Raw genomic sequence first — 55,190 nt, forward strand, 5'->3', positions numbered from 1 at the left:
AGGAAGACCTGCCGGGCGATGAGTCGTGGGCAGCTGAACGGCTGCAGATCACCACCCACAGCGGTACGCACATGGATGCGCCCTGGCATTATGCGTCCACCACCAATGGCGGCGAGCGGGCGTTCGGCATCGATGAGCTGCCTTTGGAGTGGTGCCTGCAGCCGGGTGTGAAGCTGGATTTTCGCCACTTGCCGGACGGCCACGTGGTGACGGCGGCGCAGGTGGAGGTCGAACTGGCTCGCATCGGCCATCAACTGCAGCCGCTGGACATCGTGCTGGTCAATACCCGCGCAGGCAGCCTGTTTGGCCAGCCCGGCTACCTCGAAGCCGGGGTTGGCATGGGCCGCGAAGCGACGCTTTACCTGTTGGAGCGGGGGGTAAGGGTGGTCGGCACCGATGCCTGGAGCTGGGATGCACCGTTCAAGTACACCCGTGAACGTTTCAGCGCCACGGGCGATGCGTCGATCATCTGGGAAGGCCACAAGGCTGGCCGCGACATCGGGTATGGGCAGATGGAGAAACTGGCCAACCTGGAGCAGCTTCCGGCCTATGGCTTCATGGTCAGTTGCTTCCCCTACAAGATCCGCCAGGCATCCGCCGGGTTCGTTCGAGCAGTGGCCATCTTCGATTAGCAAGGCTGGCGGCCAGCCGCCGAGCTGGCCGCCCATCCCGGCACAACGATGGCGAGGTGAACTTTATCGGGCGTCCAGGCTTCCTCTGTTACAGCAGCGGTTGCCCCGGTGGGGCAGCCAGCGCTGCATCACGCCAAAGGTTGAGGAGGGGCAATGAAGACGCAAAGCACGCTAGCGCCTGAAAAAGCAGGCCAGGCAAAGGGCCAAGGTGAAGTAGAGCGGGACAACGATGCCCGTCGGCCAGACGGCTCAAGCGGTACGGCGCATGATTCCACCGCGCAGCAAACCGCGCGAGGCAAGGGGCCGCACTCGTCCGAACACGCCGACACCGAGGATGACCTGGGCTTTGACCCGGACTCACCGGATCTGGACGACCCGCAGGTCGATCCCCAAGGGCCGGCCAAGCCGCCCAGGGATGTGGAGAAAAAGGCAACATGATCGAGGCCGTGAGCGCGGATGTGCTGGGTGATGCTCAGCGCACCCGCTCACCGCTTTGTACCGAAAGCTCCAGGGCTTTTTGCATGTCCAGCCGTGCAGAACGCCCCACGTCCCGGTCATGCAACTGAAAGTTGCGCTCGGAGGGCAGGATCGGTGCGGTGAGGTCTTCGGCGTCCTCTCGCTCGAAGTCGTGATTGCCGCCAATGGTCATGGCGCTACGGCGCAGCAGCATGCGCAGCTGCTCGGGCTGCAACTGCGGGTTGATCGACAGCATCGCGGCCACAAGGCCTGTGACCATCGGGGTGGCATAGGACGTGCCGCAATGCACCGCGCCGGGCTGGCCTGCCTGGCGGGTCGAGGCGTGGGCGCAGGCTGCGGCGGTGATGTCGACGCGCATGTCTACATTCGAGGTGCTGCGCTTGACGGCGTAGTTCGGTGACTCGACAGGGACAGAAGCCTGCCCGCTACGTTGATGGCCGCCCACCACGAGCAGTTGTTCGGTGATGAAGGAGGAGGGCAGGCGATACTCGTCGGTGCCCGAGAACGAGGCGCCGTTGCCGGCCGAGTTGACCACGACCACATCCGGATGGGCCTTGCGCAGCCAGAGAAAGAACTCCTCGAGCAGCTCTTCATAGCCGCCCATGGCAATCCCGGAGCGCAGCAGGGAATCCACCTCATCGCCTTGCACGTTGCGCGCACCGACGCGGTGAATACCCCAGCTCCAGTTGAGTACGCGCACGCCGTCCTCGACCAGGTTCACCGATGCGGCGATGTTGGCGGTGATACCGGCATCGGAGTTGCGTTCGACAATCACCTCGAAACCACCTGCCGCCTTGTCCAGCCCCCGCAGGAAGCCGGTGTTGCCCCCGTCATCCCAGCCGGCGGCGAGAATGCCGGCGACGGTTGTGCCGTGGTTGTCCGGCTTGCTGGCATCCTGGGCATACACGCAGGTGCGGTGCCCGTCGCAGGCGCCCAGGTAATCGGCGAAATCTGCGGTATCGAAGTCGACATTGCGTTCGATCACCCCGACCCGAACCGGGGTGGGCAGCACCGGCACCTGGCGGCCCGGGATGCGCCGCTGGTAGTAGTGCACCGCATCGACGAAGCGGTTGGCAGCCCATTCGTCCGACCCTTGCGCAGGCTTGCTGGCCCCCGGTGCCTCAGTGGGGGCGTGTTCTGCCTCTTCGGCCGCCGATTCCTCCACCACCACCGCATCCACGCTGGTTTCACCGCCCAGGCGCAATACCAGCGCGTCACGCTGCACCAGGTCCTGGGCGGGCAGGCGCAACTGATACAGGTTCAGAGGAGCGATGCTGCCCACCACCTTGGCCCCGTATTTGCGCGCCAAACGTTCGGCTTCCTGGCGGCCGTCGTGGTCCTCTTCTATCAGCACGCTGACCAGATCGACATAGGTGGTCAGGCCATCCATGTTCCTGGCCACTTCCTTGGGCCCTGCGGCCAGCACATGGTTGTTGCGCAGGGTAAGCCAGGCGGCATTGCTGGCACGCGGGCCGTCCTGCAACCACAGCGGGCCGCTTTGCACGGCCGTGCCGTCCAGTTGCAGGCGCAAGGTATCCCCCTGGCGCTGGACACGCTCCGGGGCCACTGCTTGGCCGCTGAGCAGCAGCTGCGGCGTGGCCTGGCCAAGCCCCTGCACGCGCAGGCACCAGGTTTGCTGCTGGCTGTTCAGCAAGTCGCCGCAGCGTTTGAGCTGTTGCAGGCGCAACGGCTGCTCGGCGAACGCAGCGGTGCTGACAGCCAGCGCCAGGGCAAGGGCAATGCGTGTACGGCCCATGGCTTACTCCATGGCCTCGGCCACGCCCTGATCCTCACCCAGGAAACCACCGCTCTGGTGCTGCCACAGCCTGGCATAGGTGCCGTTCCTGGCGAGCAGTTCGCTGTGGGTTCCCTGTTCTATGATGCGCCCCTCGTCCATGACGATAAGCCGGTCCATGGCGGCGATCGTCGACAGCCGGTGGGCGATGGCGATGACCGTCTTGCCCTCCATCATTTCATTGAGGCTTTCCTGGATGGCGACCTCGACTTCCGAATCCAGCGCGCTGGTGGCTTCATCGAGCAGCAGGATCGGGGCGTTCTTGAGCATGACCCGGGCGATGGCGATGCGTTGGCGCTGCCCGCCTGAAAGCTTGATGCCGCGTTCACCCACCAAGGTGTCATAGCCGCTGTGGCCTTGCCGGTCGCTGAGCTGCTCGATGAATGCGTCGGCCTGGGCGTTGGCTGCGGCGCGGCGTATCTGTTGCTCGGTCGCATCGGGGCGGCCGTAGGCGATGTTGTCGCGGATGGAACGGTGCAGCAGGGAGGTGTCCTGGGTGACCATGCCGATGGCGCTGCGCAGGCTGTCCTGGGTGACCTTGGCAATGTTCTGCCCATCGATACGGATTTCGCCGCTGTCGACGTCGTAAAAACGCAGCAGCAGGTTGATCAGCGTGGACTTGCCCGCACCGGAACGGCCCACCAGGCCGACCTTTTCGCCTGGGCGAATGTGCAGCGTCAGGCCATCGAGCACCTGACGTTCGCCGTTGTAGTTGAAGCTGACATTGTCGAAGTCCACCGCACCGCCAGTGGTCTTGAGCACTCCGGCGTTCGGTGCATCCTGCACCTTCGGGCCGCGCGTGAGGGTTTCCATGCCATCCTGCACGGTGCCGATGTTCTCGAACAGCGAAGTCATCTGCCACATGATCCAGTGCGACATGCCGTTGACCCGCAGTGCCATGGCGGTAATCGCCGCAACGGCGCCCGTGCCCACTTCGCCCTGGTGCCAGAGCCACAGGGCATAGCCGCCAGCGCCAGCGATCAGGCCGACCACCAGCGCCTGGTTGACGATCTCGAACTGGCTGACCAGGCGCATCTGGCGAAAACCGGTGAGCTTGAAGTCTTCCATGGCCGCCCGCGCAAAGTGCGCTTCACGCTTGGAGTGCGAGAACAGCTTCACCGTAGTGATGTTGGTGTAGGCGTCCGACACTCGCCCGGTCATCGACGAACGCGCGTGGGCCTGCTCCTGCCCCACTTGCCCCAGGCGCGGCACGAAGTACAGCATGGCCAGCCCGAACAACGCGACCCAGGCAATGAAAGGCAGCATCAGCTTGAGGTCGAAGCCGCCGGCCAGGGCGATGATCGCGATGAAATACACGCCGATGCCCGGTGCGATCTCGATAATGGTGAACAACACCTCGCGCACCGCCAGGGCCGTCTGCATCACTTTGGTGGTGACCCGGCCGGAGAACTCGTCAGAGAAGAACGAAAGGCTCTGACGCAGCATCAGCCGGTGGAAGTCCCAACGCAGCCGCAGCGGCAGGTTGATCGCCAGTACCTGGTGCTGCACCATCGTGCGCAGCGCCACCAGGCCTATGCTGGTCAGCAATACGATGGCGATGCCCCACAACACCCGGGTTTCCTGCCCATCGGCAGCGCCGCCCGCCTGCCAGGCCGCCAGCAGGTCGACGACCTGCCCCAGGAAGGAAAACAGCCAGGCTTCATAGATCGACACCCCGGCACTGAGCAGCGCGAGCGCAAGCACATAGCCACGCGCGCCTCGCGTGCAGGCCCACAGGAAGCGCAGCAGGCCAACCGGGGGTGGTGGAGCCTCGTCGGGTGGGAAAGGGTCGAGCCGTCGTTCAAAGGCGCGCAGCATAAAGTCTCCGAATGGTTCAGGTATCGCTCACTTGCGACAGGGGCCTGGCCACGTGTTCAAGTGGCCGTTGTTCTGCCGCCACGCCCCACAGCGCCTGGGCCAGTGCCGCGATGATCATCAACGCTGCGCCGATCAGGTAGCCGTACAGGACATTCAGGCGCTCACCGGTCTCGATCAGCGCGCCGAACAGGGTCGGGCCGATCAGGCCGCCAAGCCCTGTGCCGAATGCATAGAATACGGCAATGGCCAGCGCGCGGATTTCCAGGGGGAAGGTTTCTGCCACGGTAAGGTAGGCCGAACTGGCGGCTGCCGAGGCAAAAAAGAAAATCACCATCCAGGCAATCGTCTGCTCGGTCACATCGATCAGTTGCTGCTGGAACAAGTAACCGCTGCCGGCCAACAATACCCCGGAAAGCAGATAGGTCGAGCTGATCATGATGCGCCGCCCGACCACGTCGAACAGCCGGCCCAGCAGCAACGGCCCGCAGAAATTGCCCAGAGCGAACGGCAGGATGTACCAGCCCACCTGGGCAGCCGGCACGTTGTAGAAGTCGGTCAGCACCAGGGCATAGGTGAAGAAGATCGCGTTGTAGAAAAAGGCCTGGGCGGTCAGCAGTGTCAGCCCGACCAGTGCCCGCCGCCGGTGCACCACGAAGAGGCTGTGGAACACCTCGCGCAGGGGCGTGTGATCGCGTGCGCGCAGGCGCAGGGCCGGGCTTTGCAGCGGGGGAATGGCGATGCCGCGCTGGTGGTAATGGCGCTCGATGGCGGCGACGATGCGTTCGGCCTCTTCCGGCTGATTGTGAATCATCAACCAGCGTGGGCTTTCCGGTATCCACAGGCGCATCAGCAGGATCAGCAAACCGAGTACCGCGCCGATGCCGAAACACAGCCGCCAGCCCAGTTCGCCGCCCAGCACCGCCGGGTCGAGCAAAATTACTGCGCCCACCGCACCCAACGCTGCACCGATCCAGAACGTGCCGTTGATGGTCAGGTCGACCCAGCCGCGATAGCGCGCCGGGGTGAATTCCTGGATGGTCGAATTGATGGCGGTGTACTCACCGCCGATGCCGGCCCCGGTGAGCAAGCGAAACAGCAGAAAGCTCCACAGGTCCCAGGCGAACGCCGTGGCAGCCGTTGCGCCGATGTACAGCACCAGCGTGATGAAGAACAGCTTGCGCCGCCCCAGGCGGTCGGTTAGCCAGCCGAACAGCAATGCACCCAGTACGGCCCCGGCGATGTAGGCTGCGCCTGCCAGGCCGATCTGGATATTGGTCATTGCCAGCGTCGGGCTGGCCTTGAGGGCGCCCGACACCGAGCCGGCCAAGGTCACCTCAAGGCCGTCGAGCAGCCAGGTGATGCCCAGCGCCATGACCAGCAAGGTGTGAAAACGCGTCCACGGCAGCCGGTCGAGGCGGGCCGGAATGTCGGTGCTGTAGAAGCGCTCCTGCGCAGAAGCGCCGGCTGGTTGCTGCAAGGCGTGGGTCGTCATGGCACGTCCTGTTGGCTGACGGGGCAGGGCTGTTGGGTCAGCGTCTTTCAGAAGAGCCCATAGGCGGATAAAAGTTTGATTCGTTTCGCTCGGGGCAGGCCATCAGCCCAGTTTGGCATGCCACGGTGAACATTCACGGCCCCACGCCCTCAAAATCACAGGGTCTCAAGGTTGTGCCTGCAGCCCGGAATTCCAACCACAGAGGAGTCAATGTCATGCCACGTGGAGACAAGGACAAATACACCGAAAAGCAAAAGCGCAAGGCTGAGCACATAGAAGAAAGCTATGAGCATAAGGGGGTCTCCAAGGATGAGGCCGAGGCTCGCGCATGGGCTACCGTCAACAAGCAGTCCGGAGGTGGCGAGAAAGCTGGGGGCTCAGGCAAGAAGACCACGCCCGGCGAAAAGAGCACCGCGCGTTCTGATTCCGCCAGGCGTGCGGCCAAAACCCGTCAGGGCCATGCCCGCGCATCAGGCTCGTCCCTGCAGACCCAGACCAAGGAAAGCCTGATGAAGGAGGCCCGCAGCAAGGACATCAAGGGGCGCTCCAGCATGACCAAGGCCCAATTGGTCGAAGCCCTGCGCAGGCACGGTTGAAAGCGGCCAGAGCCCAAGTGCCGCTCAGGCCTCCTTGAAGCCCCGCCCCTCGATGCCCTGGCCCAGGGCATCGGCCCCTTGCGGCAGCGCTGTGACCTTGATCGCCCGCACCGGTACCGCGAATTTTGCGCCGATTCTGGAGAACCGTTCGAGCAGGCGGAAGTTGATGGCCTGCTGGATGTCCATGTAGAGGTTGTAGCCTGGGTCCTTGACGATGTAGACGCATTCGAACTCCAGCGCCTCCTTGCCGAAACCGCGCAAGTGGGCGCGGTCGAAACGCGCCTGCTCTTGTGCCTTGATCGCTTCCTCGACAATGGCCGGGGCTTTTTTCACGGCCTCGGTCGGGGTGTCGTAAGACAGGCCGAACTCAAAGACGATGCGCCGCTCCTGCAGGCGCTTGTAGTTCTGGATGGTGCTGCTGATCATGCTGGCGTTGGCCATGACGATCTGCTCACCGCCCAGGCTGCGGATGCGCGTGGTCTTCAGCCCGACCTGTTCGACGGTGCCGGCCAGTGCGCCGATGACGATGAAGTCGCCCACCTCGAACGGCTTGTCCACGGCAATCGCCAGCGAGGCGAACAGGTCGCCGAGGATGTTCTGCACGGCAAGCGCAACGGCAATGCCGCCCACGCCCAGGCTTGCGACGAAGGCGGTGATGTTCACGCCCAGGTTCGACAGCATGGCCAGCAGTACCACCGACCACAGCAGCACCCGTGCGCCCCACCCCGCCAGGGTGGCCAGGGCGCTGCCCTGGTTCAGGCCCGCGGTGCTGTGCCGGGCGAAGTAACGGTTAAGGCCCAGGCCGATGGCGCGGTTGACCCACAAGCCGATCTGCAGCGCCGCCACCACGAACCAGAGGCTGCCCACCCGGCTCAGCCAGCGCTCGGGCAGGTCGAGCATGCTCAGGCCTACCAGAACAGAGGCAAGGAACAGCAGGAAGTTGCTGGTGCCGGACAGCACTTTGGCCATTACCTGGCTCAGTGCGCCGTCATGCTCGGACCAGCGTTGCACCCGCCTGAGCAAAAAACTGATGGCCGCCCGGGTGGCCAGGAAGGTCAGGGCGGCGACAGCCAGTGCCAGCAGCAGGTTGAGGATGGAAATACCGAACACGGTGGTGTCGGTGAAAAATTCGATGATGCGATCGTTCATGAGCGATTGGCCTCCTGGTTGCCCTTGAGTGAATTCGCACGTGCAGTTCATCGGACGCCGACAGGGCGTGAGAGGTCGATCGGATTTTGGGTTTTTCTCGGCCTTTGCATGCCTTGAGCGCTTCGACGCCCTTGAGAGCGAGCGCCGCGCGGGCGGCGCTCGCTCTCAAGGGCGTCTGCATATCACGACGAACCAGGCCTCACTGCGCCGCGTACATCACTGAATCCTGCTCCTGCTGCAACTGCCTGAAATTCCCTGCAATGGCCTCGATCAGCGCCGCGTCGCCAACCGGGTCCAACCCCGGGTAAGGCTTGCCGTTGTAATCGCCCTTGTGGGTAAGCACAGCCTCGACGCTTTCGCCATTGTCCTGGTAAAGCCGCTTGATGGTCTGCGCTTCCAGGTCTTTGCTGTCTTTGCAGCGCAACGCATAGTGAATGCCAAGTGCTGCCCCGAATGCCAGGCCGGGGGTTTCGATGCCGTGCTTGTGGGCAAGGTCGATGCTGCTCAGGATGCGCTCGTTGCGCTGAAGCTTGCGCAGTGGGTCGCGCCCCACACGGGCGCAAGGGTCTTTGAACGACGTTTTGCAGCGCTCCAGGAAGGTGCTGGCAAAATCGCGCACCGCCTCTGCCATGTCGGCATTCTCAGCCACCAGTGCTGGCGCGACTTCCTGGCCGATCAGGCGCTCGGCCAGTTCACTGACCCGATCGTCGCCCATGGCCTGGCCAACCCAGTCATAGCCCAGCAGGCTTGCATACCAGGCAATGATGGCGTGAGGGCCGTTCCACAAGCGGTTCTTGATGACCTGGATCTGGGCGATGTCGGCGACCGTTTTCACCTGGCGCAGACGCTCCAGCAGGTCACTGCCGCGCTCCACATACAACGGCATGTCCGGCTCGCTGTTGAACAGGATCAGGTGCAACTGGCTCATCGCGTTGCTGGACTGCGCGAAAGGCCGGAATCGACAGATCAGGCGCTCGTATTCAGGTACCGGCGCGGATGGTTTGCTGGCCGGTGCAGGCTCGTCGTCGAGGCTGTTCTGGAACATTTGCGACTTGATGCGCAACTGGCGGACCAACGCCTCGTTGCTGAGCTTGGACACGATGCGGCTGACCACCGTTTCAGCGAAATGGGTCTTTTGCAGGATCTGTTGAGTGATGTCCGGCGTGCACAGCAATTCCAGCTCCGCTTGCACATGCAGGCGCACGAACGCGGCGCCACCGATCTTGTTCAGCACGATCAGGATGGTCAGGTCACGGCCCCGGCGCTCGAAGCGTCGCAGCAAGCCTTGGGCAATCACCTTGGCCTGTTTGCGGATGGCCTGCTCCGGCAGGCTCAGGCCGATGATTTCTGCCGCGTTGTACATGTCGATCACCGCCTCGGCATCGTCCATGTCGATCATGCGCACATTTTCGATGGTCTGGTCGAACGAGGTGGCGCCGTAACGCACGCTGTAACGGCCAAACGCAGAAACGGTCTCGCGCAGCATGCGCGAACGGGTGGCGGCGATGATTTCACATGGCCGGGTGTAGCCGTCCCAATGGGAAAACACCTGGGTCAGGTAACCGCCGCCGATGGCGCCGAACCCGTGAATGCCGACACGGAACTGGTTCAGTGACGCTGGAAAGGGCTCTTCAAGCTGCGGCATGCCCAGGTCAGGCACGCACTCGCTCAAGTCAGCCAGGAATTCATTCATGCTGCGGTAGGCTTTCAGCGCGCCCGCTTTGACTTCAGCAGCCGGCGGCTTGATGTCTTCGATCAGGATCGCCTGGCCTTCGGCACGGATGGCCGAAAGCATGCCGTTTTCCGAGTCTTCGACCATAAAGCATTGGCTCGGCTCGCAATTGAGTGCGGTGGCGGCGCGCAGGAAGATTTCGGGGTGGGGCTTGCCTTGGCTGACTTCGTCGCCACACACGGTGATGTCGAAATACTTGAGTACATTGGCATTGATCAGGTACTCCTCGGCGATGGCGCGGCGGCTGGAGGTGGCGACCGCCATGGTCAGGCCAGACTTGCGTAGCCGCTCCAGCACTTCCAGCAAGCCGGCCTTGATCGGTACGCCGTGATTGCGCACGTACTCCAGCTCAAGCTCATCGGCGCGCTGGCGGATCTGGGCGTACGGGAAGCCGTCACCGTTGTGGGCCTTGGCGAGGGCCTCGGCTTTCTTCGCGCTCAGGCCCAGCGAGCCGATCAATGTTTGCTCGCTCAGCGCCTTGCCGGCAATTTCCAGCGACGCTTGTTTCAACGTCTTGAAGCGCAGGCGCTCGGTATCGAACATGGTGCCATCCATATCGAAGATGGCGCTGAAAATGCGTTTGCCCTGAAAAAAGATCATTCGGTATTGCCCCTTGGTGAATCGTGATTCATCTCGGCTTGCAGACGGGTACAAGCGAGCATTGCGAAAAAAACCGCTGCTTGAGCTGTCAGGTAGGGGGCATGCGATCGACAGGGCCGCGCACCGGCGCGACGTAGAAATAAGGGGGGACAGAGCGGGGAGTGCAGAGGATGTCTGCGAGCTTCGAGGCAGCTCGGGCGCCTTGTTTGACTTCACGCCCACTGGCTGCAGATCGGTTTGCAGACAGTGAGCGCAAATAGCGATGGATACGTGTGATTCCTGGCATGGGGTACTTCGCTTCCTTTGTTTGTAACTGGGATTCCTTTTTTACCCTTGCACGGATGCGCAGTGACATGCAACCGGCAAGGGCCCAGTAGGGAACCATGCACGGTTCGTTCTCTACCTGTTCAGCGCTGCTTGCTCCCTGAGCACCTGCATCTGCTGGCGATAATCCGCGGTGACCTGGCGCGCCTGTTCGGGGTTGTTCACGACCCTTGGCGTGATCAGCACGATCAACTCGGTACGGTCACGGCTTTTGGAGGTGCTGCCGAACAGCCAGCCCAGCCCGGGTATGCTCGACAGGCCCGGCACACGGGTATCGGATTGGCCGTTGTCCTGCTTGATCAGGCCCCCCAGCAGTACCGTCTGGCCGCTTTGCACTGCCACTTGGGTCGATACCGCACGGCTGGAAATGCGCGGGTTGGGCTGGGTGGTGGTGACGGCGCTGTCGTCGGCGTCGCTCACTTGCTGCTGGATGTCCATGTACACCAGTCCACCGGGGTTGATCCGTGGCACGACATCGAGAATGACACCTGTCTGCACGTATTCGACACTGCTCAGGGTGGTATCGGAATTGCTGGTGTTGACGGTGGTCTGGCTGATGGGGATGTTGTCGCCGACCTGGATCTGCGCCTGCTGGTTGTTCAGCACCACCAGCGAGGGGGCCGAAAGCACCTGGGTCAGGCCGCGTGTTTCCAGCGCGCGCAGGGCCACCTGCAGGTTGCTGCTGACGAAGGAGTAGAACATCGAGGCGCTGCCCAGCGCGACGCCACCGGCACCCAGTGCACCTTGGCTGCCGCTTTCGTTGGCGACGGTGGTGCTGGACGAATTGCCGGCCAGGCGGCCCAGGTACCACTGCACGCCCAGGTCCAGATCGCCGGTGAGCTTGACTTCGAGGATGCGTGTTTCGATCTGCACCTGCAGCGGCGGGCTGTCCAGGCGCTTGATGGCCGATTCGATCTCTTTCCACTGGGCTGGCCGCGTGCGTACCAGCAGCTGGTTGCTGCTTTTCTGCGCGGTGATGCGCACCGACTCTTCAAGGCTCTTGGCCGAGCCGTCGCCCGGCTCGGCGCTGCTGGCCTGGGTTTGCTCAGTGTCCTCGTAGTCATCCTCCGATGGCGCCTGGCCGATACTGGCCTGGGTGCTCATGCCAGTGCCGCCCAGGCCTTGGGCCGACTGGCCGCCGGTGCCGTTGAGCGAGGTCAGGCTGGTGGTCTTGAGCCCTGGCGCGACGCTGGCCGCCTTGTCGTCGGTTATCTGCCCCGAGCCATAGATCTGGCGCAGATATCGGGCAAGGTCCGCCGCTTTCATGTTGCGCACGTCGTACACGAACAGCTGCGGTTCGTTGCCACCGCCTTCATCGATGGTGCGGATCCAGTCGCCGACTTCCTGCAAGTACTCCGGTTGCGCAGAGATGGCGACGATCGAGTTGGTGCGTTCGTTGGGCATGAACCTGACCATGTCCGACAATGGCATGCCGCTGTCGGGCCCGAACAGTTTCTGCAACTGCGGCATGAGCTCGGCCACCGAGGCGCGTTGCAGGCCGTAAACGCCAATCGACATGCCCTTGAGCCAGTCGACGTCGAAGGTGTCGATGGTGTCCTGGTAGTTGGCCAGTTCATCGGGGGTGCCCGCCAGGCTGATCACGTTGCGAGCCGGGTCGACCAGCAGGAAGGCATTTTCACGCACGAAGGGCTTGAGCAGCTTCTGCATCTCGCTGGCACCGATGTAGCGCAGCGGGTAGAGCCGGGCGGCGAGGCCCGTGGCAGGCTGGGCGACCGGCACCTGTGGCACCAGTTTGCCGGCGACGGCCTTGTCGGCCGGCAGGATCACATAGCGCTCGCCCTGGCGGATCATGGCGTTATCGGTCCACGACAGCAGCGTTTCCAGAATCGACAGTGCCTGCTGCTTGGTGACCGGCTTGGAGGTGGAGAAACTGACGCTGCCTTTGACACCTTGGCTGATGCTGTAGTTTTCATGCAGCAGGTCGCCCATGACGCTGTTGATCACCGCCTCGATGGGCTGGTCGGTGAAGTTGAACACGATATCGCCTTGCTCATCCTTCGCGGCGGGGGGCGTTGCCGAGGCCTTGCGGATGAAACGCTGGTTGCCGGTGATGATCTGCCGGCCAGGCGCGCTGCGTGGGGCTGTTGCAGCGGGCGCGGCAGCGGGCTCGGGGCCGGTGGCCGCAGGGGCGGGGGCGTCGGCGCCGCTGAAGGCCTGCTGCAGCAGCGCCGGGTCGGTGTGCAGGTCACGTTGCGTGGTGGCGCAACCGGCCAGGGCGATGGCGACACTCAGGCCGAGCAATGGCGCACGCAGGGTAGGGAATGGGTGGCGTGAAGGAGCTTGCATGGTCATGGGGTTTCAATACGCGGAAGAGTGATGGCGGAGGCCTTGGACGGCGGCGGCAGGCGCAGCAGTGGCATGCTCAGGGTGTGCTGTTGCCCGGCACGGGTGAAGGTTGCGCTCAGCGCCGTCAGCCGGGTAAGGGTCCAGCCGCTTGCCAGCGTGCTGCCCAGCGCAACCTTGCTGGCTGGTTTGCGGCCTTCGCGCAGGTAGGCCCAGCGCGACTGCCCGTCGAGTACCACGCCGGTCAGCGTCAGGTTGGCCAATGCAGGGCTGTGCTGGCCTTGCTGCTGTGGGTCGGGCTGACGGTCAACGCTGAAGATCGGGTGCGCCCAGGTGGCGGCACGCACTGGCTGGGCGAGCTCGGCCAGTGGCGCCGGTGGCTGGTGGGCGGGCGTTGCTGACGGCTTTTGCGCCGGCAGCCACTGCGGTGGGTTTGGCGCGACAAGCATCCAGGCGACCACGGCGAGGGCACTGACATTGGCAGCCAGCAGCACCAGATGAGCGGCACGCATCATGAGTCGCTTCCTTCTGCTGGCTGCGCGTGCAGGTAACCGCGTATCAGCAGGTGGACTTCCAGGCGCCCGGCAGGCCCCTTGGCTGGCGCCGCAGCACTGCGGCGTATGCTCAGCTGGTCGATGAACAGGCTGGGCTGGCCGTACTCCAGTGCATGCAGCAGGGCCGCCAGTGGTTCGATGGCGCAGGCCAGCGTCAGGCTGACCTTGACCGGGCGATAAGGCTCGGCCTGGCCCTGCTCGGCGGGGGCGATGGGCATGCGCTGGGTGATATCGCAGCCGGGGCCGACGTGCGCCTGCGCCTTCACCTGATCGACGGCACGCTGCATCAGGTCGGCGGCTACGGCGTTGGGGTCTTCGCCCGGCAGCAGGCTGTTGCGTTGGGCGGGGTCGTTGCGGCTGCGCTGCAACTGGGCCTGCAGTTCAGGTTGCTGAAGCATTAGGCTGGCATAGCGCCGTTGCTGCTCGCGCAACGTCTGGGCTTGCGCGTCCAGGCTGCGCAGGGGGGCGAGCAGCAGGCATTCGAACACCAGGTACCAGGCCAGCCAAAGCAACAGCGCGAGCACGCCCAAGGCGCAGAGCTTGCGTTCCCTGCTAGTGAGTGGGCGCATGCGGCACCTCCTGGCTGAGCTGGGCGGTGATGGAAAAGCGCTCGCGGCCCGTGGTTTTGTCGGCCTGGATGATGCCTTTGAACTGCGCGTGCTCAAGCGTGGTGCAGGTCTTTACTTGCGCCAGCAAGGCACTGGTGCGTTCGCTTTGGCCAGTGAACGTCACCTGCGTGCCATCGCTCACTTCCAGCTGCTCTATCCAGGTGTCGTCGCCCACGCAGGCGGTGAGGTCGGCCAGCAGCGCGGTGACAGTGGGGCGTTGTGCCTTGAGGCTGGCCAGGTAGGTCGAGGCGCCCAGCGTGGTGTCCAGGGCCTGGCGCAAGTGCTGCACCTGCTGGGCGGCCTCGCGTTGTGCCGCCACTTCGCGCTGCATGGCCTGGACCTCGCCTTGGCGGCGCTCCAGCCAGGCTGCGCCAAGCATTACGCAACAGGCTGCACAGCCAAGCCACAGCCAGCGGCCCAGCTGGCCTGGGCGTGACCGCGTGCGGGCGCTTTCGGCCGGCAGCAAGTCGATCATCAGGCGTTCGCCGCGGGCGTCCAGTGCATCGATGCCGACCAGGTGCACACCCTGTTCGCCACAGGCAACCAGCAGGGTGTCCAGGGTGCTGCGTGCGATGGCCACCAGTTCAACCTGGGCCTGTGGTGCGCGGCGCTGCGCCACGCGGGCGACAAAATGGACCTGGTCGGCGGTATACGGCGTGTAGCGATCGATTTCGTAGGCCAGCACCTGCATCAGGTTGCGCGTGGCGGCGACGGGCAACTCGATGTGCTGCGTCAGCACGTGCGAGGCAGGCAGCAGCAGAACGGCAGGCTGGCCGTGCTCGCAATCGGCAGGCAAAGGCCATGGCAGCACCTGCGGCGTATTACCGTTGCCAAGGCGCGCGGCGATCGCCTGCGGGAGCATGCCCAGCAGCTCGGCCCGCCATGCGCTGAGCCAGTGCCGGGCACGGCTGGCCCGCCAGCGTGCCTGGTAAAGCTGCTGTTGGCTGCCCCAGCGTGCCGCACAGTGTTTTGCCAGGCGGATCAATCCTGCCACCTCAATACCCGGTAAGGCTTGCCACCGGCGTAGGCCGGCAGCAGCACGAAGGTTGCCTTCAGGCGTGACTGAAAGCCGCCGGGCAAGGTGGCCTGGCTGGTGACGGTGAGGATCGGCCCGCCATCCGGCGCGGGCCCGTGATAGTGGGGCAGGCCCAGCACACTGGCCAGTGTGGGTGATGCCAGGCTGGGGTCGGGCTGGGCATTGCCCGACCAGACGGTGATGAAGGGCAGGGCACGGTCATAGACGGCGTAGCTCATGCCGGGCAGTTCGCGAAATTCTTCGAGCATTCGCAGGGGTACCTGGTTGCGCCTCGTCCTTAAAGCCTGAGTGATGATTTTCGAGCGTTCGGCGGTGGCGCCACTGGCACGCAGCAGTTTTGCCAGGCTCGTTGAAGGTGTTGCGTTGAGGTCCAGCTTGCCCCGTTCGCTGACCACACTGATGTGCAGCGTGCTGCCTGCAAAGTGGGCCACGTGGACTTGGCCATCGGCGAGCCAGCGCGCCTGGCCGTCGCGCAGCAGGTTGGCCACGGCCAGGTTGAAGCCTGCCTGGGCGGCGAGCCCGGCCTGGGTCTGGTTGCCTTGCCAGCGGGCCTGGCGCTGCTGCAGTTGGACCGATACCGCCAAACCGCCGAGCAGCACGCTCAGCAAACCGACGACCCAGAGCACCAGCAACAGGGCCGCACCGCGCTGGCGGCTCATGGCCGGCCACCGTCGCCGGACAGGTCAAGCAGCAGGTTGACCTGCAGCAGCGGCCAGGCCTGAGTGCCTTGCAGTTGCACCGCCACGCGTACTGCCTGGGGCAGCCGCTCGGGCCACGGCCACTGGGGCATCCAGCCGGTGGCTTTGCCCAGCGGGGAGTAGCCGCGGTAATTCAGGTGCAGCCCTTTGACCCCCTCCAGCAAGCGCTGGGGTTCGCCCCAGGCCTGCAGGCGTTGACCTTGCAGCCTGGCCAACCGGATCTCCAGGCGCCCTTGACGCAGTTGCAGGCGCTGGCGGTAGATCCCCCCGCCTACAGAGCTTGGCAGCGGGGCGAAAAACACCACTGTGTCGTTTTGCCCTTCGAATGTTGCGGTGTGGGCGCCCTGGCCGGTCGCTGCGGTCAATGGCAACACCTGGCCCAGCGCCTGGCGCAGGAACCGCTGGGTTGCACGCAGTTCATCGAGCCGGGCGCTGTAGCGCTCGGCCTTTGCCACTGAGCGGTTGGCCGCCACCAGGGCGCTACCGACCAGCCCCAGCAGCAACCCCAGCAGGCTGATGACCACCAGGATCTCCAGCAGGGTAAAGCCTGCCTGGCGCTTCATGTTCCACTGCCTGGCGCGCGTGCGCGCAGGGTGCTGTAGCGCCAGGTGTGCCCGCTCTCGCTCAGGGTAAGGTCCAGCCGGTACAGGTCAAGGCGTGTGGGCACTGCCTGCTCCAGGGTGACGTCCAGCACCCAGTCGATGCCCTGCCAGCTCCCCCGTTGCTGGCCCACGGCAAGCGGGCCCAGGTCGAAGTCGTCCAGCAGCGAACGCGCCGCCGCGCTGTGGCGGTCGCTGCGCTCTACCTGCGCCAGTGAGCGGCTGCTCTGGGCGAATGCGCCCAGCAGGATGCTCGAGGCCACCACCAGCAGGGCAATCGCTGCCAGCATCTCCAGCAGGGTGAAACCGCGCTGACGGTTCATGGCAACTCCCGCACTTGCACACTGCCGGTGAGCCAGCTGACGTCGATGCGCCAACGCGCCTGGCCGCGGCTGATCAGGATGTTGCCGCCGCTGGCCGCGCCATCGGGGTAGAACTCAAAGCCCGCCCCCAGGCCGCGGGCCGTCTGCAGGCGCACGGTGAAGTCTTCGGGCCAGCCCTGGGGCGTGCGCCCGGGTGCCTGCACCTGCCTGCGCTGCAGGTCGAAGCTCGCGCGCACCGGTTGCCCGCTGGCGATGGCCTGCACGCGGGCGCTACGCAGCGCCGACACCATGTTTGCCAATGCACTGCGCTCATGGGCCACCAGCATGCCCCGGCCAATGCCAACGGCCAGGATCGACGTGGCAACCCCGACCAGCACGATAACGATCAGCAGTTCGAACAGGGTAAAGCCGCGTTCACGGGGCGGGCGCGCTGCCATGCTTATTCCCAGTTGCCCACGTCGGCCTTGTAGCCTTCGCCACCGACCGCGCCATCCTGGCCGAGGAAGATCAGGTCGAAGCTGGCGTGGCTACCGGGGAAGTGGTAAGCGAAACCATGGCCAAAGGGGTCGACCAGGTCCGAGGGCTTGGCATACGGCCCGGCCCAGCGGCTGGCGTTGGCCGGCTTTTTTAGCAGTTGTTCAAGGGTTGCCGGCGGCGCCCCGACATCCAGGGCATAGCTTTCGACCTTCATGCTCAGGCTGGCCAACTGCGCCTTGCCGGCACCGTACTTGCCCTTGTCGACGTTACCGCCGACCTGGCGCACCACGATGGTCGCGACAATGCCCAGCAGCACGATCACGGCAAGCATTTCGAGCAGGGTGAAGCCCGCTTGGCGGGCGTTGAAGCGTTGCTTGGAGGGCATGGGCGGTTTCCTAGATATTGCTGGTAAGGCTCATCAGCGGCAGCATGATGGCGAGCATGATTGCCGCCACCATCACCGCCATGACGATGGTCAGGGTGGGCACCAGCGCCGCGAGCAGGCGGTCGATGGTGCGTTTGGCTTCAAGGTCGTAGACATCGGCGACTTTGAGCAGCATCGCGCCGAGGGTGCCCGACTGTTCACCGACTTCGATCATCTGCAGGGCAAGCTCCGGCAGCAGGGCCTCTGCCGATAGCGCAAGGCTCAGGCTGCTGCCTTGCCTGACCTGGTCGGTGGTGCGCTCCACATGCTCGCGCAGTGCATGGTTGGCACTGACTTCGCGGCCGATCGCCAGTGAACCGAGCAGGGTGACGCTGTTGCTCAACAAGGTGCCCAAGGTGCGCGCCAGGCGTGCGGTTTCCAGGCGCTGCAGCAGCGGGCCGAACAGGCGGTTGCGCCACAGGCGCAGGTCCTGGGCGATGCGCCTGCGCGGGTCACGCCGTGCGGCCAGGCCAAGCCATCCGGCGCCGAGCAGCGTCAGCAGGCAGGTCAGCCCCCAGGCATTGACGAATTCGCCCATGGCCAGCACGGCGCGGGTCACCAGCGGGATGGGCACGCCCAGGTCCTGGAAGATCGGTACGAATTGCGGCACCACATAGGCCAGCAGCAGCGCCAGCGAGCCGACCACACCGATCACCAGGAAAGCCGGGTAGATCAGCGCGTTGATCACTTCGCCACGCAGTTTGTGGCTTTGTTCCAGGTAGCCGGCAAGCTGGGCCAGGGTCACTTCGAGTACACCGCCGGCCTCGCCGGCCCGCACCAGGCTGGTGTAGAACGGTGAGAAACTGCCGGGGTGTTCTTCAAGCGCCTGGGACAGCGGCAAGCCGGCTTTGACCTGCTCGCGCACCCGCTCCAGCACAGCCTTGGCGGCGGGCCTGCGCACGTTCTTCAGCACGGTGCCCAGCGCCCGGTCCAGCGGTTGCCCGGCGCTGAGCAGGGTAGTGAGCTGCTGGGTGATGGTGATCAGTTCCACCGGCTGGAACACGCTGCGCGCCTTGCCCGAACGCAGCAGGCGGCTGCCCTGCCTGAGCTGCAGGATGAGCAGGCCGCGCCGTTGCAACTGGCGAGCGGCGTGGTCACGGTCACTGGCGTCCAGTTCGCCTTGCTGCTTGCGGCCTTCGCTGTCGAGCGCGGTATAGGAAAAGGTCGGCACCTCAATCACCACCCGTGACGCGCAGCACTTCTTCAAGCGAGGTGACGCCGGCCAGGGCCTGGCGCAGGCCGTCCTCATAGAGGGTCACCAGCCCGTTGCGACGGGCGTGGGCCTCCAGTGTGGCGGCATCGGTCTGGCGCATGAGCATGCCGCGCAGGTCTTCGTCCATGACCAGCAGTTCGGTGATCGCGCTGCGCCCATGGTAACCGCCGCCCGGCGCCTGCTCGTCTGGGCGGTACAGCATGATCGGACGCTGTTGCGTATAGCGGGCCAGTTGGTGGCGTTCGACCAGTTCGGCCGGTGCCTGGAAGGCGATACGGGTGGCCGGGTCGAGGCGGCGCACCAGGCGCTGGGCAAGGATGCCCTGCAGGGTGGAGGCGAGCAGGTAACCTTCGACGCCCATGTCCAGCAGGCGGGTGATGCTGGCGGCGGCGCTGTTGGTGTGCAGGGTCGACAGTACCAGGTGCCCGGTCAGCGATGACTGGATGGCGATGCGGCAGGTTTCCAGGTCGCGCATTTCACCGATCATGATCACGTCCGGGTCCTGGCGCACGATCGAGCGCAATGCCGTGGCAAACCCCAGGCCGATGGCAGGCTTGACCTGGATCTGGTTGATGCCGGTGAGCTGGTATTCGACCGGGTCTTCCACGGTGATGATCTTGCGTTCGGCGGTGTTCAGGCCCGACAACGCGGTGTAAAGGGTGGTGGTCTTGCCCGAGCCGGTGGGCCCTGTGACCAGGAAGATGCCATGGGGGCGCGCCAGCAGATGCTCGATGCTGTGCAGGGTGGGGCCACGGATGCCCAGGCTGGCGAAGTCGAAACTCACGGTTTGCCGGTCCAGCAGGCGCATCACCACCGACTCGCCAAAACTGGTCGGCACGGTCGAGACCCGCAAGTCCAGCTCGCGGCCCTGAATGCGCAGCATGATCCGCCCATCCTGCGGCAGGCGGCGCTCGGCGATATCCAGCCGGGCCATGATCTTCAGCCGCGAGATGACCGCCGCGGCGTAGCCGGCCGGTGGTGCTTCGCCTTCGACCAGCACGCCGTCGACCCGGTAGCGCACTTTCAGCTGGGTTTCGAACGGTTCTACGTGGATATCCGAAGCGCGACGGTCGACGGCGTGTTGCAGCATCAGGTTGACCAGGCGGATCACTGGCGCCTCGGAGGCCATGTCCTTGAGCTGTTCGATGTCGCCTTCGTCGATGCTGTCGTCGTCCAGGGTCTGGATCAGCGCGCCCATGGCCGAGCGGCCTTCACCGTAGGCCTGTTCGATCAGGGCGGTGATCTCGTCGCTGGTCCCTACCACCAGCTCTACCTGTTTTGCCGCCTGGTAACCGAGTGCGTTCAGCGCGTAGGCCGAAAGCGGCACGGCGGCGGCGACCTGCAAGTGGCTGCTGCTTTCGCTGAGGGTGACCACGCCGTAGTGGCGGGCAAAGCGTTCAGTGGCCACAGGCGGTGAGTCGACACGCTGCCTGTCCAGCCTGGGCACGCCCAGCAACTCGGCGTAGGCCGCGGCCATTTGCTGCTCTCTTACTGCACCCAGGCGCAGCAAGGTGCGCAGTTTTTCATGTTCGCCCATTGCCTGCGCCACGCCCAAGCGTGCGGCACGATTCATATCAGCCGGTTGCAATGCGCCAGCATTGAGCAGCCACTCACATATATCGTCAGCAGAGGGGATAGTTGATTTCATCATGATGGCTTAGTGCAAGTGCTGGCTATATAGCGGCACTTTACTACTTGTCAGGCCTGAGGTGGCCCGGAGAATACTTTGGAATTTTAACCGTTGCAACAGCCTATATTTTTGGTTTGTTCAGTATGAATTAGCTGGCTGTTTTCAACGGTCTCTGAAGCATATCACCCCGCTAAACCTAATTGCAACTAGGTTTAATAGAAGGTTGATGCTTGCCGTAAATGCTCAAAAAAAGCATGAAAAAACCACGATAACAATAAATATTGGAATCTACTAATACATTTGTGCTCTTAGCATGTGTTTAATGTAATTCTATTCTTTATATTTCGATGTTATTTGGCGTGGTTTTTTTGGTTTTTTGATGCGTTGCCCACTGTGCACTTCATGAGCGCTTGAACTTTTCAGTTAACTGCCCAGACTTACGCGCCGGCCGGGCGCTGTTTGCGGCCCGCTAATCCCTGCATTCTTTTTTGAGAACTATTCGATGAATAGACTACTGCTGCCGTTCGCCTGTTCGGCACTGCTGGCCACTGTGCCAAATGCCTTCGCAGATACAAACGGCGCCACTTCTGGTACAGCGGCTTATGAAGCCCGTGAACAACTGGACAGCCAGCGCGAGCAACTGTCCGGTGTCAGCGATGTTGCAAAGGGCGCCACTGATGCCAATGCCTTTGTCGACGCGCCGGTAGACACCGCTGATGCGCCGGCGCTGGTCAGCCAGCCGTAAGGCCGCAGGTTTGCCTGCTCCCATTCTGTTCTTGAGGATTCAACCCGTGAAACATTTCAAACAGGCCGTGAGCCTGATGGCGCTCGGCGTCATGCAGGCCTCGGGCGCTTTGGCGGCCGGGCCGGCCACCGGCAACGAGGTGGAGGCCCGGGTCAGCTCCATCCTGGACAACATGAACCAGGCCGAGAAGATCAACTTCACCCGGGTCAACGACGGCCACATGATCCCGTCGCTGCTCAAGTGGGGGATCCAGGGCACGGTGGCGTACGACTCGTCCATGGGCGTGCACGTCAATAACGCCACCTTTGGCGCACAGTACCCTTCGCAGTCGGCCCTGGCCGCCACCTGGAGCATCAACCGGGCCAAAGAGTTCGGCCTGGCCATTGCCTATGAAACGCGTATTTCCGGCGGCCAGCAGATGCTCTCGCCCGGGGTGAACCTGTACCGCACGCCCTACAACGGGCGTTCGGCCGAATACGTCAGTGGCGAGGATCCGTTCCTTGGCGCGGTGCTGGCGCCGGCCATCGTCAACGGCATCCAGGCCCAAGGGATCCAGGCCAGTGGCAAGCACTACCTGGCCAACGAGCAGGAGGCCAATCGCCAGGCGGTCAATGTCGTGGCCGATGAGCGCACGCTGCGTGAGCTGTACTTGCCCGGCTTCGAGTCGATGGTCAAGAACGCCAACGTGGCGTCGATCATGTGCGGGTTCAACAAGGTCAACGGCGACTACGCCTGCGAAAACCACCACCTGATCACCGAGGTGCTCAAAGGCGAGTGGGGTTATCAGGGCACCGTTATCAGTGACTTCAATGCCATTCACGACCCGTTCAAGGGCGCATGGGCCGGCACCGACCTGGACATGCCTTCGGGCCTGCAGTTCACCGAGGCCAACCTGCTGCCGTACCTGTGGAGCGGCCAGCTGACCCAGAACGTCATCGACGACAAGGTCAAGCGCAACCTGCGTGCGGTGGTCAGCTACGACTTCCAGGAAAACCTCAACACGGCAAAGACGCTGGAGCACACCGAGTACGGTCAGCGCGCCTCGCTGAACGCTGCACGTGAAGGCATCGTGCTGTTGCGCAACGCCGATACCGCTGCTGGCAAGCCGCTGCTGCCGCTGGCGCGCACCGCCAGAATCGCAGTGATCGGCGACTGGGCCAACCAGGCGCCTGCCTCGCCGTTCGGTACCGCCAACTCGCCACCCAACAGCTACGTGACCGAACTCAGCGGGCTGCAGCAACTGGCGTCGAACAGCGCCAATGTCACTTACCTGTCGGCGTTGAGCCTGAACCCCAAGGCGGCAGTCTGGTACCAGCCGACCTCGTCCGGCAGCGGCGTCAGCAATGCCGGGGTGAAGGCCGAGTATTTCAGCAACACCAGCCTCAGCGGCAACCCGGTACTGACCCGCATCGAGCCGGGCGTGAACCTCAACTGGACCACCAGCACCAACGAAACCAGCGCCGGCACCACTGCCGTGTCCGGCTTCAGCCCGACAGCCGGGGCGTTCTCCGCGCGCTTCAGTGCGACGATCAAGCCGACCGTCTCGGGTGCGCATGTGTTCAAGGTGCGCGCCGACGGCCCTTACAAGCTTTGGGTCGATGGCAAGCTGGTGGTGCAGAGCGACGGCGTGCCGTACTCCTCTGATGTGGTCAACGCGCTGACCACTTCGGGCAAGAGCGCTGCCCTGGTGGCGGGCAAGTCCTACAACGTCAAGCTTGAGTACCGCCGTGTGCAAGGCAACTTCACGCCGGCACTGGGCGGCCTGGCAGGCGTTCAGATGAGCTGGGCGTCCCTGCGACCGCCGAAGGACATCGCCAGCTACGATGCCGTGGTGATCGCCGCAGGCACCAACTACGAGAACGAGGGTGAAGGCTCCGACCACGGCTACGCGCTGCCGGACCAGCAGGCCGAGTTGATCAAATTCGTCACCAAGGCCAACCCGAACACCATCGTCGTCACCCATGGCGGCGGCGTGGCCGACATGCAGCCGTGGGCCAAGAAGGTTGGCGCAGCGTTGCATGCCTGGTTCCCGGGGCAACAGGGCGGCCAGGCACTGGCTGAAATCCTGTATGGCAAGGTGAACCCGTCGGGCAAGCTGCCAGTGACCATCGACAAGAAGATCGAAGACAACCCAAGTTACGCGTCCTACCCGGACCCGGCCGCCTACCGTGGCGACAACCCGCTGACCGAGATCGACTACAGCGAGGGGCTTTACATGGGGTACCGCGGCTATGACAAGAAGCACGCCAAACCGCTTTACCCGTTCGGCTTCGGCTTGTCGTACACCACGTTCGGCTATTCGGACTTGAAGCTCTCGACCAATGTGATGACCCCGGGCAACACCGTGAACGCCACGTTCACCCTGACCAACACGGGTGACAAGGCGGGCTTTGAGGTCGCGCAGCTGTACATTCAGCCGATCGCCCCGCAAGTCGACCGCCCGAAGAAGGAGCTCAAGGGCTTTACCAAGGTGTACCTGGAGCCGGGCCAGAGCAAGACCGTGAGCCTACCGATCGACTCGCGCTCGCTGGCGTACTTCGTACAGAACACCGACAGTTGGGACGTCGATGCCGGCAAGTTCAAGGTGTGGGTCGGCCCGGACTCGGAAAACCTCACGCTGCAGCGCACGCTGGTCACGCTCATGCCGCAACACTTGACCACGCGTGACAGCAACCCACTACCGGCACCGCTGCAAGCGGCGGTGCAGGTCAGCGACAGCCAGGCTTACTGACCGTCGCACTAGGCCTTGATGCAAGAGGCAAGGCGTAGCAGGTAGGCGTCGAAGACCGCTTCGACGTCGACCTGGTCCGGGGCGCGCAGCCACTGGATCTGCAGGCCATCCATCACGGCGAAGATCTCGGTCGCCAACGCCTTCGCATCAATGTCCTTGCGCACCTCGCCATGCTCGACCAGCGCCGCCAGGTGCGCCTGGGCGTGGGCGTGGGTCAGTGCGAATTTCTCCTTGTACCAAGGCCAGGCCGGGTGCTGCTCGGACAGGCTTTCGACGCTGATCATCATCGAAGCCTGGCATTCAAGCAGGTTCTGCACGCTGAAATTCATGCTCATGCGCACGAACGCCAGGAAGTTCGCAAGCGTCGGCGCCATCTCCAGCTCGGCAAACTTCTCCGTCACTCGCCGATCGCGCCGATCGAGCAAGGCCTGCAGCAACGACACCTTGTTGGGGAAGTGATGCAACAGCCCGACCGTGGTGATGCCGGCGATTTCGGCCACATCGCGCATGGAGGCTGCCGCATAACCGTCTTTGGCGAACACGGCGGTGGCCGCATCCAGCAGGGCGGCGCGGCGCATCTCGCCCTTGGGGGCACGGCGGCGTTTGGTGACCGGTGCGCTGGACGCTTCGGTTTCGTGATCCTGACCTGACATAAACCAACTTCAAGCTGTAGTGGGTGGTGTGCCGGTTCCGCTGAAGCGGCGAGGGCGATTATGGCAAAAGTTCTAGGGTTCGTGCGCCCGGTATGCGCCTGGGCGGTTGATCAGGATGGCCGTTGCGACGCTGGCCAGTGCGACCAGGGCATTGCCGACCCACAGCCCGAGCATGATGCCGCTGGCACCCTGCAGCGCTGCGCCTGCGGTGACGAAGGGCAGGGTACCCAAGGTGGCGCGAAGCCAGGCGTAGAAGGCCACCCACCCTGCCTGGCCACGGCAGATGAACAGCGAAATGGCGATGAAGTCCAGGCCCATGATGACCCACAGCCCCGGCCCGTACCGGCACAGGTCCTCGATCAGCGCCTGCCCCGGGCCTGACAGCGCGAAGGCATGGCCAAGCCACGGCGCGGCGCTTGCCAGCACTGCCCAGGCGACCAGGCCGTACACCACCACCAGCCTGGCGGCGCTGTGCAAGGCTGCCTGTGAACGCGCATGGCGGTGCGCGCCCAGATTCTGTGCCAGGATCGGCACCAGCGCGCCCGGCAAGGCGAAGTACAGGCAGTAGGTAATCTGCAGCACTCTGTCCATCACCGCCATGCCGGCCATGACCGAGACCCCGAACAGCGCCAGTTGCGCCATGGTGTAGGTCAGGGCAACGGGCATCGCCAGATTAGCGAGAGTGTAAGGCAAGGCAATGCGCATGATGCGGGCGCCATACAGCCGCAGCAGGCGTAGGCGTATGCGCGTGGCAAGGCCGACATGGGCCCTGACCAGGTACAGGCCCGTCAGGCTGCCTGCTGTGGCGGCCACCAGGCAGGAAAGGCCGGCGCCCAACAGTTTCAGGTCCAGACCAAAGATCAGTATCGGGTCGACGATGGCCAGGCAGGCGGCACTGGCCAGCACCACTGCCAGCGCGCGCCCGCTCAAACCTTGTGCCCGGAGCACCTGGGCCGTGGCTTGAGTGAGCGCCATCAGCACCGACGCCACCAGCGTCATGGCAATGAATTGCCGGGCAAGCGGTGAGGCGGGCGCATCGGCCCCCACCAGGCCGGCGAAGAAGTCCAGGTTGTACCACTGCAGTGCAGACACACTGGCCGAGACCAGCGCGGCGAGGATCAGCATGTGGCTGGTCAGCACAGGCACCGAGGCGCTCGAACCCTGGCCGACCCTGCGGGAGATCATGGTGCCTGCAGCGACGACAATGCCCGCCACCAGGCTTGAATTGAAAAAGGCCAGGGTCTTGGCGATGCCTACCGCAGCAATGAGTACTTCGTCATGCAGCAGGGCGACATACGTGAGCGTGAGAATGTCGGTCAGGAAAATCGCCAGCAGGCTCAGCGCACTGGTAAACGCCATTACCCGGACGTGGTGGGTCAATGAACCTTGGGTGAATGTGGCGGGGTGCTTCATCTTGGGGGTTACCGCTAGGGTGGGTGCAACAGTGCGGTACCAAGACAACGTGGGCTGCGAAGAGTTTAACGGAAAAGCCGCGTGAGTGTTCTTCACCCGACACGCTGCAACTGCCACGTGGTAGCTGGCCGGCCGGGCTCAATTCAGCCGTAGCAACCGGTCCAGTGACAGAGCGCCGGCACCGCGGGCTATCAGCAATAGCAGCAGGCCAGCCCACGACAGGTGAGTAGGCCAGGCGTCCGGGTAGACGAACACCTGGATGACCGCTGTCATGCCGAGCAGGGCAAGCGCTGAAAGCCGGGTGAACAGGCCCAGTACCAATAGCAGTGGGAACAGGTGCTCGGCGTAGGTTGCCAGGTGGGCTGCGAGCCAGGGCGAAAGCAGCGGCAAGGCATACTCGCTCTGGAACAGCTCGTAGGTACTGGGCGTGATGCTCAGCAAGCCTTCGACCTTGGTGCGGCCTGACAGGAAAAATATCGAGGCGATGCCCAGCCGTGCGACCAGGCACAACGCACTGTCGTTGAGCAGCCGTTGCAGGCGGTCGGCAAGGCCGTTCCAGCGTTGGCGCAGGCCAGTGGCCGGCGCAGTAGGGTGCAAGGTGTCCATGGCCGTTCCTTCAATCGAATGAAAGCGGGAGAAAGACCCGGGCCTGCATCAGGCGACCGAGCAGGCTGGTGAAGTCGAGGCCAGGCTGGCGTTGCAGGGCAAGTTGCGAGGCGCCTTCCAGTGTGTGACCGGCTGCGCAGGCATCCAGGAACGTGCAGCCACCGGCCTCGAGTGGCTGATGGTTCACGCCGTCCTGGTCGGCGCTCAACAGTGCGCCTTCTGCCACCCAGGGTTGCGACTGTGGCCATGGCAGGCCTTCGCGGCTGCAGCGCCACAGGCTAAGTGCCGGGTTAGCGGCGAACCACTGCCAGCGCACGTTCTGGCGCGGCCGCAGGTGGCTGCGACCCAGGTCACTGGCCGTCATGCCTGCCAGGTCGGCCAGGGCCAGGCAAGGTTGCTCGATGGCGCTGAACACTTCGCACCAATGCCAGTCCAGGCGTGCGACATCGGCCAGGTAGGGCAGGCCGTGGCTGGCCTGGCTGTCTTGCAGAAACGCCGCGAACGTCGCACCGTAGCGGATCAGCCGTGCGTCGTCAGGTGGGGTGTGTTGTGCGTAGGCGGCAGCGGTTTGCTGCATCCAGTCGGCGCCGACCAATGTTTCGACACTGGGAAAGTTGGCGCGCAGTGCGTCCACGCAGCCGGCGATCACGGTATTGCGGTAGACCGCGAACGCCGGTTGGCGTGTCAGGTTGTGCAGCAGCGGAGCAGGGCGCAGGTAGAGTGCGTCGATGAAGGCATCCTGGAACTGGCCAAGTGGCAGGTTCATGGCAAGGCTCCTGCGTGGTCGAGGGTCGACTGGGCAATCGCCCGTTCGGCAAGCAGTTCATCGAAGGCGGGGAGGTTGCCGTCGCGTTCGATCAGTGTCGGGCGCGCGCCGATGCGCGCGATCAGCCGGCGGTACAAGGCCCAGACCGGTTCGGCAATGGCTGCATCGTGTGAGTCGATGAGCAGTGTGCCTTGGTCGTCGTGGCTGTGGCCGGCCAGGTGCACTTCGCTGATGGCATGGGCCGGGAAGCGGTCGAGGTAGCCCTGGGCGTTGAAACCCAGGTTGTGGGCGCTGACATGAACATTGTTGATGTCCAGCAACAGCGTGCAGCCGGTGCGGCGCACCAGCTCGCCGAGGAACTCGATTTCGTCCAGGTCGTGCCCTTGCAGTTGCAGGTAGTGGCTGGGGTTTTCGATGGCGATGCAGCGCCCCAGGGCATCCTGGGTGCGCAGGATATTGTCACTGATGCGTGCCAAGGCTTCGTGGCTGCGGGGGAACGGCAGCAGGTCGGGGTGATACTGGTCACGCCAGGTGGACCAGGCCAGGTGCTCCGACACCAGCACCGGGTTTACCTGGTCGATCAGCACGCGCAACCGGCGCAGGTGGGTGATGTCCGGTTCGGCGTCCGCTGCCAGTGACAGGGCAACGCCGTGCAGCGACAGCGCATGGCGTTCGGCCATGCGCTGCAGCCACGCCAGGCGCGGCCCGCCGACCATGTAGTTCTCTGGATGCACCTCGTACCAAAGGCCGTCGGCGTCGCAGGCCAAGGCCTGGGCAAAGTGTTCAGGCTTGAGCCCGAGCCCGGCGCCCAGAGGGGCAGTTCGGTTCATGGTCGGCGGCCTCTGCTCAAGACTTGATCGGGGTCAGTGAACCCATGCCATTGGGCGTCTTGATCGAGGTGCAGGTGCCGGCCGGGACGTTTTTCCAGGCCATGGCGTCGTAGTCTTTTTTGGAGCTGCCTGCGCAACTGGTGCCGGCACCGGCTTTGCAGTCGTTCTTGCCGGCCATGGCGACGCCGTAGCATTTTTCCATGGCTGCACCGTTGCTGGTGGTATCGGCGGCGGTGGCGACGCTGGCCATGGAAGCAAGGGCCAGGGCGGCAGTGGTAAGGGCGAGGGTATTCATGGGGGTGTCTCCAGAGAATGGGGCCGTGGTGATGTACCGAAGGCTCATGGACTAGTTCGCGGTGGCCGCTGCTGCGGTTACAGGCCCTCGAAAATATTTTCAGGTTGCTGCATTTGCCCTGACCCATACGCTGAAAAGCGCAGCAGCGGCTAAGGTTCGATAAAAGAAAAAACTACAGACGGTGTAACCTTGGCCCCCCATGCAACGAACTAACTCTCAGGACCACCTCGGCGCACGCGAGGCGCAGTTGCAGGCCTTGCTGCTGCGCGGGCTGGCGGGCGATGCACGGGCCTACCGCGAATTCCTTGCGGCGCTGGCGCTGCATGTGCGTGGGTTTCTGCGGCGGCGGCTGCAGCAGCGCCCGGCCGAAATCGAAGACTTGCTGCAGGAAGTGTTGCTGGCCGTGCATAACGCACGTCATACCTACCAGCCGCAACAGCCGCTGACGGCGTGGGTACAGGCGATTGCCCGTTACAAGCTGGCAGATTACCTGCGCCGCTATGCGCATCACGACGCGTTGCACGAGGTGCTGGAAGACGACAGTGACCTGTTCGCCACCAGTGATGAAGCGCCTGCCCAGGCCAATCGCGACCTGGGCAAGCTGCTGGGGCGGTTGCCGGCGCGCCAGCGCTTGCCCATCGTCCACGTCAAGCTCGAAGGGCTGTCGGTGGAGGAGACTGCGCGTATCACCGGGTTGTCCTGTTCGGCGGTCAAGGTGGGCATACACCGGGGGCTCAAGGCGCTGGCCAAGCTGATTCGAGGCAGTGAAGAGCATGAAGACTGATGAACTGATTACCCTGCTGGCTGCTGGTGAGGCGCCGGTGGGCCGTCATGCGCTGGCACGGCGCCTGGCGTTGGCGTTGCTTGCAGGCACACTGGCTGCGGTGCTGATGACGGTGGCCGTCTATGGCGTGCGCAGCGACCTTGCCGAAGTGGCGCGTACGCCGCTGTTCTGGGCCAAGCTGGCCTTGCCCGCCAGCCTGGCGCTGCTCGGGCTGTGGTTGACGCAGCGCCTGGCCAGGCCCGGCGTGCGCGGCGGGATGGTGTGGCAACTGCTCGGGCTACCGTTGCTGCTGGTCTGGCTGGGAGCAGCGATCAGCCTGTTCGGGGCTCCGGTCGAAGCCCGTGCCGATTTGATCTTTGGGCGTACCTGGCGCACCTGTGCGTTGAACATCACGCTGCTGTGCGTGCCGGTGTTCATCACCCTGTTCTGGGCATTGCGTGGCCTGGCACCGACGCGGCTGCGCCAGGCTGGCGCAGCCGCGGGCCTGCTCGCCGGTGCGACCGCAACCTTGGTTTACTGCCTGCACTGCCCGGAAATGCAGGTGCCGTTCTGGGGGACCTGGTACGTGCTGGGGATGTTGGTGCCCACGCTGACGGGAGCAGTGCTTGGCCCGCGTTTGTTGAGGTGGTGAAGATGTAGAGCCTGGCTGATCGGGCGATACGGTGGGCTAGCGCAATGTTCGCTCAATTCCCCCAACCAGCAGGCTTTCCATCAACCCCAACCCTTGTTCCTCAGGCAAAGCCTTCAGCATTCCAGGCAACTGGTTGAGCAACGTCGCCACCACCTGCGCCGTCGCCGCCAATGCTGCGTCGGGCAGTTTCGCCTGCGGTGCGATCAACCGCAGCAACCCTGTCTCGTAACGTTTGCGCAACAACGCCAGGCGCGTTTGCTGCGCTTCGCTCAGGCAGCAGAAGTCCCGTGCGGCCAGGCGAAACTGCAGGGGCCGTTCGGCATGCAGTTGCCAGTGCGCTGCAATCAGGCAAGCCAACGCCGAACCGCCGCGCGCTGTAGCACGGCGGCCAAGCTCCAGCGTTGCCTGCAGCTCCTCGTACAACTCTTCGATCAGGTCGTACAGCAAGTCCTGCTTGCTCGGGAAGTGGTGATACAGCGAACCTGCGGTCACGCCCAGATGTGCCGCCAGTTCGCGCATGCTCACCTGGCCGAAGCCCTTCTCGGCGAACAGCGCCATGGCCCGGTCACGTCGCTCTTCAAAATTGGCACAGCGCATCGCGGCATTGACCGGGGGCATGCTGTTAGCTCCTCAGTAGGTGAAGAAGCCGCGGCCGCTCTTGCGCCCCAGCCAGCCGGCCGCGACCATTTCCCTTAGCAGTGGGGCAGGGCGGTACTTGCTGTCGTTGAAGCCCTCATGGAAGGCTTCCATGATCGCCAGCAAGGTGTCCAGGCCAATCAGGTCGGCCAGCGCCAGCGGGCCGATCGGCTGGTTGCAACCCAGGCGCATGCCGGTGTCGATGTCTTCGGCACTGGCCAGGCCCTCCTGGCGCACGAAGATCGCTTCGTTGATCATCGGCACCAGGATGCGGTTGACCACGAAGCCCGGGCGGTTACCGGCAGTGATCGGCGTCTTGCCGAGCTTCTCGGTAACCAGCAGGGCCTGGGCATAGGTGCTGTCGCTGGTTTGCAGGCCACGGATGATCTCGACCAGGGCCATCATCGGCACCGGGTTGAAGAAGTGCACGCCGATGAACCGCGCAGGGTGCTCGATACTGGCCGCCAGCTGGGTCACCGACAGTGACGAGGTGTTGGTGGCAATCAGGCAATCGGGCGCCACGTTGGCAGCCACTTGCTGGAGGATGCGTTGCTTGAGCTGCAGGTTTTCGGTCGCCGCCTCGATCACCAGTTGCGCAGTGCTCAAGCGGGCATAATCGGTGCTGGTGCTGATGCGCGCTTTGGCTGCGCTGGCGCGCTCAGCATCGAGGGTACCCTTGTTGACCTGGCGCTCCAGGTTTTTGCTCAGGGTGGCGACGCCGCGCTCTAGTGCGGCCTCGGCGACATCCACCAGCAGCACCTGATAGCCGGCCACCGCGCAGACTTGCGCGATGCCGTTGCCCATGGTGCCGGCGCCGATCACGGCGATCTGTTCAATGCTCATGTTGCAAGTTCCCTCAGACGCGCTCGAAGACGACGGCGATGCCCTGGCCGCCGCCAATGCACATGGTGGCCAACGCGTAGCGGCCCTGAATGCGCTGCAGTTCATGGATGGCCTTGGTGGCAATGATCGCCCCGGTGGCACCCACCGGGTGGCCCAGGGAAATGCCGGACCCGTTCGGGTTGACCTTCTGCGGGTCGAAGTCCAGCGCGCGGGCCACGGCACAGGCTTGGGCGGCGAAGGCTTCATTGGACTCGATCACGTCCAGGTCGCTGATGTTCAGGCCGGCCTTTTCCAGCGCTTTGCGTGTTGCCGGAATCGGCCCCAGGCCCATCAGCTCGGGCTCGACGCCGGCATGGGCGTAGGCCACCAGGCGCGCCAGCGGCTTGAGGCCCAGGCGGCGTACGGCGTCACCGGTCGCCAGCACCAGGCCGGCAGCGCCGTCGTTGATGCCGCTGGCGTTGCCGGCGGTAACGGTGCCGTCTTTCTTGAAGACGGTCTTCATGCCGGCCAGCTGTTCGGCGGTCACATCGCCGCGTACGTGTTCGTCAACGGCGAACTCGACGGTGCCTTTGCGGGTTTTCAGTTCCAGCGGCACGATCTGGCTGGCGAAGCGCCCTTCAGCGATGGCACGGGCGGCGCGGCGCTGGCTGGTCAGGGCCAGTTCATCCTGCATCTGGCGGGTGATGCCGTGCTTGGCGGCGACATTTTCCGCCGTGATGCCCATGTGGAAGTGTTCGAACGGGTCCTGCAGAACGCCGACGGTGTAGTCGATGCCTTGCAGGTCGCCCATGCGCGCACCCCAGCGGGCCTGTGGCAGCAAGTAAGGGCCACGGCTCATGGACTCGGCACCGGCGGCCAGGGCCACATCGGCATCACCCAGCAGCAGGCACTGGGTAGCGGAAACGATGGCCTGAAGGCCCGAACCGCACAGGCGGTTGACGTTGAACGCCGGGGTTTCCTTGGGGATGCCAGCGTTCATCGCGGCGACCCGCGACAGGTAAGCATCGCGTGGCTCGGTGGGGATGACATTACCCATGACTACATGGCCGACCTGCTCAGGGGCTACGCCCGAGCGCTCGAGGGCGGCGCGGCTGATGGCGGTGGCGAGGTCTGCCAGCGGCAGGTCCTTGAGCGAGCCACCAAAACCACCGATGGCGGAACGGACGGCACTGACGACGTAGATTTCTGCGCTGCTCATAGAGGCTCCGATTGCGAAGGCATGGCGGGAGCGGGCCAGGCTCTGCGAGAATGGCCGGCGCTCCCTCGTTGAGTCCGAGTCTAGGCAAAGGCCCTGTTCCAGCCTATGCCGGATCTGTTCAGTCAACCTGGCACTTTTTGCCACTCAGCATAGACAGCGAATAACGCCATGCGCGATAGCGATTCGGTCGCCGTGTACTTTCTCAATGCCATGTTTCATGCCCTGCGCGACCAGCCCTTGGTGCGTGACGCCCATCTGCGTGCGGTGGGCATCGACCCGGCGCTGCTCGATCAGCCACAGGCCCGCGTACCGGCCAAGGCGTTCGCCCAACTATGGCTGACGCAGATCCAGCTGCTGGACGATGAGTTCTTTCGCCTCGACAGCCATGGCATGCCGCTGGGCAGCTTTGCCCTGATCTGCCGCGGCCTTATCCAGGAGCCGAACCTGGACAAGGCACTGCGCCAATGCTTGGGCAATTTCAGCCTGTTCCTGCATGACCTGCGCGGCAGCCTGACGGTGCGCGCCGGGCGGGCTGTGATCAGCGTGCACTCGGACATTGCCGACCCGTTGACCCGGGTTTATGCCGAGGAGACCTATCTGGTGCTGGTGGTTGGCCTGCTGTGCTGGCTGGCCGGGCGCCGTCTGGCCATCGACCGCACCGAGCTTGCAGTGGCGCGCCCGGCCCAGGACGACGACCTGCTGCTGTGGGGGCCGGACTTGCGTCTGGGCAGCGGGCGCACCGAGGTTGAGTTCGACAGCGCTTATCTGCGTCTGCCGGTGGTCCAGGACCTGGCCGGTCTGAAAACCTTCCTGCGTAGCGCGCCCCAGGGCCTGGTGATCCGCTTTCGCAACCAGAATGGGTTGGTGGCCCAGGTGTACCGGCATCTGCGTGCCCGGCGCTATGGGCAATGGCCGACGCTGGCGGCCCTGGCTGAGCATCAGGGGATCAGTGCCAGCACTTTCCGCCGCCAGTTGGAGCGCGAAGGGCGTTCGTATCAGCAGATCAAGGATGAGGTGCGTCGCGCCATGGCGTTCGAGCGTTTGCGTGAGGGGGTGATGAGCATTGCTGAAATCGCCGAGCAGGCGGGGTTTCAGGAGCCCAGTGCGTTTCATCGGGCGTTCAAGAAGTGGACGGGGCAAAGCCCGGGGAGATATCGGGCTAGGTTGGTTGGGCAGTAGCGTTGGCCCAGCCTGGCCGGCCTCAGCGCCTGCACGGCCCAGCCATGGGCCGAAGCGCTTGACGGGCATCCATGCCCGTCACCTCCCTGCGCAAGACCTGCGCTCGGCCTCCTGAAGTCGCAATCGGCGGTGCCTGGCATACCGCGCACTTAGAAGCAAAAGCAAAAGAAAAACAAAGCAAGGCAAACATGAATCAACGGCACCGCAGCAGCGTCCCAGTCGCCTGCTGGCTTCAGAATCGTGCGGTACTCACCGTGATATAGCCCTTGTCCAGCAGCGCAATGCGGATCACCGTCTCATCGGCTGGGGCCTTGCGCTTTTGCTTGATGCAAACGCCCTCGACAGCGATGTTACGGATGCGGTGCGCGATGAGGCGGCCACATGCGTCGAAAAACAACTCGCTGGCCAGCAACTCGATGCGTTCGATCAGCCCCCGCGTGCGCTCGTCGGTGGCACAAAAGAACAGTACTCCCGACCAGTGCGGGTCGTCGTCAGGGTTGCTGACATCATGGGCCAGCAGCTCGCGCAGGGCGCTGCGCAACTCGGCAGTGGTGCGGGTGTGTGGATGCATGCGCAGCTTCCTCTGGGACACAAGTGCCGATCATGTTTCCCATGGTGGTGCGCGGCAAGTAGGACGCTTCCGAGAGGTTGGGTAGGAATTTTCTGAACGTGTAGAGAGGTGCTGGGTGGCTTGCAAGCGGTCGACCTGCAAAAGCCAACCGCGGCCCGGCTCTTCTGTTGGCGGTGAGCTGTCAAGGCGCGGATTACGTGATGGCCGCCGCTCCGGCCTTGGCCACTTGGGCATCCTGTTCAGGCTTGACCCCGGATACACCGATGGCGCCGACCACCTGGCCATCCACCCGCAATGGCACGCCGCCCTCCAGGCTGGTCAGCAGCGGCGCGGTGACGAACGCGGTGCGCCCGCCGTTGACCATCTGTTCGTAATCGCGCGTTTCCTTGCGGCCCAAGGCCGAGCTGCGAGCCTTTTCAACGGCGATGTAGGCGCTGGCTGCCGCGCAGCCGTCCATGCGCTCCAGGCCAAGCGGATGGCCGCCGTCGTCGACCACCGCGATGGTGACCTTCCACTGGTGCGCCAGGGCCTCCTGGCGGGCGGCTGCAAGCAGGCGGGCAACTTCGACCTGGCCGATCACGGACTTGCTATGCATGGCTGTTCTCCTGGTTCAGGGCTGCTTCGACGATTTCGATCCAGTGCCGTACCGGTGTGCGTCCGGCGCCATCGAGGTGGGTCTGACAACCGATGTTGGCGGTGGCGATGAGTTGCGGCTTGCCGCTTTCCAGCGCGTTGAGTCGGTTGTCGCGCAGTTGCCGCGACAGTTCGGGCTGGGTCAGCGAGTAGGTCCCGGCAGAGCCGCAGCACAAATGGCCGTCGGGCACTGCGGTGAGGGTGAAGCCAAGCCGGGCCAGCAGGCTCTCCACCTGGCCGCCGAGCTTGAGGGCGTGCTGCAGGGTGCACGGGCAATGAACGGCCAGGCGTTGTTCGGCGCACACGCCCAGTTGCTCGACCGGCTCGTCGCGCAGCACTTCCACCAAATCGCGTGACAGCGCGCTGACCCGCGCTGCCTTGGCCGCGTAAAGCGGATCCTTATCCAGCAGGTGGCCGTAGTCACGCACGAAGGCGCCGCAGCCGCTGGCGGTCTGCACGATGGCTTCGGCGCCCGCTTCGATGGCGGGCCACCAGGCATCGATGTTGCGCCGGGCACGCTGCAGGCCTTGCTCCTGGGCATTGAGGTGGTAATCAACCGCGCCACAGCAGCCAGCTTCGAATGCAGGTTCCACGCTGATGCCCAGGCGGTCCAGCAACCGCGCGGTGGCGGCGTTGGTGTTGGGCGACAGGGCCGGCTGCACGCAGCCTTCAAGCAGCAGCACGCGGCGCGCGTGGCGCACCGCCGGGCGTTTGCCAGGGGAGGCCACCTGGGCGGGCAACTTGCGCTTGAGTGGGCCCGGCAGGACTGGGCGCAGGGCTTGGCCTGCGCGGGTCAGCGCCTTGAACAGCGCCGGGCGCGGCACCACTGCGCGTAAACCTTGGCGCAGCAGGCGCTGGCCGACCGGGCGGGGCACTTGCTGCTCGACCACGGCGCGGCCGATGTCCAGCAGGTCATGGTATTTGACCCCTGACGGGCAGGTGGTCTCACAGTTGCGGCAGGTCAGGCAGCGGTCCAGGTGCAGTTGAGTGCTTGCGGTGACCGGCGCACCTTCGAGCACTTGCTTGATCAGGTAGATACGCCCGCGCGGTCCGTCCAGTTCATCGCCGAGCAACTGGTAGGTGGGGCAGGTGGCTGTGCAGAAGCCACAGTGCACACACGCGCGCAGGATGCTCTGCGCCTCTTCGGCGCGTGCCAGGCGCTTGGCGCTGTCGCTCAGGTTGGTTTGCATGGCGTGGCCTCACAGGTCCGGGTACAGGCGGCCAGGGTTGAACAGGCCCTGGGGGTCGAGTTGTTGCTTGAGGGCGTGGTGATAACGCATCAGCGCGGCCGGCAGTGGTGCACTGCTGTGCTCGCCTTGGGCATAGCCGGTGGCGTGGCCGCCGGCCTTGGCCGCCAGCTCGCGGATCGCCGTTGCGGGGGCGTTGGACTTCAGCCAGCGCTGCGCGCCGCCCCAGTCGATCAGCTGGCGCCCCGGCAGGTCCAGTTCGGCGGTGGCAATGGGCAACGACAGGCGCCACAGCGGTTCGGGGCCCTCGAAGAAGGCCAGGCGCTGCTCGCGCAGGTCACTCCAGAACGGGCTGTCGAGCACGTCGCCGCCCAGGCGCTGGCGGGCCGATTGCACCGAGCCCTCACCGCCTTCCAGGCGCAGGTACAGTGCTTCGCCGTCGTGGCAGGCTGCGCTGATCGGCAACGGCTGCTGACCCCATTCGGCCAGTTCGGCCAGGGCCTGATGGCGGTCCATCGGCAGGCGCAGGCTCAGGCATTGCCGGGGCCGTGGCAGCACCTTCAGCGACACTTCGGTCAGCAGGCCCAGGCAGCCGAAGCTGCCGGCCATCAGCCGCGAGACGTCGTAACCGGCGACGTTTTTCATCACCTCACCGCCAAAGCGCAGCAGCTTGCCGTGGCCGGTAATGACCCGCGTGCCGAGTACGTAGTCGCGTACCGACCCGGCCCAGGGCCGACGCGGCCCGGACAGCCCCGCTGCTACCATGCCGCCCAGGGTCGCCCCGGCGCCGAGGTGGGGCGGTTCGCACGGCAGCATCTGCCCGGCCTCGAACAGCGCCGCCTCGATCTCTTGCAGTGGCGTACCGGCGCGAGCGGTGAGCACCAGCTCGGTCGGGTCGTAACTGACGATGCCGCGGTGGCCGCGGGTATCGACGAGCTCCCCGACCACCGGGCGCCCCAGCATGGCTTTGCTGTTGCTGCCCTGAATGCGCAGCGGGGTGTTCAGGTTCAAGGCCTGGTTGACCTGTTCGAGCAGGTCCTGGCTCATGTCGCGGTCCAGGCTCATCAGAAGCGCTCCAGGTCAGGGAAGGGCAGTTGCCCGTGGTGCACATGCATGGCACCGAACTCGGCGCAGCGGTGCAGGGTGGGGATGTTCTTGCCCGGGTTGAGCAGCCTTTTGGGATCGAACGCTGCCTTCACGGCATGGAACAGGGTGATTTCGTCGCTGTTGAACTGCGCGCACATCTGGTTGATTTTCTCGCGGCCTACGCCATGTTCGCCGGTGATGCTGCCGCCCACTGCCACGCACAGTTCAAGGATGCGCCCGCCGATGACTTCGGCGCGTTCCAGTTCGCCGGGCAGGTTGGCATCGAACAGGATCAGTGGGTGCATGTTGCCGTCGCCGGCGTGGAACACGTTGGCAACGCGCAGGCCGTACTGCGCGGACAGTTCGCTGATGCCCTTGAGCACGCGCGGCAGTTCGCGGCGCGGGATGGTCCCGTCCATGCAGTAGTAGTCCGGCGAGATGCGCCCCACCGCAGGGAATGCGTTCTTGCGGCCTGCCCAGAAGCGCACGCGCTCGGCCTCGTCGCAGGCCAGGCGCACCTCGCGGGCGCCGGCCTGCTGCAGTACCGCTGCCACACGCTCGCAGTCGTCCTGCACGTCGGCCTCGACACCATCGAGTTCGCACAAAAGGATCGCCGCAGCCTCTACCGGGTAGCCGGCGTGGATGAAGTCTTCGGCGGCGCGGATCGCCAGGTTGTCCATCATTTCCAGGCCACCGGGGATGATCCCGGCAGCGATGATTTCGGCCACGGCCCGGCCGGCGTCTTCCACGCTGTCGAAACTGGCCAGCAGGACCCGGGCGACCTGGGGCTTGGGCAGCAGTTTGACGGTCACTTCGGTGACGATCCCGAGCATGCCTTCGGAACCGGTGAACAGTGCCAGCAGGTCGAAGCCTGGGCTGTCGAGGGCATCGCTGCCCAAGGTCAGGCGTTCGCCTTCGACGGTGAGGATCTCCACCTTGAGCAGGTTGTGTACGGTCAAACCGTACTTCAGGCAGTGCACGCCTCCGGCGTTTTCAGCGACATTGCCGCCGATGGAGCAGGCGATTTGCGAAGAGGGGTCGGGCGCGTAGTAAAGGCCATAGGGCGCCGCTGCGTGGGAAATGGCCAGGTTGCGCACCCCCGGCTGAACCCGGGCGAAACGGCCTTGCGGGTTGACTTCAAGAATGCGGTTGAAGCGTGCCATGACCAGCAGGATACCCTTGGCCAGTGGCAATGCGCCGCCTGACAAGCCCGTGCCGGCACCACGCGCCACGACGGGCACGCCGCGTAGATGGCAGAGCCTGAGCAGCGTCTGCACCTGCTCCAGACGCTCGGGCAGCACCACCATCAGGGGCATGGTGCGGTAAGCAGAGAGGCCGTCGCATTCGTAAGGTGTGAGGTCTTCGCCCCGATGCAGGATCTCAAGGTCGGGCAGCGCTTCGCGCAAGGCCTGCAGCAGGGCCGGCTGGTCCACGGCAGGCAGCGCGCCATCGACCCGTTCGTCGTAGAGAATGTTCATCAGGCTCACTCAACGGCAGTTTTTGTTGTTGTGGGTAAACCGTTCACCCCGCAGCCTGCGCGCCCCGTTGCCTCAGGTCGAGCCTGCAGCGCACTGGTCCTACCAGTTTTTCCGGCAGGTGCTGGTTATTTACCGGTTGGGATGCGTAGATTGGCGCAGGCTATGGAAGTGGTCCTACCAGTTGAGGGGGTGCACATGGTTGCTGAAGGCAAGGCCAAGGTCGCCGACCAGGTTGCCGAGCGGGTCGAACGGTTGATCGTCGAGGGTGTGCTCAAGGTGGGGCAGGCCTTGCCTTCGGAGCGACGCCTGGTGGAAAAGCTCGGCTGTTCACGCTCGGCACTGCGTGAAGGCCTGCGCATCCTGCGCGGGCGCGGCATCATCGACACCGAGCAGGGGCGCGGTTCGTTCGTCGCCGACCTGACCGGGCAGCAGGTGGGCGTCACCCCGCTGATGCACCTGTTCAGCTCGCAACCGCGCACTTTGTTCGACCTGTTGGAAGTGCGCGCGCTGCTCGAGGCCGAGTCCGCACGCCTGGCAGCGTTGCGTGCCACCGATGTGGACCGCCTGCTGATCCGCCGTCGCTACGAAGACATGCTCGCCGCCCACGCAGCGCCCGAAGGGCTGGATGCGCGTGAGCACGCCCACCGCGACCATGCGTTCCACCGGGCGATCAGCGAGGCCTCGCACAACCCGGTGCTGGTGCACACCCTGCAGTCGCTCAGCGACCTGACCTTGAACACGGTGTTCGCATCGGTCAACAACCTGTATTGCCGCCCCGCGCAGAAGCGCCAGATCGACCGCCAACATGCGCGGCTGTATCACGCAGTGATGGAGCAATTGCCGGAGCAGGCGCAGCGGGCGGCGCGCGAACACATCAACGGGATTCGCGACAGTTTGCGCGAGATCGAGCAGGAGGAGCAGCGGCTGGTGCGGGCGACGATGCGCATGGACGGGTGGGGGTGAGGTGACCCTGAGGGCGCCGGATTGCCGGCGGCCCATAGGGCAGTTGTGGAAGTAACTTTATTATTGCGCCAGATGCCGAATCATCGCGACCGTCAGGTACAAGCGCGGCGCCACACTGCTCAGCTCGATGTACTCGTCGTCACCATGCAGCCCCGCGCCGACCACGCCCAGGGTTTCCAGTACCGCCGGCTTGTCGCTGCCCGGTACGTAGGCATAGCCGGCATCGGTGCCGAAGCGCATGGCAATCGGCTCGATCTTGTGGCCGACCTCGGCATACAGCTGCTGGGCAGTCTGGGCCAGCTTCGCCGATGCGTCATTGCGTGCCAGGGGGGGGCGGCCTTTTTCGACGGTGACGGTCGCTTGGGTATCGGCGACCAGCAGTTTTTTCACGATGCGCTGAGCGTCCCCCTGCACCCGGTCGGTCTCGCTCAGATCCGAGTAACGCATGTCCGCTTCGGCAGTGGCCAATGCCGGGATGATGTTGGCCTTTTCGCCGGCTTTGGCCAGGGTCCAGTTCACCGTGGTGCCTTTGCTGGCATCACCCAGGTCTTTGAGCTGGAGCAACTGGTGGGCCAGTTCGGTCAACGCGTTGCGCCCCTCTTCGGGGGCCGAGCCTGCGTGCGAGGCACGGCCCTTGACCTCGAGCCTGAGGCGGTTGATGCCATTGGTGGCGACCGTCACGGCGTCCTTGTCCGGTGGCTCGTAAGAGAACACGTAGTCATGCTTGCGCGCCAGTTCGGCGATGATCTGCTTCGACCCGGCCGAACCCATTTCCTCGTCCGGGTTGAACAGCACGGTGAGCGTGCGGTAACCCTTGAACTCTTGCTGTTGCAGCAGTTTGAGTGCATGCAGGATCATCGCCACGCCACCCTTGGCGTCGGCAACGCCCGGGCCGTAGGCGCGTGGGCCATCCACGCGGAACGGGCGCTTGGCCACGGTGCCAGGGACGAAGACGGTGTCGTAGTGGACCATGAGCAGGAAATCTTTGCTGCCGGTACCTTTGAAGGTGCCGACGATGTTGTCGCCCACTGACGGTTTGGCGGAGTGGGTCTGCACCTGGGCATCCAATGCCTCGAGGCGCTTGACCAGCGCGGCGCTGACTTGTGCAAGGCCGGGCTCTGTGCCGGTACCGGTGTCGACCGAAACCAGGCTCTTGAGGGTTTCAAGGTAGGCTGCCTGTTCGCCCTGGGCTTGTATCAGCAGGTCCTGGGGAGAAGGTTGGGCAGCGGTTGCCTGGGTACAGGCGATCAAAAGCGCCAGGGCGATGGCGTGGGGAGGGCGGGGCAAAGGCATCGGTTCTTCCTTGTCGTGGTGAGCCGTTGAGCCTAGCCCCTCACGCGCGTGCCTGCCCGGCCAACTGCAGCCTTTTCGCGGGCACCCGCAGGGGGCGGGTCGGCCCGCGAGAAAGCCTACAGGCCTCAGTGGTGAGCCATTGGGTCATCTTGGGACAATATGGCTCGAGCCAGCTCTTCATCGCTGGCCTGCAAGCCAGGATTGTCCTTGCGTGCCTGTTCCAGCGCCGATTCCACGTAGGCGCCTCGAATAGCACCACCGCTGGCGACGAATGCAGACAACTCGTCACGGGCGGGGATGATCCGTTTGTCATCCTTGAAAGTCGAATACAGCGAGGCGGATACACCGGCCGAGGTAGCGACGTCGCCCGCATCGACGCGGGCCATGGCAGCACCTGCAGGCAGCAGGAGCAGCAATGCAGGTGCGAGGAATAGGTGGCGCATAGCGTGTTCTCCAATAGCGTGAAGCCCAAGGGAAATACCACTCAGTGAGTAAGATGGCGCAACTGGGGTGGTAGTTCCCTTGGTGGAACATTACCGTCGAGCGCGGATTGACAAAGCTTCCAGCCCTTATGCTGGTGAGCGTCGATACAGCGGGCGTGGCATGCTCGGATCGAGTTCGGTGAGCCTGGAGCCGGCTATGACGAAACCGGCGCGCTCTGCCAGGCGCTGGCTGGCCTGGTTGTCGATATCGGTGGTCAGCCACACCGGCGTTGCGATGGTATCGAGCAGGCCGGTCAATGCTTCGCGCATCAGCCCCTTGCCACTGAACGCCTGGCTGGCCCAGTAACCTACCTCGTACTCAGCGTTGCCCGGGCGCAGGCCGATGCAGCCGATGACTGCGTCACTGTCCGCGTGCAGCACGAAGTACCGCTTTTCGGCTGCGGGGTCGAGAAATTCACGGGCACTCAGTTGCAGGCTCTCGCACACTTCCTGCAGCGTCCAGTCAGGTTTGGCCCAGGCCAGGAAGGGTTGGTGCAGGGTGTAGCTTTCGAGCAGGGCCTGGCGCAGTTGCGCTGCAAGGGCCGGGTCGGGGCGCACCAGGCGGGTGCGCGGGGTGCTCAGGGAGCAAGGGAGTGTGGGGTAGGGCATACGGGCCATCCTGGCATGAGGGGGTATCACTCTACTTTGCGCGTATTGCATTGACCGTGTCGAGCGGGCGTGGTCTGCTCGGCTTGACGACCCATTTGCGATCCCCACCAACAGCGCCATCGACCCTGGGAAAATGAAGGACCACCATGCCCGACTACAAACTGCACTGCTTCGCCGAATCCGGTAATGCTTATAAAGCTGCCCTCATGCTCGAACTCACCGGCCAGGCCTGGCAGCCGGTGTTCGTCGATTTCTTCAACGGCCAGACTCGTGAGCAAAGCTGGCGTAATGAGGTCAACGAGCAGGGCGAGGTGCCGGTGCTGGAGCATGCGGGCCAGAAGATCACCCAGTCGGCGCTGATCCTTGAATACCTCGCCGAACGCACCGGCCAGTTCGGCCCGCGCGATGACAACGAAAAGCGCGAAATCTGGCGCTGGATGCTGTTCGACAACCACAAGTTCACTGCCTATTACGCGGCGCTGCGGTTCATTTTCTGCCTGAAGAACGCTGGCGAAACACCGGTAACCCAGTTTCTTCGCGAGCGCGCCACGGCTGCTTACCGGGTGGTCGATGCGCACCTGGCGAAAACGCCCTATATGGTCGATGGGCGCCTGACCATCGCCGACCTGTCGCTGGCGGGCTATGTGTTCATGCCGGAAGATACCGGCATCCCGTTGGCACAGTTCACCCATATTGAAGCGTGGAAAGCGCGTATCCAGGCGCTGCCGGGCTGGAAGCATCCCTATGAACTGATGCCACGCACAGCGCCGGTCTGATCGGCCGCGTCGTACTTGAGGGCGGCCGGGTGAAAACTACCCAGCCGCGTCCTGCTTTGGTGCGCGGCGGCCTCAAATTGAGTCAACAGGCACATAAAAAACCATCAAGAACGGACCATTCTGTGCAACCTGCACACTATTTGTCATGCCGTGCGCCTGCTATTTCGCCGTACATCGGCCAGCAAAAAGCGGCCCGTATATTGCTCTAGCTGCTCCAACCTAAACCCGGAGCACCTGACAATGAGTTCCCCCTCCGAATTCCCGCTTTGCGAGGCGCCGCAGCACGCCCGCAAGGGCCTTTTGCCAATCGCCATGGTCCTGTTCAGTTTCACCTTCTTCACCGGCACGATGTTCGCCGGGGGCAAGCTGGGCATGGCCTTCGGGTTCATCGACATGCTCTGGATCGCCACCCTCGGCAACACGCTGCTGGCCCTTTACGCCGCCGCGCTGGCGTTCATCGCTTCGCGCAGCGGGCTCAACACTGTACTGATGGGGCGCTTCTGCTTCGGCGAGGCGGGCAGCCGGCTGTCGGACTTCCTGCTCGGTTTCGCCGAACTGGGCTGGTATGCGTGGGGCACGGCCACTGTGGCGATCGTGCTGGTAAAGCTGCTTGGGCTGGCCGAGGGCTTCACCGTGCCGTTGATGGTGCTGTTCGGGTTGGGCTTCAGCATCACGGCATTGGTCGGTTTCAAGGGGCTGGACCTGTTGTCGCGGGTATCGGTACCGCTGATGTTCGCCCTGTTGATCGTCTCCATGGTAATCGCCACCCGCGACGTGGGTGGCCTGCAGCAACTGGCGGCGCTGGTGCCGCATGAGACCATGACCTTCTCGGCAGCGGTGACCATGGTCTTCGGCACCTTTGCCAGCGGCGCCACCCAAGCCACCAACTGGACGCGCCTGTCGCGCAGCGGGCGGGTGGCGGTGACGGCCAGTGTGGTGGCATTTCTGCTCGGCAACGGGCTGATGGTCGTGGCCGGCGCCTGGTGCGCGATGGTCTACCAGCAGGCCGACATCGTCGAAGTGATGATGCTGCAAGGGCTGTCGTTCGCAGCGGTGGTCATGCTCTGCCTCAACCTGTGGACCATCCAGGGGCCGACCATCTACAACGTTGCCGCCGCAGCGTGTCACCTGGTGCGCAGCGAACGCCGGCGCACGGCAACACTGGTGGCGGCAGGAGTAGGCATCGTGTTGGCGATCGGTGGCATGTACGAGTTGCTGATTCCCTTCCTGGTATTGCTGGGTTCGATCATCCCGCCGGTGGGTGGGGTGATCATGGCCGACTTCTGGTACCGCCACCGTGGCAAGTATCCGGCCCTGGCCACGGTCAGCCTGCCGCGCTACAACCTGCTGGGGCTGTTCGCCTATGGGGTCGGTGCGCTGGCGGCCTATGCCTCGCCCTGGGTGGCGCCATTGGTGGGTATCGGCGCCTCGGCGCTGTGCTACATCGTGCTGCTTGAACTTGGCGGCCGACGCCGGGCACTGGGCCAGGCGCGGGCCGAGCCGTGAGCCTGGCCCTGGAAGAGATCCTGCACCTGCCCGGCCTGCACGAGATGAGCGTGCGGGCTGGTGCACGCAACCTGCAGCGCCGGGTGCGCTGGCCCTACGTGGCGGAGAACGAGGGCATCGCCGAATGGGTGATGGGCGGTGAGCTGGTGTTCGTCACCGGCATCAACCACCCTCGTGGCGAGGGCAACCTGCTGAGCCTGGTCGAAGACGGCGATGCGGTGGGTATCGCCGGCATGGTGATCCTCACGGGCGGTACCTTCATCCAGTGTATTCCGGCCGCGGTAATCGCGCGCGCCGAGCAGTTGGGGCTGCCACTGATCGAGCAGCCCTATGCCCTGAAGATGGTGGTGGTCACCCACCTGATCGGTACCGCACTGGTACAGATGGCCCAGGTGCGCCGCTCGCGCAACGACATCCTCGGGCAACTGCTGACCGGTGACTATCCAAGCCTGGCCATCGCCCGCCAGCGGGCCGCGCACCTGCAGCTCGACCTGGACGGGCCGCGGCGTTTGGTGGCGTTGCGCTTGTCGGCGGTCGACGGGCTGTTCGAGCGGCATGGCCTGGCCACAGGCGAACGCCTGTGGCAGGACACCCGCCAAACCCTGGAAGACCAGCTTGAAGCCTGGTGCCGGGCCCGGGCCGGCGCGGTCACCGCGCAACTGGCCGGTGACCTGTTCGTGTTGCTGCTGCCCGATACCCCGGACTTGCGTGCAGCCTTGGCCGGCCTGCACCGGCAGTTGGCCGCGCAGGCAGGTGAGATGGGGCTGTTCATGGGCCTGTCGAGCCTCGCCGAGGACTGTGGCCATTACCGCCAAGCCCTCAACCAGGCGCGTCAGGCCCTGGAGGTGGCGCAAAACCTGCGCCCGGCCACCGGCTTGTGCGACTTCAGCGAGCTCGGTGTATTGCGCCTGCTGCAGGGCATCGTCGACCGTTCGCTGATCGATGACTTCGTCGCCCAGACCCTCGGCCCGCTGCGCGCCCCCGGGCGTAAACAGCCCAACGCACTGCTGCACACCCTCGACGCGCTGCTCAAGGAAAACGGCAACGGTCTCAAGGCCGGGCAGCGCCTGGGTTTGCACCGCAACACCATCAACCAACGGATGCAACGCATCGAACAACTGAGCGGGCAGTCCCTGGACGACCCGCTTTTCCGTATGAACGCTGCGGTCGCTATGCTGATATGGCGCATGACCGAAGCCCAAGGCAAGGAGTAACTCCATGAACATCATCAACGCACGACTGCGCGGTAAGCCCGGCCTGATGCGCATCGAACTGGACGGCGAGCGTATCGCCGCCATTGTGCCCCAGGCCAATGCCGTCATGCCCGCCAGCCCCGACGACCTGGACGCCCAACAGAACCTGGTGGTGCCCCCCTTCGTCGAGCCGCACATTCACCTCGATGCCACTTTGACCGCCGGTGAGCCGAACTGGAACATGAGCGGCACGCTGTTCGAGGGGATCGAGCGCTGGGCCGAGCGCAAGGCAATCACCACCCACGACGACATCAAGACCCGCGCCAAGAAGACCATCGGCATGCTCGTGGACCATGGCATCCAGCATGTGCGTACCCATGTGGATGTGACCGACCCCAAGCTCACGGCGCTCAAGGCGATGGTCGAGGTGCGTGAGGAGGTGCGCGAGCTGATCGACCTGCAGATCGTCGCGTTCCCGCAGGAAGGCATCGAGTCGTACGCCAACGGCCGTGCGTTGATGACCGAGGCGGTAGCGATGGGCGCCGACGTGGTCGGCGGCATTCCACACTTCGAGAACACCCGCGACCAGGGCGTGTCGTCAGTGAAATTCCTCATGGAGTTGGCCGAGCGTACGGGCTGCCTGGTGGACGTGCATTGCGACGAGACCGACGACCCGCAGTCGCGCTTCCTCGAGGTGCTGGCCGAAGAAGCGCGGGTGCGCGGGATGGGGCCACGGGTGACCGCAAGCCACACCACGGCCATGGGTTCCTATGACAATGCCTACTGCTCCAAACTGTTCCGCCTGTTGAAAATGTCGGGCATCAATTTCGTTTCGTGCCCGACCGAGAGCATCCATTTGCAGGGGCGCTTCGACAGCTACCCCAAACGCCGCGGGCTGACGCGTGTGGCCGAGATCGACCGGGCAGGCATGAACGTGTGCTTCGGCCAGGATTCGATCGTCGACCCCTGGTACCCGCTGGGCAATGGCAACATCCTGCGCATACTCGAGGCAGGGCTGCACATCTGCCACATGCTGGGCTACGAAGACCTGCAACGTTGCCTGGACCTGATCACCGACAACAGTGCGCGCACGCTCAACCTTGGCGAGCGCTACGGCATCGAGGTGGGGCGCCCGGCGAACCTTTTGTTGCTGTCGGCGCCGGACGACTATGAGATGGTGCGCAGCCAGGGCCATGCGCTGGTGTCGGTGCGCCACGGCAAGGTGCTGATGCGCCGTACACAGGCGCAGGTCGAACGGTTCGCCTGAAGCGGGAAGGGGCCACTGAGTGCTTGCCTGGCGACGCTGAACTTGGCACCCTTTGTGGCCGCCGAACCGTCCATGCCGTGACAGAAGGAAACCTACCGTTGAGTTGGGACAAAATCGGGAAACTGCTCGTAGCCCTGTTGCTTGGCCTGATGGTCTGGCTGGTGGCCTACGTGGTGCTCAAGGACAACGCCCGCCTCGAAGCTTCCCTGACCTATTCCTACCTCACCTACCCAAGCCAGTTCAGCGAGCGCATCAGCAAGACCAACGAACAGCTCAAGTACGAGCGGCTGCAGCCTCGCATCGCCGGCATTGGCCAGGGGGCGCTGAGCCAGGATCAGGTCGACAGGCTGATCGACCTGGCCCAGGCACCCTACGCCCAACTGTTCGCCAAACCGTTCGAGGCCGGGTTGGTGGACCACCGTACCGGCTTGCTCATAGAGCTGCGCAACACCGGTCACACCGAGGTGCGCGAGGTCAAGGTGCGCCTGCCGGCCAAGGGTTTGGTGCAAGTGCGCGACGGTTCAGGCAACGACACCCTCTACGAGGCCTCCACGCCCATGGTCGAGATCCCGGTCATCGAGCAAGGCAGGGCGTGCAAGGTGTGGGTGTATTTCGATGCCGACTACTCGCAGATCCGCCAGGGGGGTATCAGCATCAGCCATGCCGACGGTGTGGCGGATGTGCAGGTGTATCGAGAATTCATCGGTTTCCCGGCGTTGGTGGCGCGCTACAGCCGGGAGCTGATGGTGCTGCTTGGTGTGCTGGGGCTCAGTGTGCTGGGCCTGGGCTACGCCTGCCTTGCGCGGTCACGCAAGCCCGCATTGCCCTCCTGATGACTTAGTGGCTGCCGTCGTGCAGGGCCAGGCTTTGGCGCAACTGCTCGATCACGGCTGTGCGCAATGCCTCTGGCGCCTGTACACGTATGGAGCCCGCCTGGGACAGCAGCCAGCCCATCAACGCGCGGCTGTCGTCGACGGTGGCATCCAGGGTCGCCCCGCCGTTGCCGTGCGGGGCCAGGCGCATGTCATCTGACAAGGGCTGGTCTTCCAGGCGCCGCGCGAGGGCGTCATCCACCCAGGCGCGCAATTCGATCTGCCGGGCAGGGCAGAGCGCATCCGGCTGCAGCAGTTGAGCCTCACCCAGGTTGCGGCCTGGCTGCCAGTACCAGCCGTAGGGCATGCCCTTGTTGTTGCAGCGTAAATGGAACAGCGACGCAAGCTCATTGAGGTCACGTTCCACCGTGCGTTTGCTGGTCTTGTAGCCGACCTTGGCCAACGCGGCCTGCAACTGTGTGGAGCTCATGCCCGGATGGCGGTCGGGCAGCAATTTGAGCAGTTGCCACTGGCGGGCGATCGTGTGGCGGGTAGAGTTGCTGGGCAAAGGGCTCGTCCTTGAAGTTCAGGCGTGGTGCATGCCTGAATGATGGCAATTGGCTATTGCTGCGAGCATACCCGTTCAGTGAATAGGATCCAAGTTCAGCAGGATGAGCGGCCTGCGCACTTGTTTCACGATTCGGCGCCACCCCATGCTCAGGCAGGCAGGCGCTGCCAAAGCCGGCGATCACCAGGCGGAGCATTTCCTCAAGGCTCGGCTAAGACGCCACGATGCGGTCGGGAAATCCCTGCTGGTCACGGACGATGGTCAGCGGCGAGAGCATTCCGCCAATCTGGTCGCTGGTGAAACCGACGAAGATCTCCCGTTGCGCTTGCCGTGTGTGATTGCACAGGAGAGGGGAACCTGGAGAGCCTGGAGGCGAATGGACGGGGCAGATTGGCGGTAAGTGCTGTTTGCCGGCAACTTTGTTGTTGCTGCCGGCGTCTATGCTGATCTTCGATCTTGGCGAACGAGATTTCGCTTCCTGGAGCTGTGGTGTCAGCGCTGCTCAGAGCACATACTTTTTTTGGGTCAAAAAATCGGGTTCTCGCCAATTGGGACCTTTGATGTACCCGTATCCACCCTGTTGTATCAGTCCTTCGTCAATCATTTTCTTGATCAAGTTCATGAGTTGCAGGCAATCGCCAATGTTTACCCATGCATGCCGGTTGTACAGATTGTCGAGCCGTGGGTGAGAAATGCCATCACGCCTGGCGAGCCACAAAATGACATCTGTGGGGCTCTCGTTCGTTACTATTTCGCTGATCGTGTTCATTTGTTTTCTCGCGCAATCTGTTGGTTATCTGCTTCGATGGCTTCTGGAGTGTAAAGCAGTTCGGGTTCTGAGGTGAGTTGGTAGTCTTCCAGTGTTGCTGTGTGTGTATTGTTCCACACCTCACCAACATCGCTTGGTCTGATTTTATCTGGGATTCCAAGTGCGCGAAAGCGCTCAAGCTCCCTTGTTTCATGAGTGTAGAATCGCTTATCTGTGTCGGTCGCTTGTGATGTGCCTTGTAGGATTTTTTCAAGCCTGTCGATCATGATGTCATTGGCATCGGAGGGTTCGAATCGACTGACATGCAATTTGACTAGGTCAACTCCCGTTTGGTTGATCGTGGCTTCTCGCCAGTCCAGGCGTTCGATAGGCCCGCCTGCTTTGTCTGGATTGTAGGCCCTGCCGCTGTATGTGCCTATAGTTGTAGCGCCGGGATACGGCGAATTGAATACGATATATAACGGCGGCAGGCCAGACTCTACCGGGAAGCAGTAAATGCAATCTCTGGGATTTTGGGGTTCATTTGCGGGGAAGGGCGTCGCCGCGCTGCTGGCCGTTTCGAGATTTACACCCTTATAGGGGTTGGGCTTGACGGGTATGCCTGGAGATGTGGTCGAAGAGCCACCAGCGACATGAATGGGGAATGTAAGTCGTATCGGGAAGTCCCTTGATGGGGCCGAGACGTAACTGTTACTCGCTTCATCGAATATGAGGGCGCGCACGGGTATCTGGTGCGCTGCATCTGCTGTACTCAGATGCCTCGTAAGGATGTAGGTGTCGAGGTCAGTGTGGATTCGAAGCGGGGACTCAAGGAGACCTTCGGTTGTAGCAAGCTCATTAAGGTTCTCGGGTAGGTCAGGGATCAGCAGCTCTGCCGGGATGCTCAAGGCCGAATCATGGTACAGGTCAGAGTTCCCTAGTTCAGGGGAGTAAAGGACACCGCCGATACCCAGTCTGAAAATTCGCAATGCTGCAGCTTCGGCCATGTTAATCAGTCTACGTCCTGCATACTTCAGTCCGAATTCAATGTATCGACTTATTGCTATGGGGCCTTGGGTTGTGCCTAATTGAATTGTTGGGTTCGTCGTCAGGATGATGGTGTTGCTGTGAGGGCGCTCCTGGTTTCTGTTTTGTAGAACTGATGTTGCTGTATGGTGAGTTTTTTCCAGCTCTCTCAAAACCTTCTTCAGGCAACGCTTCAGCACAATTTCGATTTGGGCGGCAGTGAGGCTGATTGCGAGTTTGTACAATGCCTCTTCAATTATGAAGAATTCGCTTTCTTCTTCGATGTATACGTATGCCGTGACCTCGAAAAACTGGGCCAAGGTCTGGTCGTTTGGGGCGTAAACATGAATGCCGTTGTAGAGGTCTGTGTGCTGGCCTGCCTGACGACGAATTTCGCTGTAAAGAAGCAGGAGCAGTGCCTTTTTTGCAAAGAGCTTGCCGGCGGTTTCGCTGTGAGTCAGGTCAATGTCTAGATACTGCTTTTCCAAGTAGGTTGCAAGGCCGGGTTCCCCCGCAGGACAAGACGCTTCAATGCTGTTGATCACATTCTGCGCAATACTTTCAGCGCTCTCCAAAAGCGCATTGTCAGTAAGCGCTGTTATGTCTGGCGGCGTTATTGGTATTGTGAAAGGCTGTTTCCATGAGAGCAAGGTTTCGAAGTTATAATCAAAAGGCGCGGAGGAGTATATTTCGTCAAGTTCAGGGTTTGTTATGGTTCTGCGGGCAGTCATTTCTCTTTCCTGTGATGCAGGTTTGGAGAGAAATATGATGTGACTGTTGCCTCCCAAGACTAAGATGGAATTGGTTCTTAGGCCACTTTCATGGCCCTGACTTTATTCGCCCAGGCATTGGGAGTGGCGCCGCAGCGACTGAGGGTGCGTTCGAAGACTGGGCAGCGAGGCATGAGCAGGGCTGTGGTTATCGGACCCGGTGTTTACCTACGCAGAGGTATTGTGTGAACACACGATGTGCCTGCTCATAGCACCCTGCGGATAGAGCGCCGCGCGCGGCGCTTGATGTCGCAGACGCTGGAAATGCCGCGGCGAGCAGCCCCACAGCACAATCCCTGAGCCCTAAATCCCCGCCCGGCGCACGTGCTTCACCAACACCTTCTCCAACAACTCCCACATCGCAGGGTCGGTACTGAACGCCACGTTGAACCGCATCCACCCGGTCGGCTTGGCATCGACCATGAACAACTGCCCGGGCCCGAGCATGATGCCTTTCTCCAGCGCATCATCCAGTAGCGCTGCGCTGTCCGGGATGGCCGGGTGGCGGGTCCAGATATACATGCCTTCATCCGACTCGATGAACAGCTCGAAACCCAGCCGGTGCAGGTGCCGGCCAACTTCCTGGTGGGCCTCGGCCAGGCGCTGGCGCAGGCGCTTGAGGTGCTTGCGCCAGCGGCCGTCGATGATCGCGGCATACACCACACGCTCCATCACCTGCGAGGTGGTCAGGCCCGAGCGCATCTTCAGGTGCAGCAGCTTCTGCGCCAGTTCCGGGTTGGCCAACAGGTAGCCGACCCGCACGTTGGGCGAAATGCTCTTGGAGTAGCTGCCCACGTACACCACCTGCTGCAGGTGGTCGAGGCTGGCCAGGCACGGCTGCGGCTCGGCGACCATGTCGGCGTACAGGTTGTTTTCCACCAGGCGAAAGCCGTGCTGGCTGGCCAGTTGCAGCAAGCGGTGCAGCTGCGCCAGCGGGGTGCGCGAGCAGGTCGGGCTGTGCAGGTGCGGCTGAGTGAAGAAAGCCGTCGGGCGGTGGTGCGCCAACAGCTGCTCGAGGTGGTTGAGGTCGTAGCCGTTGGGGGTGCGCGGCACGCCGATCAAGGTGGCGCCCTGGGTGCGCAGGATGCTCATCAGGTTGGGGTAGCCGGGGTCGTCCACCAGCACCACGTCACCGGGGCGCACAAGCGTGCGCACGGCCAGGTCCAGAGCCTGGCTGGCACCGTGGGTGAGCATCAGCTGGGCGGTGTTGGCGACGATCGACAGTTCCTGCTGCAGGTTCTGCGCGGTCAGCGCGCGCAATTCCGGCAGGCCCATCGGGTCGCCATAGCCGGACAGCTCCAGCGGGCTGCCGGCAACCTGGCGCAGGCCGCGGCGCAGGCCTTCTTCGTACATCCAGTCGTTGGGCAGCCAGCCGCAGCCCGGTTTGAATGGCAACTGACGGGTCTCGAAGATCTGCTGCAGGTACCATTCGGAGTTGAACGATGGTCGACTGGCGTCGGCCTCGGCGCTGTGGTTGTCCAGCAATTCGGCCGCCGCGCGGTTGACGAAGAACCCGGCATTGCCCTTGCTCACCAGCAGCCCCTGGGCGACCAGGCGGTCGTAAGCCTCGACCACGGTGAAGGTGCTCACCGAATAGGTCGCGGCAAACGCGCGGATCGACGGGACCTTGGCACCTGGCTTGAGGGTCTGGTTGTCGATCAGCTCACGCAGCCCGTCGATGATCTGGTTGACCAACGGCGTCGAGGAGTCTGGGTGTAATTCAAGCATTCGGGGGCCTTGAGGGTGCGTAACGGCAGGCGCCTGCAGGGTGTATTGCATCGGCGACCTGTACAGTGCAGTGCGACTTTCATGCCACTGTGCATGGCTCTATGTGTCGGACATTTTTACATTAGGTGTCAGATAGCGCCACATAAAGCATGTTCAGTTCGCTCTAGGGGCAAACCCTGGGGCGCGTCAGCAGGCCGCCATGGAAGGCCTGCGTGTGTAACAGCACACCTCCTGCCCGCATTAGCACTGATGTACAGGTGAGGCCGATGACCATCGCGGTCTTACAGTTTTCCTTGGATAAAAAGAAGCACGGGGTACACAACTGATGGACGCAACATCCACAACCACCACCGCGAAAAGCGGGCACGAGAGCAAACTCAGTGCCTCGCTCAAGTCGCGCCACCTGACGATGATGTCGATCGCCGGGGTTATCGGCGGCGCCTTGTTCGTCGGCTCCGGCAGCGTGATCCACAGCGCCGGCCCGGCTGCTGTCCTGGCCTACCTGGCAGGCGGCATCCTGGTGGTACTGATCATGCGCATGCTGGGTGAAATGGCGACTTCGTCGCCCGACACCGGTTCGTTTTCCACCTACGCCGACCGCGCCATTGGCCGTTGGGCCGGTTTCACCATCGGCTGGCTGTACTGGTGGTACTGGGTCATCCTCATGGCCTGGGAAGCTTATGTGGCAGGCAAGATCCTGCATGGTTTCTTCCCTGATGTAAGCGTCAACGTGTTCGTGCTGGCCACGACCCTGGTGCTGATCACCGTCAACTTCTTCAACGTCAAGCACTACGGCGAGTTCGAGTTCTGGTTCGCGTTGATCAAGGTGATCGCGATCGTCTGCTTCCTGATCGTGTGTACTGCAGCGGTGATGAACATCTGGCAGTTCGGTGAAGTGCGCGGCATCACCCACCTGACCGCCGAAGGCTTCATGCCCAATGGCATCACCACGGTGATCGGGGCGTTGCTTGGCGTGATGTTCGCCTTCCTCGGTGCCGAAATCGTCACCATCGCCGCATCCGAAGCCAAGGACCCGGCCACCCAGATCGTCAAGGCCACCAACTCGGTGGTGTGGCGTGTATGCCTGTTCTACGTCGGCTCGATCTTCCTGATCGTCTGCCTGGTGCCGTGGAACGACCCGCACCTGGGCGTTTCCGGTTATGGCGCCTACCGCCGCACCTTGGAACTGCTGGGTGTGCCGTATGCCGAGCTGTTGATGAACTTCGTGGTACTGACGTCGGTGAGCAGCTGCCTGATCTCGGGCCACTACACCGCTTCGCGCATGCTGTTCTCGCTGGCACAGCGTGGCGATGCGCCGTCGTTCTTCAAGACAACCCGCGCCGGTACCGGCGTACCGGTGAACGCGATCATCGGTTCGTGCGCCGTGGCCGTGGTGTGTGCGCTGATCAACTTCAGCGAGACCCTGCGCCCGAAAGACGTGCTCGATACACTGATGAACACCACCGGCATGATCGCTTTGCTGGTGTACCTGGTGATTGCCTTCTCGCAGCTGCGCATGCGCCGCAAGCTGATCGCCGAGGGCAAGGAAGTACGCCTGAAGATGTGGCTGTTCCCGTGGCTGACCTACCTGGTGATCGCCTTCATCGTCGCCGCACTGGTGACCATGGCCTTCATGCCTGACTACCAGATCCTGGTGATCTCCACCGGCATTGCTGCCGCCGTCGTGGTGGCCATGGGTGTGGTGCACCAGATGCGCAGCGCCCGCAAGCACTAAGCGCTAGTGGTTGCCCGAAGCGGCCGGCTCCCTCGTGGACCCGGCCGTTTCGCGTTGATGGGCGGGAGTTTTGTCCGCTGGCATGTGAAAGCGCCCGTTCATCCACGGTGAGCCGAGGAGGGCGGCGGCGCTGATCAGGGCCAGTAGGGCCAGGGCGAGGAATGGTTTCATGGGCATGCGCATAAGGGGCTGACTTCAAGGATGAGCTAACAGTTCCCGCGACAGGGCCCGTACAGGCGACAGATGGCTTATGCTGAGCACATTGCCCGCCAAAAGGAGCCCCTCATGGCCTGGTCCGCCACCCAGTATTCCCTGTTCGAAGACGAACGCACCCGTGCGGTGCGCGACCTGCTTGCCGCGGTGCCTCCCCGCCCGGTGCGCCACGCTACCGACTTAGGTTGCGGCCCTGGTAATTCCACCGAAATACTGCTGCAGCGCCACCCCGATGCCCAGGTGACTGCCCTGGACAGCGACCCGGACATGATCGACAAGGCGCGCGCACGCCAGCGCCTGCGCATCCCCAGGGTGCGTTGCGAAATTGCCGATATCGCCCACTGGACCGCCCCCGAACCGCAGGACCTGATCCTGGCCAACGCTTCGCTGCAATGGGTGCCCGACCACGGTTCGCTCTACCCGCACCTGGTGCGCCAGCTGAGTGAAGGTGCAAGCCTGGCCGTGCAAACCCCGGACAACCTCGACGAGCCGGCCCACCGCCAGTTGCGCGAGATTGCCGGCCGCGGCCCCTGGGCCGAAAAATTCGCCGACCTGAGCTTGCCGCCCCGGCATAGCGCAGCGTTCTACTACGACCTGCTCAGCCCGCTGTGTACGCGGGTGGATGTGTGGCGCACGACCTACCATCACCCGTTGACCGGTGGCGCCGAGGCCGTGGTGGAGTGGTTCAAGGGCTCGGCCCTACGGCCTTATCTGGCCAGGCTGGACGAGCAGGAGCAGGCGAGCTTCCTGCAGAT

53 protein-coding genes and 2 pseudogenes (2 of these 55 only partly in view) are annotated in these 55,190 nt (G+C 63.7%); 16 read left to right on the forward strand and 39 right to left on the reverse strand.

Annotated features, from left to right (window positions below; genetic code table 11):
- Together JOE27_RS02365 and JOE27_RS24750 are read left to right on the forward strand one after the other, a co-directional pair.
- Positions 1 to 632, forward strand: the 3' portion of a protein-coding gene (locus JOE27_RS02365) for a cyclase family protein (protein ID WP_204917731.1). Its footprint begins 151 nt before the window's first position; the window shows 632 of its 783 coding nt (coding positions 152–783); its start codon lies off the left edge, out of view; it ends in the stop codon at positions 630 to 632.
- Positions 633 to 929: 297 nt separating this feature from the next.
- A pseudogene (locus tag JOE27_RS24750) lies at positions 930 to 1,070 on the forward strand (DUF6021 family protein); the annotation flags it as partial.
- 34 nt (positions 1,071 to 1,104) lie between these two features.
- On the opposite strand, the gene JOE27_RS02375 reads toward JOE27_RS24750, so the two are convergent.
- Genes JOE27_RS02375 through JOE27_RS02385 form a run of 3 tightly spaced genes read right to left on the reverse strand, consistent with a single transcriptional unit; the run spans position 1,105 to position 6,214 of the window.
- Positions 1,105 to 2,865 carry a S8/S53 family peptidase gene (locus tag JOE27_RS02375; RefSeq protein WP_204917734.1) on the reverse strand — a complete coding sequence of 587 codons (1,761 nt, stop codon included), beginning with the start codon at positions 2,863 to 2,865 and terminating at the stop codon, positions 1,105 to 1,107.
- A 3-nt stretch (positions 2,866 to 2,868) separates the two neighbouring features.
- Positions 2,869 to 4,722 (reverse strand): ABC transporter ATP-binding protein, encoded by a 1,854-nt coding sequence (locus JOE27_RS02380; protein WP_115275119.1) that lies wholly within the window; start codon positions 4,720 to 4,722, stop codon positions 2,869 to 2,871.
- 16 nt (positions 4,723 to 4,738) lie between these two features.
- On the reverse strand, positions 4,739 to 6,214 hold the full coding sequence (locus JOE27_RS02385) for an MFS transporter (protein WP_204917735.1): 1,476 nt from the start codon (positions 6,212 to 6,214) through the stop codon (positions 4,739 to 4,741).
- 215 nt (positions 6,215 to 6,429) lie between these two features.
- On the opposite strand from JOE27_RS02385, the gene JOE27_RS02390 reads away from it, so the two are divergent.
- On the forward strand, positions 6,430 to 6,810 hold the full coding sequence (locus tag JOE27_RS02390) for a termination factor Rho (protein ID WP_119688785.1): 381 nt from the start codon (positions 6,430 to 6,432) through the stop codon (positions 6,808 to 6,810).
- A gap of 24 nt (positions 6,811 to 6,834) precedes the next feature.
- On the opposite strand, the gene JOE27_RS02395 is transcribed toward JOE27_RS02390, so the two are convergent.
- The 13 genes from JOE27_RS02395 to gspE all read right to left on the reverse strand — a co-directional run bounded on the left by JOE27_RS02395 (position 6,835) and on the right by gspE (position 20,502).
- On the reverse strand, positions 6,835 to 7,959 hold the full coding sequence (locus JOE27_RS02395; RefSeq protein WP_046785533.1) for a mechanosensitive ion channel family protein: 1,125 nt from the start codon (positions 7,957 to 7,959) through the stop codon (positions 6,835 to 6,837).
- Positions 7,960 to 8,158: 199 nt separating this feature from the next.
- Positions 8,159 to 10,291 carry an HAD family hydrolase gene (locus JOE27_RS02400; protein WP_119688787.1) on the reverse strand — a complete coding sequence of 711 codons (2,133 nt, stop codon included), beginning with the start codon at positions 10,289 to 10,291 and terminating at the stop codon, positions 8,159 to 8,161.
- Positions 10,292 to 10,690: 399 nt separating this feature from the next.
- Positions 10,691 to 12,928, reverse strand: a complete 2,238-nt coding sequence (gene gspD / locus JOE27_RS02405) for a type II secretion system secretin GspD (protein WP_204917738.1) — start codon at positions 12,926 to 12,928, stop codon at positions 10,691 to 10,693.
- Positions 12,925 to 13,434: a type II secretion system protein N gene (locus JOE27_RS02410; RefSeq protein ID WP_125922902.1), complete on the reverse strand. Its 510-nt coding sequence runs from the start codon at positions 13,432 to 13,434 to the stop codon at positions 12,925 to 12,927. Before JOE27_RS02410 ends, gspD begins: the two co-directional genes overlap by 4 nt.
- Complete coding sequence (gene gspM, locus JOE27_RS02415; RefSeq protein ID WP_115275113.1) at positions 13,431 to 14,042, reverse strand: type II secretion system protein GspM; 612 nt, start codon at positions 14,040 to 14,042, stop codon at positions 13,431 to 13,433. Before gspM ends, JOE27_RS02410 begins: the two co-directional genes overlap by 4 nt.
- Entirely contained in the window at positions 14,026 to 15,075 is a 1,050-nt protein-coding gene (locus JOE27_RS02420) for a type II secretion system protein GspL (protein ID WP_174141439.1), read from the reverse strand. Before JOE27_RS02420 ends, gspM begins: the two co-directional genes overlap by 17 nt.
- Positions 15,063 to 15,776, reverse strand: a complete 714-nt coding sequence (locus tag JOE27_RS02425; protein WP_115275111.1) for a type II secretion system protein GspK — start codon at positions 15,774 to 15,776, stop codon at positions 15,063 to 15,065. The genes JOE27_RS02420 and JOE27_RS02425 overlap by 13 nt, the downstream gene beginning before the upstream one ends.
- Positions 15,773 to 16,378 (reverse strand): prepilin-type N-terminal cleavage/methylation domain-containing protein, encoded by a 606-nt coding sequence (locus JOE27_RS02430; RefSeq protein WP_204917740.1) that lies wholly within the window; start codon positions 16,376 to 16,378, stop codon positions 15,773 to 15,775. Before JOE27_RS02430 ends, JOE27_RS02425 begins: the two co-directional genes overlap by 4 nt.
- A complete protein-coding gene (locus JOE27_RS02435; protein ID WP_204917742.1) occupies positions 16,375 to 16,737 on the reverse strand; it encodes a type II secretion system protein in 363 nt (120 codons plus the stop codon). Before JOE27_RS02435 ends, JOE27_RS02430 begins: the two co-directional genes overlap by 4 nt.
- Positions 16,734 to 17,174: a GspH/FimT family pseudopilin gene (locus JOE27_RS02440; protein ID WP_046785526.1), complete on the reverse strand. Its 441-nt coding sequence runs from the start codon at positions 17,172 to 17,174 to the stop codon at positions 16,734 to 16,736. Before JOE27_RS02440 ends, JOE27_RS02435 begins: the two co-directional genes overlap by 4 nt.
- Before the next feature lie 2 nt (positions 17,175 to 17,176).
- On the reverse strand, positions 17,177 to 17,599 hold the full coding sequence (gspG, locus tag JOE27_RS02445) for a type II secretion system major pseudopilin GspG (protein WP_046785525.1): 423 nt from the start codon (positions 17,597 to 17,599) through the stop codon (positions 17,177 to 17,179).
- Between the two features lie 10 nt (positions 17,600 to 17,609).
- On the reverse strand, positions 17,610 to 18,809 hold the full coding sequence (locus tag JOE27_RS02450; RefSeq protein ID WP_204917744.1) for a type II secretion system F family protein: 1,200 nt from the start codon (positions 18,807 to 18,809) through the stop codon (positions 17,610 to 17,612).
- 1 nt (position 18,810) lies between these two features.
- Positions 18,811 to 20,502: a type II secretion system ATPase GspE gene (gene gspE, locus JOE27_RS02455; protein ID WP_115275109.1), complete on the reverse strand. Its 1,692-nt coding sequence runs from the start codon at positions 20,500 to 20,502 to the stop codon at positions 18,811 to 18,813.
- Positions 20,503 to 20,983: 481 nt separating this feature from the next.
- Here gspE and JOE27_RS02460 point away from each other — a divergent pair, with 481 nt between their 5' ends.
- Positions 20,984 to 21,226, forward strand: a complete 243-nt coding sequence (locus JOE27_RS02460) for a hypothetical protein (RefSeq protein ID WP_115275108.1) — start codon at positions 20,984 to 20,986, stop codon at positions 21,224 to 21,226.
- A 76-nt stretch (positions 21,227 to 21,302) separates the two neighbouring features.
- Positions 21,303 to 23,957 carry a glycoside hydrolase family 3 C-terminal domain-containing protein gene (locus JOE27_RS02465; RefSeq protein ID WP_239539387.1) on the forward strand — a complete coding sequence of 885 codons (2,655 nt, stop codon included), beginning with the start codon at positions 21,303 to 21,305 and terminating at the stop codon, positions 23,955 to 23,957.
- Positions 23,958 to 23,965: 8 nt separating this feature from the next.
- On the opposite strand, the gene JOE27_RS02470 is transcribed toward JOE27_RS02465, so the two are convergent.
- The 6 genes from JOE27_RS02470 to JOE27_RS02495 all read right to left on the reverse strand — a co-directional run bounded on the left by JOE27_RS02470 (position 23,966) and on the right by JOE27_RS02495 (position 28,520).
- On the reverse strand, positions 23,966 to 24,610 hold the full coding sequence (locus tag JOE27_RS02470; protein ID WP_204917748.1) for a TetR/AcrR family transcriptional regulator: 645 nt from the start codon (positions 24,608 to 24,610) through the stop codon (positions 23,966 to 23,968).
- 72 nt (positions 24,611 to 24,682) lie between these two features.
- Positions 24,683 to 26,023, reverse strand: coding sequence for an MATE family efflux transporter (locus JOE27_RS02475; RefSeq protein ID WP_119688796.1), 1,341 nt, complete (start codon positions 26,021 to 26,023; stop codon positions 24,683 to 24,685).
- Between the two features lie 138 nt (positions 26,024 to 26,161).
- Positions 26,162 to 26,629: a DoxX family protein gene (locus JOE27_RS02480; RefSeq protein ID WP_204917750.1), complete on the reverse strand. Its 468-nt coding sequence runs from the start codon at positions 26,627 to 26,629 to the stop codon at positions 26,162 to 26,164.
- A gap of 10 nt (positions 26,630 to 26,639) precedes the next feature.
- Positions 26,640 to 27,395 carry a DNA-binding domain-containing protein gene (locus tag JOE27_RS02485; protein ID WP_204917752.1) on the reverse strand — a complete coding sequence of 252 codons (756 nt, stop codon included), beginning with the start codon at positions 27,393 to 27,395 and terminating at the stop codon, positions 26,640 to 26,642.
- Positions 27,392 to 28,225, reverse strand: a complete 834-nt coding sequence (locus JOE27_RS02490) for a DUF692 domain-containing protein (protein WP_204917754.1) — start codon at positions 28,223 to 28,225, stop codon at positions 27,392 to 27,394. The genes JOE27_RS02485 and JOE27_RS02490 overlap by 4 nt, the downstream gene beginning before the upstream one ends.
- Before the next feature lie 16 nt (positions 28,226 to 28,241).
- Complete coding sequence (locus tag JOE27_RS02495) at positions 28,242 to 28,520, reverse strand: DUF2282 domain-containing protein (RefSeq protein WP_115275101.1); 279 nt, start codon at positions 28,518 to 28,520, stop codon at positions 28,242 to 28,244.
- Positions 28,521 to 28,719: 199 nt separating this feature from the next.
- On the opposite strand from JOE27_RS02495, the gene JOE27_RS02500 reads away from it, so the two are divergent.
- Both JOE27_RS02500 and JOE27_RS02505 read left to right on the forward strand, forming a co-directional pair.
- Positions 28,720 to 29,304 (forward strand): sigma-70 family RNA polymerase sigma factor, encoded by a 585-nt coding sequence (locus JOE27_RS02500; RefSeq protein ID WP_119688800.1) that lies wholly within the window; start codon positions 28,720 to 28,722, stop codon positions 29,302 to 29,304.
- On the forward strand, positions 29,294 to 29,935 hold the full coding sequence (locus JOE27_RS02505; RefSeq protein ID WP_204917756.1) for a DUF1109 domain-containing protein: 642 nt from the start codon (positions 29,294 to 29,296) through the stop codon (positions 29,933 to 29,935). The genes JOE27_RS02500 and JOE27_RS02505 overlap by 11 nt, the downstream gene beginning before the upstream one ends.
- A 36-nt stretch (positions 29,936 to 29,971) precedes the next feature.
- Here JOE27_RS02505 and JOE27_RS02510 read toward each other — a convergent pair whose 3' ends face one another.
- The 3 genes from JOE27_RS02510 to JOE27_RS02520 are packed head-to-tail and all read right to left on the reverse strand — an operon-like array spanning position 29,972 to position 32,612.
- The gene (locus JOE27_RS02510) at positions 29,972 to 30,553 is read right to left on the reverse strand and encodes a TetR/AcrR family transcriptional regulator (RefSeq protein ID WP_174141448.1); all 582 of its coding nucleotides are present in this window, start codon (positions 30,551 to 30,553) and stop codon (positions 29,972 to 29,974) included.
- A 12-nt stretch (positions 30,554 to 30,565) separates the two neighbouring features.
- Positions 30,566 to 31,414, reverse strand: a complete 849-nt coding sequence (locus tag JOE27_RS02515; RefSeq protein WP_204917758.1) for a 3-hydroxybutyryl-CoA dehydrogenase — start codon at positions 31,412 to 31,414, stop codon at positions 30,566 to 30,568.
- Between the two features lie 13 nt (positions 31,415 to 31,427).
- Positions 31,428 to 32,612, reverse strand: a complete 1,185-nt coding sequence (locus JOE27_RS02520) for an acetyl-CoA C-acyltransferase family protein (protein ID WP_046785516.1) — start codon at positions 32,610 to 32,612, stop codon at positions 31,428 to 31,430.
- Positions 32,613 to 32,780: 168 nt separating this feature from the next.
- Here JOE27_RS02520 and JOE27_RS02525 point away from each other — a divergent pair, with 168 nt between their 5' ends.
- On the forward strand, positions 32,781 to 33,791 hold the full coding sequence (locus JOE27_RS02525; protein WP_119688803.1) for an AraC family transcriptional regulator: 1,011 nt from the start codon (positions 32,781 to 32,783) through the stop codon (positions 33,789 to 33,791).
- A 232-nt stretch (positions 33,792 to 34,023) separates the two neighbouring features.
- On the opposite strand, the gene JOE27_RS02530 is transcribed toward JOE27_RS02525, so the two are convergent.
- The 5 genes from JOE27_RS02530 to glcD form a co-directional block, all read right to left on the reverse strand.
- The gene (locus JOE27_RS02530; RefSeq protein ID WP_125922916.1) at positions 34,024 to 34,362 is read right to left on the reverse strand and encodes a hypothetical protein; all 339 of its coding nucleotides are present in this window, start codon (positions 34,360 to 34,362) and stop codon (positions 34,024 to 34,026) included.
- Positions 34,363 to 34,555: 193 nt separating this feature from the next.
- Positions 34,556 to 34,957, reverse strand: a complete 402-nt coding sequence (locus JOE27_RS02535) for a heme-binding protein (protein WP_046785513.1) — start codon at positions 34,955 to 34,957, stop codon at positions 34,556 to 34,558.
- The gene (glcF, locus tag JOE27_RS02540) at positions 34,950 to 36,185 is read right to left on the reverse strand and encodes a glycolate oxidase subunit GlcF (RefSeq protein WP_204917760.1); all 1,236 of its coding nucleotides are present in this window, start codon (positions 36,183 to 36,185) and stop codon (positions 34,950 to 34,952) included. The genes JOE27_RS02535 and glcF overlap by 8 nt, the downstream gene beginning before the upstream one ends.
- 9 nt (positions 36,186 to 36,194) lie before the next feature.
- Entirely contained in the window at positions 36,195 to 37,247 is a 1,053-nt protein-coding gene (glcE, locus tag JOE27_RS02545) for a glycolate oxidase subunit GlcE (protein ID WP_204917762.1), read from the reverse strand.
- A complete protein-coding gene (gene glcD, locus JOE27_RS02550; RefSeq protein WP_204917765.1) occupies positions 37,247 to 38,746 on the reverse strand; it encodes a glycolate oxidase subunit GlcD in 1,500 nt (499 codons plus the stop codon). The genes glcE and glcD overlap by 1 nt, the downstream gene beginning before the upstream one ends.
- A 195-nt stretch (positions 38,747 to 38,941) precedes the next feature.
- Between glcD and glcC the strand changes: the two genes are divergently transcribed.
- The gene (gene glcC / locus JOE27_RS02555; protein ID WP_125922921.1) at positions 38,942 to 39,709 is read left to right on the forward strand and encodes a transcriptional regulator GlcC; all 768 of its coding nucleotides are present in this window, start codon (positions 38,942 to 38,944) and stop codon (positions 39,707 to 39,709) included.
- Between the two features lie 60 nt (positions 39,710 to 39,769).
- Here the strand turns inward: glcC and JOE27_RS02560 are convergent, their stop codons facing one another.
- The 3 genes from JOE27_RS02560 to JOE27_RS02570 form a co-directional block, all read right to left on the reverse strand.
- The gene (locus JOE27_RS02560; RefSeq protein WP_204917767.1) at positions 39,770 to 41,002 is read right to left on the reverse strand and encodes a M20/M25/M40 family metallo-hydrolase; all 1,233 of its coding nucleotides are present in this window, start codon (positions 41,000 to 41,002) and stop codon (positions 39,770 to 39,772) included.
- 125 nt (positions 41,003 to 41,127) lie between these two features.
- A complete protein-coding gene (locus tag JOE27_RS02565) occupies positions 41,128 to 41,445 on the reverse strand; it encodes a DUF2388 domain-containing protein (RefSeq protein ID WP_012314094.1) in 318 nt (105 codons plus the stop codon).
- Between the two features lie 126 nt (positions 41,446 to 41,571).
- A complete protein-coding gene (locus JOE27_RS02570) occupies positions 41,572 to 42,093 on the reverse strand; it encodes a GNAT family N-acetyltransferase (RefSeq protein ID WP_204917769.1) in 522 nt (173 codons plus the stop codon).
- A gap of 146 nt (positions 42,094 to 42,239) precedes the next feature.
- On the opposite strand from JOE27_RS02570, the gene JOE27_RS02575 reads away from it, so the two are divergent.
- The 5 genes from JOE27_RS02575 (at position 42,240) to JOE27_RS02595 (ending at position 47,668) form a co-directional block, all read left to right on the forward strand.
- Positions 42,240 to 42,869 (forward strand): glutathione S-transferase, encoded by a 630-nt coding sequence (locus JOE27_RS02575; RefSeq protein ID WP_204917772.1) that lies wholly within the window; start codon positions 42,240 to 42,242, stop codon positions 42,867 to 42,869.
- 240 nt (positions 42,870 to 43,109) lie between these two features.
- Positions 43,110 to 44,375 carry a cytosine permease gene (gene codB, locus JOE27_RS02580; RefSeq protein ID WP_174141456.1) on the forward strand — a complete coding sequence of 422 codons (1,266 nt, stop codon included), beginning with the start codon at positions 43,110 to 43,112 and terminating at the stop codon, positions 44,373 to 44,375.
- The gene (locus tag JOE27_RS02585; protein ID WP_204917774.1) at positions 44,372 to 45,589 is read left to right on the forward strand and encodes a PucR family transcriptional regulator; all 1,218 of its coding nucleotides are present in this window, start codon (positions 44,372 to 44,374) and stop codon (positions 45,587 to 45,589) included. Before codB ends, JOE27_RS02585 begins: the two co-directional genes overlap by 4 nt.
- 4 nt (positions 45,590 to 45,593) lie before the next feature.
- Positions 45,594 to 46,835 carry a cytosine deaminase gene (codA, locus tag JOE27_RS02590; RefSeq protein ID WP_046785504.1) on the forward strand — a complete coding sequence of 414 codons (1,242 nt, stop codon included), beginning with the start codon at positions 45,594 to 45,596 and terminating at the stop codon, positions 46,833 to 46,835.
- A 98-nt stretch (positions 46,836 to 46,933) separates the two neighbouring features.
- Positions 46,934 to 47,668, forward strand: coding sequence for a hypothetical protein (locus JOE27_RS02595; protein ID WP_204917776.1), 735 nt, complete (start codon positions 46,934 to 46,936; stop codon positions 47,666 to 47,668).
- A gap of 4 nt (positions 47,669 to 47,672) precedes the next feature.
- Here JOE27_RS02595 and JOE27_RS02600 read toward each other — a convergent pair whose 3' ends face one another.
- From JOE27_RS02600 to JOE27_RS02620, 5 genes and pseudogenes are all read right to left on the reverse strand, one after another.
- Entirely contained in the window at positions 47,673 to 48,215 is a 543-nt protein-coding gene (locus JOE27_RS02600; RefSeq protein WP_174141460.1) for a WYL domain-containing protein, read from the reverse strand.
- A gap of 130 nt (positions 48,216 to 48,345) precedes the next feature.
- A pseudogene (locus JOE27_RS02605) lies at positions 48,346 to 48,537 on the reverse strand (LysR family transcriptional regulator); the annotation flags it as partial.
- 180 nt (positions 48,538 to 48,717) lie between these two features.
- Entirely contained in the window at positions 48,718 to 48,984 is a 267-nt protein-coding gene (locus JOE27_RS02610; RefSeq protein ID WP_115275084.1) for a hypothetical protein, read from the reverse strand.
- The gene (locus tag JOE27_RS02615) at positions 48,981 to 50,720 is read right to left on the reverse strand and encodes an S-type pyocin domain-containing protein (RefSeq protein ID WP_204917778.1); all 1,740 of its coding nucleotides are present in this window, start codon (positions 50,718 to 50,720) and stop codon (positions 48,981 to 48,983) included. Before JOE27_RS02615 ends, JOE27_RS02610 begins: the two co-directional genes overlap by 4 nt.
- 342 nt (positions 50,721 to 51,062) lie before the next feature.
- Positions 51,063 to 52,487, reverse strand: coding sequence for a PLP-dependent aminotransferase family protein (locus JOE27_RS02620; RefSeq protein WP_039601970.1), 1,425 nt, complete (start codon positions 52,485 to 52,487; stop codon positions 51,063 to 51,065).
- A gap of 325 nt (positions 52,488 to 52,812) precedes the next feature.
- Here JOE27_RS02620 and JOE27_RS02625 point away from each other — a divergent pair, with 325 nt between their 5' ends.
- The gene (locus JOE27_RS02625; RefSeq protein ID WP_204917780.1) at positions 52,813 to 54,222 is read left to right on the forward strand and encodes an amino acid permease; all 1,410 of its coding nucleotides are present in this window, start codon (positions 52,813 to 52,815) and stop codon (positions 54,220 to 54,222) included.
- A gap of 3 nt (positions 54,223 to 54,225) precedes the next feature.
- On the opposite strand, the gene JOE27_RS24755 is transcribed toward JOE27_RS02625, so the two are convergent.
- Positions 54,226 to 54,405: a hypothetical protein gene (locus tag JOE27_RS24755; RefSeq protein ID WP_115275082.1), complete on the reverse strand. Its 180-nt coding sequence runs from the start codon at positions 54,403 to 54,405 to the stop codon at positions 54,226 to 54,228.
- A gap of 102 nt (positions 54,406 to 54,507) precedes the next feature.
- Between JOE27_RS24755 and tam the strand changes: the two genes are divergently transcribed.
- A protein-coding gene (gene tam / locus JOE27_RS02630; protein ID WP_046785497.1) for a trans-aconitate 2-methyltransferase crosses the window boundary here: on the forward strand, positions 54,508 to 55,190 show its 5' portion. Its footprint extends 94 nt past the window's final position; the window shows 683 of its 777 coding nt (coding positions 1–683); the start codon lies at positions 54,508 to 54,510; its stop codon lies off the right edge, out of view.

Source organism: Pseudomonas sp. M5, from assembly GCF_016907075.1.
GTDB lineage: Bacteria > Pseudomonadota > Gammaproteobacteria > Pseudomonadales > Pseudomonadaceae > Aquipseudomonas > Aquipseudomonas putida_E.

Excerpts from the sequence above, each read along its gene's own strand:
- glcE (WP_204917762.1), bottom strand. The coding sequence starts at position 37,247 with ATGAGCCTGGACCGCGACATGAGCCAGGACCTGCTCGAACAGGTCAAC.
- JOE27_RS02495 (WP_115275101.1), bottom strand. The coding sequence starts at position 28,520 with ATGAATACCCTCGCCCTTACCACTGCCGCCCTGGCCCTTGCTTCCATG.
- JOE27_RS02530 (WP_125922916.1), bottom strand. The coding sequence starts at position 34,362 with ATGCATCCACACACCCGCACCACTGCCGAGTTGCGCAGCGCCCTGCGC.
- JOE27_RS02435 (WP_204917742.1), bottom strand. The coding sequence starts at position 16,737 with ATGAACCGTCAGCGCGGTTTCACCCTGCTGGAGATGCTGGCAGCGATT.
- gspM (WP_115275113.1), bottom strand. The coding sequence starts at position 14,042 with ATGCGCCCACTCACTAGCAGGGAACGCAAGCTCTGCGCCTTGGGCGTG.
- JOE27_RS02395 (WP_046785533.1), bottom strand. The coding sequence starts at position 7,959 with ATGAACGATCGCATCATCGAATTTTTCACCGACACCACCGTGTTCGGT.
- JOE27_RS02535 (WP_046785513.1), bottom strand. The coding sequence starts at position 34,957 with ATGCATAGCAAGTCCGTGATCGGCCAGGTCGAAGTTGCCCGCCTGCTT.
- JOE27_RS02475 (WP_119688796.1), bottom strand. The coding sequence starts at position 26,023 with ATGAAGCACCCCGCCACATTCACCCAAGGTTCATTGACCCACCACGTC.
- JOE27_RS02425 (WP_115275111.1), bottom strand. The coding sequence starts at position 15,776 with ATGAGCCGCCAGCGCGGTGCGGCCCTGTTGCTGGTGCTCTGGGTCGTC.
- JOE27_RS02390 (WP_119688785.1), top strand. The coding sequence starts at position 6,430 with ATGCCACGTGGAGACAAGGACAAATACACCGAAAAGCAAAAGCGCAAG.
- JOE27_RS02470 (WP_204917748.1), bottom strand. The coding sequence starts at position 24,610 with ATGTCAGGTCAGGATCACGAAACCGAAGCGTCCAGCGCACCGGTCACC.
- JOE27_RS02520 (WP_046785516.1), bottom strand. The coding sequence starts at position 32,612 with ATGAGCAGCGCAGAAATCTACGTCGTCAGTGCCGTCCGTTCCGCCATC.
- gspD (WP_204917738.1), bottom strand. The coding sequence starts at position 12,928 with ATGACCATGCAAGCTCCTTCACGCCACCCATTCCCTACCCTGCGTGCG.
- JOE27_RS02565 (WP_012314094.1), bottom strand. The coding sequence starts at position 41,445 with ATGCGCCACCTATTCCTCGCACCTGCATTGCTGCTCCTGCTGCCTGCA.
- glcF (WP_204917760.1), bottom strand. The coding sequence starts at position 36,185 with ATGCAAACCAACCTGAGCGACAGCGCCAAGCGCCTGGCACGCGCCGAA.
- JOE27_RS02385 (WP_204917735.1), bottom strand. The coding sequence starts at position 6,214 with ATGACGACCCACGCCTTGCAGCAACCAGCCGGCGCTTCTGCGCAGGAG.
- JOE27_RS02575 (WP_204917772.1), top strand. The coding sequence starts at position 42,240 with ATGCCCGACTACAAACTGCACTGCTTCGCCGAATCCGGTAATGCTTAT.
- JOE27_RS02410 (WP_125922902.1), bottom strand. The coding sequence starts at position 13,434 with ATGATGCGTGCCGCTCATCTGGTGCTGCTGGCTGCCAATGTCAGTGCC.
- codB (WP_174141456.1), top strand. The coding sequence starts at position 43,110 with ATGAGTTCCCCCTCCGAATTCCCGCTTTGCGAGGCGCCGCAGCACGCC.
- glcD (WP_204917765.1), bottom strand. The coding sequence starts at position 38,746 with ATGAACATTCTCTACGACGAACGGGTCGATGGCGCGCTGCCTGCCGTG.
- JOE27_RS02615 (WP_204917778.1), bottom strand. The coding sequence starts at position 50,720 with ATGACTGCCCGCAGAACCATAACAAACCCTGAACTTGACGAAATATAC.
- JOE27_RS02440 (WP_046785526.1), bottom strand. The coding sequence starts at position 17,174 with ATGGCAGCGCGCCCGCCCCGTGAACGCGGCTTTACCCTGTTCGAACTG.
- JOE27_RS02460 (WP_115275108.1), top strand. The coding sequence starts at position 20,984 with ATGAATAGACTACTGCTGCCGTTCGCCTGTTCGGCACTGCTGGCCACT.
- JOE27_RS02610 (WP_115275084.1), bottom strand. The coding sequence starts at position 48,984 with ATGAACACGATCAGCGAAATAGTAACGAACGAGAGCCCCACAGATGTC.
- JOE27_RS24755 (WP_115275082.1), bottom strand. The coding sequence starts at position 54,405 with ATGCGCATGCCCATGAAACCATTCCTCGCCCTGGCCCTACTGGCCCTG.
- glcC (WP_125922921.1), top strand. The coding sequence starts at position 38,942 with ATGGTTGCTGAAGGCAAGGCCAAGGTCGCCGACCAGGTTGCCGAGCGG.
- JOE27_RS02525 (WP_119688803.1), top strand. The coding sequence starts at position 32,781 with ATGCGCGATAGCGATTCGGTCGCCGTGTACTTTCTCAATGCCATGTTT.
- codA (WP_046785504.1), top strand. The coding sequence starts at position 45,594 with ATGAACATCATCAACGCACGACTGCGCGGTAAGCCCGGCCTGATGCGC.
- JOE27_RS02570 (WP_204917769.1), bottom strand. The coding sequence starts at position 42,093 with ATGCCCTACCCCACACTCCCTTGCTCCCTGAGCACCCCGCGCACCCGC.
- JOE27_RS02500 (WP_119688800.1), top strand. The coding sequence starts at position 28,720 with ATGCAACGAACTAACTCTCAGGACCACCTCGGCGCACGCGAGGCGCAG.
- gspG (WP_046785525.1), bottom strand. The coding sequence starts at position 17,599 with ATGCCCTCCAAGCAACGCTTCAACGCCCGCCAAGCGGGCTTCACCCTG.
- JOE27_RS02375 (WP_204917734.1), bottom strand. The coding sequence starts at position 2,865 with ATGGGCCGTACACGCATTGCCCTTGCCCTGGCGCTGGCTGTCAGCACC.
- JOE27_RS02560 (WP_204917767.1), bottom strand. The coding sequence starts at position 41,002 with ATGCCTTTGCCCCGCCCTCCCCACGCCATCGCCCTGGCGCTTTTGATC.
- JOE27_RS02430 (WP_204917740.1), bottom strand. The coding sequence starts at position 16,378 with ATGAAGCGCCAGGCAGGCTTTACCCTGCTGGAGATCCTGGTGGTCATC.
- JOE27_RS02625 (WP_204917780.1), top strand. The coding sequence starts at position 52,813 with ATGGACGCAACATCCACAACCACCACCGCGAAAAGCGGGCACGAGAGC.
- JOE27_RS02480 (WP_204917750.1), bottom strand. The coding sequence starts at position 26,629 with ATGGACACCTTGCACCCTACTGCGCCGGCCACTGGCCTGCGCCAACGC.
- JOE27_RS02620 (WP_039601970.1), bottom strand. The coding sequence starts at position 52,487 with ATGCTTGAATTACACCCAGACTCCTCGACGCCGTTGGTCAACCAGATC.
- JOE27_RS02510 (WP_174141448.1), bottom strand. The coding sequence starts at position 30,553 with ATGCCCCCGGTCAATGCCGCGATGCGCTGTGCCAATTTTGAAGAGCGA.
- JOE27_RS02485 (WP_204917752.1), bottom strand. The coding sequence starts at position 27,395 with ATGAACCTGCCACTTGGCCAGTTCCAGGATGCCTTCATCGACGCACTC.
- JOE27_RS02515 (WP_204917758.1), bottom strand. The coding sequence starts at position 31,414 with ATGAGCATTGAACAGATCGCCGTGATCGGCGCCGGCACCATGGGCAAC.
- JOE27_RS02490 (WP_204917754.1), bottom strand. The coding sequence starts at position 28,225 with ATGAACCGAACTGCCCCTCTGGGCGCCGGGCTCGGGCTCAAGCCTGAA.
- JOE27_RS02505 (WP_204917756.1), top strand. The coding sequence starts at position 29,294 with ATGAAGACTGATGAACTGATTACCCTGCTGGCTGCTGGTGAGGCGCCG.
- JOE27_RS02380 (WP_115275119.1), bottom strand. The coding sequence starts at position 4,722 with ATGCTGCGCGCCTTTGAACGACGGCTCGACCCTTTCCCACCCGACGAG.
- JOE27_RS02465 (WP_239539387.1), top strand. The coding sequence starts at position 21,303 with ATGGCGCTCGGCGTCATGCAGGCCTCGGGCGCTTTGGCGGCCGGGCCG.
- gspE (WP_115275109.1), bottom strand. The coding sequence starts at position 20,502 with ATGATGAAATCAACTATCCCCTCTGCTGACGATATATGTGAGTGGCTG.
- JOE27_RS02400 (WP_119688787.1), bottom strand. The coding sequence starts at position 10,291 with ATGATCTTTTTTCAGGGCAAACGCATTTTCAGCGCCATCTTCGATATG.